The sequence below is a fragment of the Mesorhizobium sp. WSM4807 genome (assembly GCF_055811615.1).
The window spans coordinates 1-52,291 of sequence record NZ_JBVVQY010000036.1; the positions used below are offsets into that span (position 1 = coordinate 1).

Here is a 52,291-nt window from a genome sequence, read left to right on the forward strand (position 1 = left end):
AAAAGGCAGGCTGGAGCACCGACTACCTCGCCGCAATCCTCGGCGACCTACGCCGTTAACCTGGATTCGGAGCCCTGGCGGCAACGCGGGATGTCCGCGTGGGTCATTCCTTCCGGTTTGAGAACGGGAAGGTTGCGCCCATCTCGGCCATTGCGCCGGCCCCTCCCATCTTCCAAAAGCGGACATCGCTCATGTCGACATCACGGCCAAGGTTGCGCCACTGCAGTCGGCTGCGAACGGCTCAGCATTGACCGCTATGGGATCCAATACGCGCCTTTGAGACAACGGCGATGGGCTACGGCGTGGCCGTCGAGATAACGTTGCCAGCCATGGGCGTTGGGCGATATCAGCTTGGACAATCGCTAACGTCGCCTTCGACGGGAAGGAAGAAGCGACGCCGTTCGCACGCGGTCAGTTCGCGTGGAACAGTTTGCTGCGCGAAATCGATGAGTTCCTGGGGTGTCTGAAAAGCCCGTATGACGCGAACGCGTTCATTATGGGATACAATCACTATCCTCGTGCCATCCGAATTAAAGGCCGCGCGCGTCAGTGCTGGTCGCTTGTTCTCCTCGTCCGGACTGACAAGTACTGCCATCTGGCGCCCCGATTGAGCTGCCCAAAGACGGACCGTTCGATCCTGGAATGAAGCCGTCACGACATAAAGGCCATTGCCACTGAATTGGGCACTATTCACTCCGCCACTGTGCCCCCTCAGAACTGTTCTTTCCGTTCCTTCCGGGACGCCCCAGGTTCGTACGGTGCCGTCGCGTGAGGCAGTCAGCACGGACCGGCCGTCCTGGCTGAAGGACACTGTTGTCAGCTCGTTGCTATGCCCTTTCAGGATCGCGACGGTGCGTCCGTCTTTGACCGACCAGATCCGCGCCGTGTGGTCGAGCGAAGCCGTGGCAACCAGTTGGCCATCCGGACTGAATGCCGCGCCGGTTATTGAGCGCTCGTGCCCGACCAGTTTCTTCAGTTCGGTCCCGTCGGGTTTCACCAGGTGTCCCGCGCTGCCGGTCGCAGCGAAGACGAGATCGCCATTCCGGTTGAAAACAACCTGCGGTAACCTCTCGCTTGAAGGGATGGTGGCGACTTTGGCGCCGCTCGCCGCGTCCCACACCAGGGCGATACCGCGACCCGAACCCGCCGCCAGAAGGCTTCCCGCCGGGCTGAACTGAATATGACGCAGTCCAATGGGCGATTTGATGGTCGCGAGCTGACGTTTACTCGCAACATCCCAGACCAGAACTCGGCCCGCGAGAGATACGGTTGCGACCCGAGTTCCGTCCGGGCTGAACGTCGCACTGTGGACGACCTCGCCTGTGTCGAACTTGGCAATCTCGCGTTCGGTCGTGGCATCCCAAAGGTGTACTTTGGCGTCCCCGCCTCCAGTCAGAAGATGCACGCTATCGGGACTGAAGACCGCAAAGGTCGGCGGATATTCATGCAGCAGGTCCGTCGTCAGAATCCCGTTGACGTCCCATAGGCGAGCGGTGCCATCGTGTGAAGCCGTGAGAAGAGTGTTGCTGTCGACCGGACTGAACTCCACGTGTTCGATCAAGGCATCATGGCCAGTAATGGTTGTGAACAGCGACGCTCGACCGACGTCCCAGATGCGTATCGGACCGTCGATGGATGCGGTCACCAGGAGGCGATCGTCGAGGCTGAACGCGCTGTTCATTTCGTTGTCAGGGTTATAACCGATGTCAGCCAGTTTCAAGTTCGGGGTCTCCTGGCCAAGCACGTCAAGCAAGGTTCCCGACTTGCCGTCCCAAATTCGTGCGCTGCCATCGAGCGAGACCGTTGCGATCTGGCGGCCACCGTGACTGAAGATGACACCCTGCAGTTGGGTGTCGCTCTTGTGGCCGGCCAGTCTGGCGATCTCAGTCCCGTTCCCAACGTCCCAAAGGGCGGGCAAACTACTGAATGAAATTGTGCCCAACGAGCCTACCAACAGCCGGCTTCCGTCGGGGCTGAATGTCAGCATGGATGCCCAAGTGCCAACATACCATTCATGGATCAGAGTGCCATCCGTGGCATTCCAGACGAAGACCTTCCGCGCTTGTGAAGTCGCAAAACTGCGACCATCCGGATTAAAGTCGGCCAATGCATCTCCAATGTCTGATGCACCTCCGGTGCTGCCTACGCTCAGGAGTTTCGTTCCCGTCCGGGCGTCCCAGAGTGACGCCTGAACGTTTAATCCCTCTGTCAGCACCCGCTCGCCGTTGGGATCGAACGCGGCCGTGGGATAGGCGCCGGAAGGCTCGAGCACAGCACGTTGCTCACCGGACGCAGCATCCCAGATGCGCGCGGTGCCGTCCCTTGCGGCCGTAATGACCCGGCCTCCGTCCGGACTGAATCCGGCTCTCTCCACGGGTCCCCGATGGCCCTTCAAGACTGCAATCTCGGTACCTTTCGAGACGTCCCAAATGCGTGCCGTCTTGTCGTGGGACGCAGTGACAATGCGATCGCCCGTCCGATTGAAGACGGCCTGCGCCACTTCGGCGTCGTGTTTGAACACCATCGTCTGGCGGTGTGCCAGCAGAGCGTTGAAAAGTGCGGCCTCCGCTTCAAAGAGATGTGGTCGCGCAGGCTTCGTTCCGCTCTTCGGCAACGCCTCCAGCGCCAACAGGATTGCGGTCTCCGTATCGCCGCTCGCTGCGGTTTGCTTTGAGAGAAGCGAGAGCGAAAGAGACTGGTTGCGGAGCGCCTGGTCTCGTGCTGCGAGGGCGTCCTTTTCGGCCGACCTCGCCTTGCCCGCGCTCTGTTCCGCCAACTCCGCTTGCCACGTTGCTTCCTGTTGTCCTTTAAACCCGAAGAACGCGCCCGCGCAGGCTATGAGAGCCAATACGGTTGCCACGATCGCAGCATAGCGCGTGCGTCGCGCGAGCCGGCCCGCTGCTGTGGCTGCGAGAGTACGGCGTTCGGCCTCGCGCTCCAGACGTTCAGCCTCGCGCTCCAGACGTTCAGCCTCTCGCTCGAGGCGTTCGCGCTTTGCTGCTTCAGCGGCCTCAATCAGTGCCCGCTCCGCTTGCCGGTCCTTCTCCTCCCGCTCGTTCTGGGCACGCGAAGAGGCTTCGATGTATTCGATGACCTGATCGTCGACTTCTTCCCGTCTCGACTGCAGCAGTTCCTCGCCTTCGGCCAGACGCTTGCCGGATGGCAGGAGGAGTTCCTGGTTCCTGTTATCCGAGTGCCAGCGTTGGGCATCGGCCATGAGCCGAGCCCGCGCCTCGAGGAATCTCCTGTTTGCATTAACAATGTTGCCAGCGCGCGGCCACCGGCTCAACAAGGCTTCGTGGGCCACGCGGACGAAGGCGTGGCCTGCGGCATCCTCGTCGCTGACGAGCATGCGAGCGGCGACCAGTGCTTCAACGAGAGCCAATCGTTGAGGTGTGCCCGTGACTTCGGCGCGCAAGGCCGGACGTGCCGCAACGGCTTCATCACCCGGGCGCACCGTGGTAAGGGCACGCAACACGACTGGCAGCTCCTCCTGGATGTCGGGCGGGAGCGCGTCAACGACTTCGTCGGCGCGGCGCGCGATCGCCCCTTCGAAACCGCCAAGTGCCTGATACGCAGCAAAGGTCAAAATGCGCTGCTCCCGCCCCGCCTCGTAGAGAGCGTCGAGCACAAATTCGAGAAGCGGCAAGGATCTGGGATCAGCAGATGCCGCATCCTGCAGCACATCGTCAAGCCATCCTCGATCGGGACTTTCCTCGAAGCGGAGCCCGGCGGCGCGGGCCGGCTCGCGGATGATCTGGGCGATCTCAGGGCCGGACGGCGGCAAGAGCTCGTAGCTGCCAAGCCCATCTTTCAGCCCCGAGAAACCGGGGACTTCGCCGCAGCGGTGAAAGAAATCCGATCGGATCGTCGCAGTCACCCAAGCCAGTCCACTGCCGGCGAGTGCCGCGAGGAGCCGCACCAGCGCTTCGCGCGATGCCGGCTTCTCCTCGGTCGTGAACAACTCCTCCATCTGATCGACGGCAACGATCAGTCGCAGTTGGGTGGGGACCGAAGCTGCGGCGGCCGCCGCTTTGGCGTGGGCCAGGCGTATGAGCGCCAGAGCTCGATCAGGTGAGTTCCAACAGAGTTGAGCCAGCGCTGCCGGTTCGCAACCCAGCTCAGGGAGGGCGCCTTCGCGAAGCAGCCCCGCAGCCACTGACGTGACCGGATCAGGGCCCTCCGACGGGCGGACCAGACAGCGGCGCCAAAAATTGATGCCAGCCACTGCGCCAGGCCGAGTGATGGAAGGTAGTAGCCCTGCTCGCAGGAGAGAGGACTTGCCCGAGCCGCTCATACCATAGATGAGCAGGAATGCCTTGCCATTGGCAGCTTGCTGCCTCAGGCGGTCCATGCACTCGGCAATCGCGCGGGCTCGTCCGAAGAAGAGGTCAGCGTTTTCGAACTCGAAGGGGTTGAGACCTCGAAAGGGCGACGTGACCTGCTCCTCCGAGGGGAGAGGCACGCGGTAAGCGTGCACAGGCCGGGTGATGTTCTTCACCCTGTGCTCGCCAAGATCGATGAATTCGAGGGCGAGCCGATCGCGGGCCTGCGTGTAGACCGCGTCCGAAATGCATATTCCACCGGGGTGTGACAGCGCCTCTAGGCGGGCGGCGACGTTCACACCGTCGCCCATGAGATTATCACCTTCGACGACAACATCGCCGAGATTGATGCCGATGCGAAAGCGCAGACGGCTCGCCTCGGAAAGCTCAGCGTTTTGTTTGTCGACTTCGAGCTGGATTTCGGTAGCGCACCGAACCGCTTCGACGGGGCTCGCGAACTCGGCGATGACGCTGTCGCCAGCGCTTCCGAACACCCGTCCCTCATGTTGCTCGATTACCCGGTCAATGATCTGACGATGCGCCCGCAGCGTCGCAAGCGTCCCTTCCTCGTCTCTGCCTGTCAGACGGCTATAGCCAACTGCGTCGGCAGCGAGGATGGTAGCCATTCTGCGATGAACGCGATCCAAGCCGGAACCCTCCCGCGATCTCGCAACATCCTAGTGGAAATGGTGCCTTTTGGGGAGGGGCGCCGAACTAACCGCAAGGGGTCCGCTTCCGCCGTGCAACCAGACATCCCGCCTGTGTGGCGGCAATGACTGCGTTGGGTGAACTTATTTCGTAGCGCGAGCGCCTTTCTTCTTCCAAGCATGGCGTCGACCTGCTCCATCCGCTTGCCGACTTAGGCCACGGTGAGGTTCTTGTCGCGGTTGTTCACCGGTTTGAACTTGCTGCCGTCGATCGCTACAATGGCACGCGTGAAGAGCTTCAACCGGCGGCACAGTTCGACGAACTGCCCGCACACCGCTCTGATCGCGGCTCCGTTGTCACGCCGGAAGTTAGCGATCGTCTCAAAGTCCGGCTCTCCTCCAACCGACCTAAACCTATCATAAAAAAGCGTTTTACACAGCCTGGACCCAGAGCGGCCCTCATCAGCCGGTCGATTGAAAACCGCCAATTGAGCATCGAAAGCACCCTTGAGCCATGATCACTGGCGGATAACTGCGCGATGACTTTCCCAATCGTAGCCCAAAACGACAAAGCGCGAGCAAGAACCGAAGACGTGAAACGCGGTGGCAAGGCAAAAGAAGACAAATTTCTGTTGCACGCTGAACGATGAGCACACATCAAGTTCCCCGCGGCCACAAGCGAAAGATTTGGCAAGAAGCGCTAAAGGCATTTCCATCTTCGTTGAACGGCTGTACCTTAGCCGATGCCGTAGGGCCGTACTCATGAAACTGCTCCCCATCTTACGCAGTTTTGGTCCGTGATGGTCCTGTGCGTGAAGGCAGAGGAGCGGACATGATCCGGCAGCTTACGTCCTCGGAACGCCAGCGCGGCGCAGCTATCGCGCTCGCCGTGGTGATCACTGGAGCGGCGATGGCAGCCCTGGGACGTTCGGACACGCTTGGTGTCCAGGGCGTTATCGTAATGCTGTTCGCAGGCGGATTGCTCTACGGAGTGCTGTCCTCGTTCTACGAGCCGGAGCCGACGGAGGATCGGGAGGCGTCGTATTACGACGATCCGATCAAAGTCGGCATTGTGCTTTCGATGGCCTGGGCTGTATTCGGCATGTTCATGGGCGTTTGGGTGGCCGCACAGCTCGCGTGGCCCGACCTTGCCTTCGATGCGGCGTGGTCCAGCTTCGGGCGGCTGAGGCCTGCGCACACCTCCGGCGTCATCTTCGGGTTCGGCGGAAATGCCTTAATCGCGACCTCGTTCCACGTCGTCCAGCGCACGTCTCGTGCACGGCTTGCTGGGCAGATCAGCCCGTGGTTCGTGCTTCTCGGCTTCAATCTGTTCTGCGTTCTGGCCATTTCCGGCTATCTGCTAGGCGTCACCCAGTCGAAGGAATACGCGGAAGCCGAGTGGTATGCCGACTTGTGGCTGGTGATCGTGTGGGTGACCTACTTCATCCTCTACATCGCTACGATCGCGCGACGGAAGGAGCCGCACATCTACGTCGCCAACTGGTACTTCATGGCGTTCATCCTGGTCGTCGCGATCCTCCACATCGTGAACAACCTCGCCGTTCCCGTCTCATGGGGGCACGCCAAGAGCTACACGATCTGGCCGGGCGTCCAGGATGCGATGGTCCAGTGGTGGTATGGCCACAACGCGGTCGCCTTCTTCCTGACTGCGGGCTTCCTCGGCATGCTCTACTACTACCTGCCCGTCAGGGCGCAGCGACCGATCTTCTCCTATCGCCTGTCGATCCTGAGCTTCTGGGGCATCACCTTCTTCTACATGTGGGCGGGTTCGCACCACCTGCACTACACCGCGCTCCCGCACTGGGTGCAGACGCTCGGCATGACGTTCTCGGTGATGCTGCTCGTGCCGTCCTGGGCTTCAGCAGGCAACGCGCTTCTGACCCTCAATGGCGCATGGCACAAGGTGCGCGACGACGCTACGCTGCGCTTCATGATGGCCGCCGTGGTATTCTATGGCCTTTCGACCTTCGAAGGCTCGTTCCTCGCCATCCGGCCGGTGAACTCGCTGTCTCACTATACCGACTGGACCGTCGGGCACGTTCACGCAGGCGCCCTTGGCTGGGTCGCGCTGATCACCTTCGGCTCGCTTTATACGCTCGTGCCCAGCCTCTGGAAGCGCGAGCGCATGTACTCGGCGACTCTCGTCGAGGTGCACTTCTGGCTGGCGATTGCCGGAACGCTGATTTACGCCTTCGCGATGTGGAATTCAGGCATCATCCAGGGGCTGATGTGGCGGACCTACACGGAAGACGGCGCGCTCGCCTATTCCTTCGTCGACTCGCTGGTGGCGATGTACCCCTATTACATCGCCCGCGCCTTCGGTGGGCTGCTCTTCCTGCTGGGCGCGGTAGTGGGCTGCTATAATATGTGGATGACGGTCCAATCCGCGCCGCTCGCTGCGCCGCGCGAAGCAGACGTGCCCGTAGTCCCGGCGACCATTCCGGGGGAATGACGGATGCCTGAACTCTTCCACCGCAAGCTCGAGCGTTCTGCCATCTGGTTCGTTATCGCAATCATCGCGGCGGCGAGTGTCGGCGGCATCGTCGAGATCGCGCCCCTGTTCACCATCGATGAGACGGTGGAACAAGCTCCGGACATGCGGATGTACACCCCGCTGGAGCTCGCCGGGCGCAACATCTATATCCGCGAGGGCTGCTACGCCTGCCATAGCCAGATGATCCGGACACTCCGGGACGAGGTGGAGCGCTATGGGCCCTACTCGCTCGCCGTAGAGTCCCGGTATGACCGCCCGATGCTCTGGGGGTCCAAGCGGACGGGACCGGATCTCGCCCGTGTCGGCGGCAAGTATTCCGACTTCTGGCACGTCGCGCACCTGACGAACCCTCGTGACGTGGTCCCGGAGTCGAACATGCCCGCCTACCGCTGGTTGGCCCGTACGTCTCTGAAGATTGAAGACCTGCCCTTGCACCTGGCGGCGCAGCGGGCGCTCGGCGTACCCTACACGGACGAGATGCTGGAGAACGCGGCGCGCGACGCCTATGGCCAGGCGACGCCGGACACGGACTTCGCCGCAGGCGTCACTGAGCGTTACGGCGAGGAGACCCAGGTAAGCGCGTTCGACGGAGTGACGACCGACGTCACCGAGATGGACGCACTGGTGGCCTATCTCCAGGTCCTGGGGCGACTGACGGGAGCAGCGTACGGGAATACCGCGGCCCCTGAAGAAGAGCCGGACCCGGAAGGCTAATGGCGGAGGCTATCGGATGGACCTGGATTATAACGCCGTTGTCGCATTCTCGAAGAGTTGGGGCCTTTTTTACCTGATCGCGTTCGCACTCGGCGTGCTCGTCTATACCTTCTGGCCTTCGAACAGGAAGCGTTTCGACAGGGCCAAGCACAGCATCCTCGACGAGGACGACAAGCCATGGAAGTGAATGAACGCGACCCCGTCACCGGCCGCGAGACTACCGGTCACGAGTGGAACGGCATCAAGGAGTTGGATACGCCGGTCCCGCGCGGCGTGCTCATGTTCCTGATCGTAACCCACGTCTGGGCGATCGCCTGGTGGTTTCTCGTTCCATCCTGGCCGCTGGGAACGACCTATACGAGGGGCCTTCTCGGAATTGACCAAAGACAGACGGTCGAGGCGCGCCTCGTCGAGGCGCGGCGCGATCGGGTGAACTGGATGAATCGCATCGGGACGGAAGGCTACGATGTGATCCTCGCCGACGAGGCGCTGATGCAAACGGTTCGCAGCACCGGACGGCAGCTGTTCGGCGACAACTGCGCGGCATGCCACGGCAGGGACGGCAAAGGCGGAACGAACTATCCCGACCTTACGGACGACGATTGGCTGTGGGGCGGCGGCCCCGAACTCATCGAGCAGACGATGCGCGTGGGCATCAACACGCGGCACCCGGAAAGCCGGATCGGACAGATGCCGGCTTTCGGGCGCGATGAGATGCTCGACCGCGAACAGGTCCGGACCGTGGCCGCCTACGTCTATTCGCTGACGCACCCCGACTACTCTACCCATGAAAACATCAAGCAGATAGAAGCAGGGCGGGAGGTATTCGTCACGACCTGCGCGACCTGCCACGAGGAGAATGCCAAGGGGAAGCGGGATGTCGGCGCTCCAAATCTCACGGACTCGCACTGGATTTATGGTGAAGATCTGGACACGATCATCGCGTCCGTGCACGGCGGACGGCAGGGTCACATGCCGACCTGGGACGAGAGGCTGACGACGGCCGAGATCAAGACGCTCGCGCTCTATGTCCACGATCTTGGAACGCAGCAGCCATGACCACAAAGATATCCCACAGCAAAGCATGGATAGCCTGGGTGCTGGTTCCAGCCGGGTTGCTGATTTTTGCCGGGGCGAACGCGCACCTTGTCTATGTGGCGGTTCAGTCGCAACCGGACTGCGTGGAGCACTTGAAGGCCGGGGGCGAAGGCGAAGGCTACCGCGCGGCGAAGTCAGCGTGCTGAGGAGGAGTGAGATGAGCGAGACCGACAAGTCGTATTGGCTGCTCAGCGAGACCTCGGGCATTGGCGAAACGCGCGACCGGCGCCTCGACCGGGGACTGCCGCTTTTCGAGGGACTCCGCTGGCTCTCTGCGGGCTGGCGGGATTTCTGGATCCGGCCCGCGTCGAGCCTGGCCTATGGGATTGTCGTCTTTCTCCTGTCCGTCGCCTTCGTTTGGACGCTTGTCGGATTCGGTCGTGACTACATTCTGTTTCCGGCGCTTGCCGGGTTCATGATCGTGGCCCCCTTTTTGGCGCTAGGCCTGTATGAAAAGAGCCGGGCAATAGAGGAAGGACGCGCCATCGGCCTCGCCTCGATGCTCCTGGTGCGCCCCACCGGCGGCGCACAGGTCTTCTTCACGGGCCTACTACTGTGTTTGCTCCTGCTTCTGTGGACGCGTGCGGCGGTGCTCCTCTGGGCGCTCTTCTTCGGCGTGACGCCCTTTCCCGGATTCGACCGCATAGTCGGAGTGCTCTTCGGCACCGCATATGGGTGGGCGATGATTGCGATCGGGACGGCGATAGGAGGCCTCTTCGCGGCCTTCGCTTTCGCCATCAGCGTCTTTGCAGTGCCGATGCTGCTCGACCGGCGCGTGGACGCGCTGACGGCTATGGCTATCAGCGCGAAACTGGTGTGGAACAACCTTCCGCCGATGCTGGCCTGGGGCGCCTTGGTGCTCCTGCTCTTCGTAGTCTGCGTGGTCACAGGGCTTATCGGGATGATCGTCATCTTTCCTCTGCTGGGGCACGCAACCTGGCATGCGTACAGGGCGGTCGCACGTCCAGAGGGGTGAGACCATGAGTTGTTGCGCGCCGGGAGCCGAAGCCGCATTGCTGCTGGCGCCAAGGCGGGAGATTGCCGAGCGCGAAATCGTGCTCGCCAGCCGCGACATGGGGGATGGCGCTTTCCAGACCCAGTTTTCGGTACCGCAAGCGCATTGCGCTGCCTGCATAGCTGCGATCGAAGGCGCGCTGCAAAGTCTCGACGGAATCATCGCGGCACGAGTGAATCTCACGTCCCGACGTGTCGCCGTGAAGTGGAGGAATGAAGGTCGTGTCCCTCCGATGTTCGACGCCCTGAAGGCTGTCGGATACGATGCCTGCCTCGCGGAGACGGAAGACGGCGCATGCGATGCCGAGTTGTCGCGGCTGCTGCGGGCCACAGCCGTGGCGGGATTCGCCGCCATGAACATCATGTTGCTGTCGGTGTCCGTCTGGTCTGGCGCAGATCAGGGAACTCGAAATGCATTTCACTTGATCTCGGCGCTGCTGGCCGTCCCCACCGTCGCCTATTCCGGACGGATATTCTTCGTTTCGGCGTGGAATTCGGCGATGAAGCGCACCGCCAGCATGGACTTTCCCATCTCAGTCGGAATCCTGCTGGCTCTGGGCTTGAGCCTCTACGACACGTCTGTCGGAGGACCTCACGCCTATTTCGATGCGGTAACGTCGTTGATCTTCTTTCTGCTTGTCGGGCGCACGCTTGACCATGCGATGAGGCGGAAGGCGCGGAACGCCGTCACCGGTCTTGCCCGCTTGATGCCGAGGGGGGCGGCGGTGGTCGGGGCGGACGGAAGCCGCGAGTTCCGCGACCTGACAGAAATCGAGCCGGGTGACATGATATTGGTAGCCCCCGGAGAACGCATTCCGGTGGACGGGACGGTTGTCATGGGCGCGGGCAGCCTCGACGTTTCGGTGGTGAGCGGTGAGTCCATGCCCGAACGCGCGCAGCCGGGCAGCGCCGTTCTTTCGGGAGCGCTAAGTCTTGATGGCGCGCTCACTGTCCGTGCCGAGCGGCGTGCACGGGATTCCTTCCTCGCCGACGTGGTCAGGCTGATGGAGGCGGCTGAGCACGGCCGCGCCCGCTATCGCCGCATCGCCGACCGCGCGGCCGCGCTCTATTCCCCTGTCATCCATCTGCTGGCGCTTGCGACTTGCGCCGCCTGGATACTGCTTACAGGCGACTGGCATCGATCGGTTACGATTGCGATTTCCGTCCTCATCATCACCTGCCCGTGCGCGCTCGGCCTTGCCGTGCCGATGGTCCAGGTCGTGGCGGCGCGCCGGCTGTTCGATCTCGGCGTCACCCTCAAGGATGGCAGCGCGCTAGAGCGCCTTGCCGAGACCGACACCGTGGTCTTCGACAAGACGGGCACGCTCACGACGGGCGCCGCCCGCGTCGAACGGCACACGGTAGCTCCGCAAGATGTTGTGGCCGCCGCAGCACTCGCCTCCTTTTCCAGGCACCCGGTGGGGCGCGCTGTGGCCGCGATGACAGTCGCAAGAGTGGCTATCGAAGGGTTCCGCGAAGTTGCCGGGTACGGGATCGAAGGGCGCGTTGGCGAAGCGTTTTACAGGCTAGGAAGGAAGGATTGGGTCTCCGCAAGCGTGGCCAACGTCCCGAGTGAAGCCGCCACGTGGCTTTCGAAAGACGGAAAGCTTGCGGGTTCATTTGCGATTGCCGACGAAATCCGTCCTGGCGCGACGCGTGCCATCCGAAAGCTAGCTGACCTCGGATTGGCGACAGAGGTGCTGTCCGGCGATCGAGTGGAGGAGGCTTGCAGGGTGGCGGCTGCGGTGGGAATCCCGGAAATCCGCCACGGTGCGCTTCCCGAGGACAAGGTCGAGCGTCTGGAGGAGCTGGCGCGGTACGGCCGCCGCATCCTTATGGTTGGAGACGGGCTGAACGATGCCCCCGCGCTCGCCACCGCGCATGTCTCAATGGCGCCCTCGTCGGCGGCAGACATCGGGCGGAATGCTGCCGACCTTGTCTTCCTGGGCACGAGCCTGGAGGCCGTACCACATGCCATAAGAGTCGCCCGGAACGCATCCCGGCTGGTGCGGCAGAACCTCGCCCTTGCCATCGCCTACAACGTTCTGGTCGTGCCCCTCGCTGTGATGGGCCATGTTACGCCCCTTATGGCCGCTGTCGCCATGTCGACGTCATCGATTCTCGTGGTCGGCAACGCATTGCGCCTTCCGGGCGAGCCTCCGCCCGCAAGATCTCCGGCTCTTCGCAGGCTCGACTTGGCGGAGGCGGCATGAACTATCTCGTCTGGCTTGTTCCAATTGCCTTGGGCATGGGCGTCGCGGGTCTCGCGGCGTTCCTGTGGTCGATGCGCAGCGGCCAATATGAAGATCTCGACGGAGCCGCCGAAAGGGTGCTGCTTTCAGACGCCGCGGACGTTCCCCTTCGTCAGTATGGGTGGAAAAGCGAGGCGGCCGCTCATGAGGCTCGCCCCAAGGGCGGGAAGGCGCCGACCGCCGACGGCGTTTTCTCAAGGAGCAGAACGGACGGAAGGGTTTGACAATGTCTCAAGCTGGCGACAGGCCGTACGACTGGGTGGCGGCGTTGGCTTTCTACTCGGGAGCCGCCGTGCTTGTCCCAAGCCTCGCCGCCTTGGTCGTTAGCCTTTTGGCGGTCGCCTTGGCATTGCTATAGCAACGAGATGGCTGTCCTGCGTAGGGCGGCGGCTCCGCGACTGCTGGCCTCTTCAACTGCTGGCCTCTTCAGTTGCATTCGGATGCGGACGGAGTATCCTTAAGTTTGGGCGCTGGACGTTGCTGCGCCTAGTGCTCGGGCGTCCTCGCACGAGCGAAATTGGGGAGTGGCAGGCATGTCCGTGGCAATGCATCCGGCGGCGCCGCATCATCTTCCGCCTTTCATAACGGCCCCCGGCGAGACCGATGTGTTGTTCACGGGGTCGGTCATCTTCCTTGTGCTGGCCGTGATGGGGATTGGAAGTTTGTACTTCTGGCTTCATTCCTTGCCGGAGCGCATGTCCCACGGCGGCAGTCAGATCCAGTTCCAGCTGGTGGCGGTGCTGTCGCTGCTGGCGTTGTTCACCCACATCCATGCGTTCTGGATTGCCGCGCTGTTTCTGGCGCTCGTCCCCGTGCCCGACTTCTGGACGCCCCTGGCCAGCATGGCCGACTCGCTCGCCAGGATGGCGACGGGGCGGTTTCGATCCCCCGCCGCGGAGGCGCCGTCTGAGCCGGCTCCCGAGGTGCTTGCCAACTATACGCCGGTCAAAGTGGAGGCCGTACCTCCTCCGACCCCCTTGGAGAAAGCCCGAAGCGACCCCCGCGACGAAATCGCCAAGACGCATGCGCCGGAGCCGTCCGACCGCCATCAGCGCCAGCCGGTGTCAGTTGGAGGTCATGAACGATGATCGAGGTTCTGCTTTGTTCGGTCCTGACCGTCCTGCCCGATTTTCTCGTCCGCCGCTTCGTACAGGGAAAGAGGATTGGTCACGAGATCACGCTCTATTCTGTATGGTATGAGCTGCGATACGGAATAACGGCGTGCATAGCTCTGACAGTGATTCTGCTGACGCTCATTCTTTACTTTCATCCGTCGACGTCGAGTGCGATTTCGTTCTTTCGCACCATTCCCATCCTCCCCGAAGGCTCCGGCCGCGTCGAGGAAGTCTATGTGGGCATAAGGGACAAGGTCGAGGCTGGCCAGCGCATCTTCAGGCTTGACAGCTCGGAGCAGGAAGCGGCGCTCGAGACCGCGCGACGGCGCATATCGGAGATAGACGCTGGTTTCGAATTGGCCAAGACCGAGCTGGTAGGGGCCGACGCCCGCATTCAGGAAGCGCAAAGCTCGTACAAGCAGGCCTTGGACGAACTCGAAACCAAGACCGAACTTCAACGGCGAAACGCCAGCACGGTCGCGCAGCGCGAGATCGAAAAGCTCGCCAACATCGTGGAAGGGCGGCAGGCCGCCATTTCCGCGGTCATGGCGAGCAAGCAGTCCGTCGAATCGCAGATTTCGTCCGTGCTGCCGGCGCAGAAGAAAAGCGCCGAGGCGGCGCTTGCCCAGGCCCAGGTCGAACTGGACAAGACCGTCGTCTACGCCGGGGTCGCCGGCACGCTGGAGCAATTCACCCTGCGCAAGGGAGACATCGTCAATCCCTTTATGCGGCCCGCCGGCGTTCTTATACCGGCGGAAGCCGGACGGAAGGCTCTTATAGGGGGCTTCAGCCAGCTCGAAGCCCAGGTGATGAAGGTCGGCATGGTTGCCGAAGCCACTTGTATTTCGATGCCTCTGACGATCATTCCGATGGTGGTCACCGAGGTTCAGGATCTCATCGCGACCGGTCAGGTTCGGGCGTCGGACCAGTTGATCGACGCCCAACAGGTGGTCCGGCCCGGAACGATCACCGTCTTTCTGGAGCCGCTGTTCGCGGGAGGGTTCGATGGCGTGCCTCCAGGCAGCAGTTGCATCGCCAACGCCTACACCAACAATCACGACCGACTTGCCGAGGAAGATTTGGGCACAGCGCACTGGCTGTTCCTGCACGTAATAGATACGGTCGGGCTGGTGCATGCGATCATATTGAGATTCCAGGCGCTCCTTCTTCCTGTGCAAACACTCGTCTTTTCGGGCGGGCATTGAGGAACCGACGCGCCATCGAACATGCGGCCAAAGGAAATACCGTCATGTGCACCAAAGTGCGATCTTAAGCTCGCTATGGCCGTTCGTGCTTAAATGGAACGGGATTTGAACCGACATAACGCGGAGCAACAACGGCGTCTCAAGGGATCAATGCGGCAAGTCATACGCTTGGCCTGCCGACCTTAGTTGCTCAAGTGTTTTTCCGGCGCAACTTCCCGCCCAATCTCCGCCAACTGGCTCGGCCTTGCCTCGCATGGTGATTGTGCCGGCCTGATTGTCGGGGGTTATATAAACGGCAACCCCGTCTGGACCAATTTTTGACAAGTAGTAAGCACGAACGATGCCGCTTAATTCACAACGCACCAAGAAAGGAAAGTCCTCGAACGATCCCTCTTGGGCATGTGCTTCAGGGCTATACATGCAGGCAAGCGACGATTGCGCAATGACAGCGAAAGCTGCCCCTGTAAACAGCCAACGCGCCTTCAGGCAAATATTTTCCATTGATTACCGTCCCTTGAGCACCCGGTTGCAATTAAGCCCCGACAACCGCACCTGCTCAATAGCGATCGTCAACTCAACTTCATTCATTTGATCCCGACAAGGCAATACGCCATAGCTCCGTTTCTCTCAGTTAAATCACCGACACGATCAATGCGAAAGCATTATCGGCAGCCGGACGTCCGACAGGATGCCTTTCGTAGCCCCACCGAGCACGAAATCCCTCAGTCTGGTGTGACCGAACGCTCCCATGATCATCAGGTCGGCGCCGATTTCGATCGCTCGCTTCTGAAGCGACACCTCGACCGGGCAATCCTCGGATACGAATGGCATGGCCTCGGCTGACAGCCCGCGTAGGTTCAGCCCTTGAGCAAAGCGTTGGGCGGCGTCCGTCTCCTGCAGGGACTTCTCGCCCGTCACGGTGAGCACCGTAATCTTGGAAGCGCGGCGCAACACCTGATGTGCATCCGCCACGGCACGAGCCGCAACACGGCTGCCGTCCCAGGCAATAGCGACTTTGTCCAGCTTCCTTGCCGGCTCGACCTCTGGCAGAAGGATCGTCGGCCTTCCCGACCCGAAGATAATGGCCTGCGCGGTCGTCCTGCTCGTGGGGTTGTTCGCCTCCCAGGCGCAGAGAACGAGATCATAGTAACGCGCTTGAATTGCAGCGGTGTCATTCAGCAAGGGAGCGCTCGACGCGACCGCGCCGGTGGTTGAGTCCACGCCTGCCCGCTTCGCTCCCAGCACAACCTTTGCTAGAAACGCTTCGCCGCGATCCCTGCACAGCGCTTCGGCCTCCCGCGTCATTTTGGGGACGTCGACCAGCCTCCGCGACAGCGCATTCGAGATGTTTCGGATCTCTACGTTGATGGCCAACGCATGCAGTTGCGCGCCGAGGGCCGCCGCCATCGCGACCGCCCTGGGCACTACCATTTCAGGGTTGGGTTCGGGATAGGTGATAACAGGAAGCAGGGCTATCGTTTTCACTAGGGGCCCCCTTCTGAATGCAGGGTACGCGACAGCCGTCTAGTCCCAAGGCACGCATCCGGGATGTGCATGGGCCTGCTCACTCGCCCGGATCGTTGACTACGGCCCAACTGTCGTCTGGATCGAACGCCGTGATCTTTTCGGCGAGCGCCGCCGTATCGGGCCCCAGGTCCTTTTCGTAGACTGTGCCGTACTGGTTTACGACGAAGGTCATGATGCCTGTGCGGTCGTATTCGGCAGGCATCGCGATCAGCCCAAAGCCGGCGATCATGTTGCCGTTGATGACGTAGTCGTACTGGCCGCCGGCGACGTTAGCGCCTTGACCGTTCAATATGCGGTAGCGGTATCCGAAATAGCCGTCCTCGGCGGCCGTCGCCAACTCGGCCTGGCTGATCAGCGAACCGAACGGGCTTTCCGGCACGCCGTCGCCGGGTTGCCAATAGAGCCCGTCATATGTCCCGGGCGTGCTGATCAGCTTCTGAGCATATTCGCCGACGCCATCCTCGTCCCAGTCGGTTTCCTTGTAATCCTCCTGGGCCTCTACATAGGCGCGCAGATTGGCGACGGTGGTCAGTTCGTTCTCGCCGATCCTGCGGTTGATGACTTCTTCCAGCCCGGCTATCGTATCGAACGCCCATTTGCCCTCTGTCTGCACGACAGGGAATGGAAACGGCCATACCTGGTTACCAAGAAGAAGCGAGCGGCGGTCGGATGCCAGTTCCTTGACGGCGATGCCCTTCGCCGCCTCTTCGCGGATTTCCGGAAAGCTCGCCTCCACTTCCTTCGACTTCAGCACTTCGCTGGGCGACAGTCCGAGAAGCGAGGCGACGGCCTCCTTGTCATTTTCCTCCAGCGCTTTGCGGAACGCCTCGACGAGTTCGTCGACTGTTGCGAACGGCGTGGGCGTCTCGCCGATGAAGGCATCGAAATCCTGCGTGGTGCTGGTCTGTGCTTCCTGGGCGCCGCCGGCCGAAAGTGCGGGAACGCCGAGCGAAAGTGCGAGAGTTGCGGTAATGAGGTATCGGATCATGATCATGTTCCTGAAATAAGCCGGATGTCGCACACGATACGGCAGTTGCTACCGGCGTCCTCCGCCTCGTCCGCCTCCGCCTCGTCCGCCTCCGCCTCGTCCGCCTCCGCCCCCTCCTCTTCCACCTCTGCTCTGCACCTGGCGATGGCCGCCACCCCGGCTATAGGCACCGCGGTTCGAATGGTTGGTCGCAACCCTGCCAGGTCGCGGATTCCCCATCGCCGACGGCTTGCGCGGACGATTGTCGGCGCGCGCAGCCGGCTTTTTCCTGGAGGACTTTTTCTGAGCGACTTTCTTCGCCGCAGGTTTGTTGGCCGCCGGTTTCGCCTTCCTGTGCTGGTCCGAGACGCGTTTTGCATCGGGCCGCTTGGTCCCCGACTTCGGCAGCTTGGCCTGCGGCCGGTCCTTCAAACCTTCGGCGACATTCTTGCGGACATCCTTTCCCTTGAGGTCATGCGCCCGCGCCTGCTTGCCCTTGCCCGACTCCCGGCGGTCCTTGGCCTTGCTGGCAATGTTGTTGAAGTCCTTGCTCTTCAGGTTCTGCTTGAGCTTGTCGCGGTCGATGTTCGCGTTCTTGAGATTGATCTTGTCGCGGTCGATGTTCTTGAGATCGAGGTCCTTCAGTCTGTCGATGTCGATATTGTCGATGTCGATATTGTCGAAATCGATATCGATGTTGTCGCCGATATCGACGTCGAGATCCACGTCGCCGCCCCAGGTTCCCCAGTCGTCCCAGTCGACCACAGCGGCCCACATCGCACCAGTGGCAAGCGCGGCCCAGTAGGGCGCCGTCGGATAGTAGTAGGAGGGGTACGGGTCGTAGGCGATCGGGTCGCCCGCTATGACGTAGTCGGGCTCGTACAGCATTTCGGGGGGATAGGTCGGGATATAGACGGTCTGCGGATCAGCAGACCTGATAACGACATTGTCGCCTTCGTTGACAACCTGCACCTGTTCCGTCGTCTTCAAGTAGTTCTTGGCCACGGCCTCGTCGCGCAACTGCTGGATGGCGACGAGCAGATCCTTCTGCTGGTTGGCGGCCGCATTGCCCAACTGTTCGGTCCATTCGAGGTCGTCGTTCATCATCTTCACGATCTCGGGATAGTTGAGCAGCGAGATCACGCTGCCATCCCATTTGTCGCTCGGCTCGAGGTCGGGAGACTTCGCCTTTTCGTCGAGGAAGCGGGCCGCCTGCACGATCTGTAGCGGATAGAGCGAAGCCGCGATGGTGAGCGCGACGAGATCGTCGGGATAAAGCGCGATCGGCGCGGTCAGGACCTTCAGTTCGTCGAGCGTGAGAGGAGCAGGCTCCTCAGTGACGGCGGCCGGTTCGCTGTCGGCCGCCGGCCGCGGAGTCGGAGTGGGGGTCTGGCCGTAGGCAGGCGCACCGAACGGCGCGGAAAGAAGCAGAAGGGCCGCAAGGCCGACTGAAACGAGGCCGAACCTGGACCAATGGGTCATCTGGCTGCTCCTACAGTTGCGATCGCCAAGCTATTTCTTTTGCGCGGCGTCGAAAGTGTCGACGTAGCTCCGCCCAACCGCGCGGACGGCGCGACCTATGTCGTCATGGATATCGTCCTGGAGATTGACGATGGAGACACGCACGCTCCAGTTGGGAGCCTCGAAACCCCCGCCATTGAGCAGCACGATCGAGTGGTTTTCCGCCAGGCGATAGATCAGGTCCAGCGGATGAACATTCTTCTTCAACCATGTGACCATTTCCTCGCCTTGGTATTTGCGCAGCCAGAATTCGAAATCGAGGGGTTCCGATAGTAAGCCGCAAAATTCGCGTTGGGCTGAACATCCAGAGGCAGTCCTTGCGCGTCCGATCTGCATCTGTCCAGCATTCCGCCCGCGCCACCGCTGTTGGAGCGTTCGCGAATATGGCTTGCACTGGAAACCTTTTGCGCGGCATCGGTATGGTTTAACCGGTCACACGGGGTGAGCCGTCGCTTCAAGCTCGGAACAGAGCCAAACTCACTGGAAAATTGATGCGCCACAGGAACACCCCTTCAATGGCCCTCAACTCTCTATTGTTAAACTACTTTCTCGCGCAGTTTTTAGACACACATGATAACACCTTGAATCAGGCACGCAAGGGTGTATTGTACGACTTCAAATTAACTGGCATTACAATCAGCGGTTTCATTAGACAATTTTCGTACAATTTACCTTAGCGGCGGAAGCAATCGGAGAACTTCTGGCCGCTTGTTCTAGTATTGAACCTGCAACAGGAGGGTATCATGGTTGAATGGGTTCGTGAGCACGCTTCGCAGCTGTCCTGAAATATTGACCCTCATGTCTCTAGCCATTTGCTATTATTTCTGCCCCTTTATGTATGAAGATCTCGGCTTAGGAGCGGTGACAGCGACCCCCATTGCAGCCGTCATCGTTAGGCAGCTTGGGATCACGATTTCTCCGTCGCTGAGGGCGCTGCTGGCAGGACTGGTTGTCGGGCATCTGCGTATGCGCTTCCCTCTCTTCGGTGGGGCCGGGACTGTACCTCGGGCACTACCTGCTCCGTATGAACCCCATACTGCTCCTGGGAGGAGGACTGGCTGGGGCGCAGACCATGACCGCCGGCATGGCGGCGGTGCAGGACCGCTCGGGTAGTCCGGTTGCCGTCCTTGGCTATACGCCGGCGGTTCCGATCGGCCACATCCTGCTCACAACCTGGGGGACGGTGATCGTGGGCGGATGGCGAACTGAAATCCGACCTGAGAAAGGGACTTCGGTGGCAGTAGGATTACCCGGCAAGCCCCAATCGCGGCAGTTGAGACGCAGCTTCTTTTATGCGCTCGTGCAGCAGCTTCGCGTGGTCTGGCCGATCTTCTCCGGCATCCTTCTCGCCATGGCGGGATGCGGGCTGATCATCGGGCGTATTGAAAATTGGCGCGTCGACGAAGCTCTGTACTTCACCTTCGTGACGGGTCTTACGATCGGCTACGGCGATTTCTCGCCGCAGCACCTTCTGACGCGGTTACTGGCGATAGCAATCGGTTTTGCCGGCATAGTGATGACAGGCCTCGTTGCGGCGGTCGCCGTGCAGGCGCTGAGGGCGGCTGAGCGCAATCTCCTGAATGAGGCTGGAAATGGGCCCCTTGATCAAAGAGATCCGTAGCAACGTCGTTCTCTGGCTTTTGGCGTTTGTTCCGGTGGTATTCGTCGTCCGGCAATTGGAGCCGGAAGCGCACACGCTGCTCTTTGTGCTCTCTGTGCTGGCGATTGTACCGCTGGCCACCTTGCTGAGCGCGGCTACCGAGTCGGTCGCGTCCAAGACGGGCGATACGGTCGGCGGGCTGCTGAATGCCACGTTGGGAAACCTGACGGAACTGGTCATTGCGCTGGCTGCGCTGCAAGCCGGCCAGTACACGTTGGTGAAGGCTTCTATCGCCGGAGCAATCGTCGCCAATACTCTGTTCATGTTGGGCGCCTCGTTCCTGCTAGGCGGTATCAAGTATCATGTGCAGGAGTACAACAGGGTCAGCGCCAGGCTGCAAACCAGCCTGCTGTTCCTCGCTACGATCGCGATGGTGACCCCGTCCATGGTGGCGCAAGTCGATTCCGTTGCCACGTCCGCGTTCACCCAGCAGTTGAGCGTTGGATTGTCGGTGCTGCTCATCGGCGCCTACGCGATGGGCCTGGTCTTCTCACTGAAGACCCATCGAGAACTTTTCAGCGGAACAGCCCATGCGGAAGAAGGCGAAGCGTGGCCGATGGGCCTGGCTCTCGGAACGTTGGCAGCGGTGACAGTGCTTGTTGCTCTGGTAAGCGAAATGTTCGTCGAGTCGGTGCAGGAGGCTGCGGTCGCGTTCGGCATGACCCCCGCCTTCGTGGGTTTCATCGTCGTTGCGTTGGTGGGCGGTTCCGCCGAGATGGCGGCGGCGTTTGCCGGCGCGCGAAGGAACCGGCTGGACCTGAGCGTGGGCATTGCGCTTGGGGCCGCATCACAGATCGCGCTTTTCGTTGCCCCGATGATGGTGCTCCTCAGCTATGTCATCGGCCCTGCTCCGATGGACCTTCTGTTCTGGCCGGGCGCGGTCGTCATGGTGCTTATCGCGACGATAACGGCATTTCTGATGACCAATAACGGACGTTCCGCATGGTTCGTCGGAGTGCTCCTGCTGATGGTCTATCTGATCTTCGCCATGACGATCTACCTTCTACCGCCGCAAATCTAGGCAGGTAGGCGGGCCGTGGTTCCGTCAGGGCGAATACCAGAGGTGAACACCAAGGATGGGCTGACCGGGCGCGCTAGGAGCGGACTTGGAGAACATGACGTGAGAAAGATAGGCGAGCGGCGTTGGGAGGGCAGATAATGGATTCGGACGGTTCGCGTTCCCTCGTCCAACCTCGTCAGGATCTCACCCGCGTCACGCTGGCGGTGCTGTTCATCGGCAGTCTTCTCATCGCCAGCGTCTGGGTGATGCAGCCGTTTCTGCCGGCGATCGTATGGGCCACGACGTTGGTGCTTGCCACCTGGCCGCTCATGCTCTGGTTGCAGCGCCATACCGGCAACCGCCGCGGCCTTGCCGTCCTGATCATGACGCTGACCTTGCTGCTGCTTGTGATCGTGCCCTTCTGGCTGGCGCTCAGCACGGTCATCGCGAACATCGACAAGGTTGGCGACCTGGTCCGGACTATCCTGTCGATGCGACTGCCACCGCCACCCAGCTGGCTGGAGGGAGTGCCCCTGGTTGGAGCACGCGCTGCCGAAGCATGGGAGAAACTGAACTCGGCGGGCGTTCAGGAACTGGTCCAAAGACTGACCCCTTATGCCGGAACGCTGACCTACTGGTTCGCGTCAGCCACCGGAAGTTTGGGTGGCATGTTCATACATTTCCTGCTGACGACCGCGATTGCCGCGATCATGTATTCGGGCGGTGAACGGGCCGCCGCCACCGCAATTCTCTTCGGTCGCCGGCTGGGCGGCGTTCGTGGAGAGACCGCGGTAAGGCTGGCCGGCCAGGCGATCCGAAGTGTGGCCTTAGGCGTAGTGGTTACCGCCGTTGCGCAAAGCGCCGTAGCGGGTATCGGGCTGGCCGTAGCCGGCGTGCCCTATGCCGCCGTGCTCATGGCATTGATCTTCATTTTGTGTCTGATCCAGCTCGGTCCGGTCCTGGTAATGGCTCCGGCAGTGATCTGGATGTATTATTCGGGCGACACGCTTTGGGCGACGGTGTTGCTGGCCTTCACCATCGTCGCCGCGACGATGGACCAATTTATTCGCCCTGTTCTCATCCGCAGAGGCGCCGACTTACCCATGTTGCTTATCCTGGCCGGCGTTATCGGCGGCCTGGTAGCGTTTGGCATACTGGGCATTTTCATCGGCCCGACGGTTCTGGCGGTCGCCTATACGCTCTTCAACACGTGGATAGGCGACGGTGATGATCAAGAACCGCTTGGGGAAACGCGATGAAGCCGGCACGCGTGCGCGCCTTGTGGTGGGCGGCACACCAACGCCAAATCGGCGGCTAGAGCTTGATGTCGTCGCGGCGGGCGGTTCACCCCCGACGACAGTGGTGCTCGCTACAACGCTGCTTGTGTCTATTCGTTGCTGGGGGAGCCCGACCGAGCGATCGACCTTCTGGAGACGTACTTGCAGCAGGTGGGGCCTGACCTAAGGCTGCGGTTCAAGAACGATTCCGATCTTGACCCTATCCGTAGCCATCCCCGCTATCAGAAGCTGCTTGCACTGGCGGGATAGCGAAAGGCGAACTGAAATGCCTCCTTATTGCCGCTTCTCGCTCCGTCTTCCCGAGAAGGCGAACGACGACCTTCCACGGCTTTCATGACCTTCTGCCAGGAAAATGGAAAGGCGAGGTTCACGATTTCGCGTCGAGTCGAGCAATGACGCGATCGCGCCTCATTGCCGCCGTTGCCTGATCTCTTCCGAGAACGTGCCTATTTTAGGCTAGTGCCCGTTATGCCGGGCGGTCAGAGGTACGGTTCGGCATCAAGCTGCGATTGCTGCTCATTGTCGCTTGCCGGTGTTCGGAAAGTTACCACATAGCAGCATCAGGCAACAAACCGGCCCGTCACTTCCAGAAGGCGCGGGTCTCTTCGAGGTTTCGCCACAAGGCCTTTGCGCCGACCCAGCCAAATTCGGCGCGCGCCTGGCTCGCCCCGATCACCCATCCGACGGCACGCTGCGTGTTCGGATCACCAGCGCCGGGCGCTTCCGCTCCCGACAGCATGGTTCTGACGGTCGCCGCATCGTTCAGATCGCCGAAGACCGTCTGAAGTTTCTTCAAGCGTTTCAGGAATGGATCGACACGCTTGGCCGGGTACAAGGGAGAGAAGAACTCGACCGCATAGCGCAATTTTTTTAGCTCCTTCCGCAACTCGTGGCGCTGCTCCACTGTCAGTGTCTCAAGTCCGCGTGCACGCTTGCCAACCTTCTTCCAGCGCTTGCCGAGCGCTTGGCTGGCCAACTCCGCGACCGGCGCCGCCAGCCGTCCGGTCTGGTCGAAATCCTGCGGAACGAGCCAGCCTCGGGTCTCCACGAACCGCGCCAGATCGATCAGGAACGCCTGCACGCGCGCGTCGGGGAGAACCTTGCGAAGGTGATCGCGCAGTCCCCCCGCCTGCCTCGAGAGAGCATCGGCAAGGGGCGGCAGACCCGGTTCATCCGCGTGGGCCTCGGCCTCCCGCCGTACGATATTGTTCGCCACCACATCGATATCCCTGAGACGCCCGACCTCCTGGCCAAGCCAGCGGGCTTCCATGCTGAGCCGCGTCATTTCCGGGCTCTTCAGAACGGAAGCGCAGACAGAGAACGCGCTTCGCAATCGGCGCAGGCCGATCCGCAACTGGTGCGGCCCTTCGGGATCGTCCAGCTCCCGGATCACCACGACATTCGTGGCGACCTGATCGAGGCACTCGCGAAGGACGTCGCGTGCCGCCTGCTCGGCGATCTGAGCCCGATCGAGTGCAACGTCCTCGGCATTGCGGGGCGCGAGCGGCGGATCGATCCATCCCTGTTCGGCGAGCAGATAGCCGCGCGCCGCCTTGGAAAGCCGGGAGAACCTCAAGCCCCCATCGGGAAACAGCGCGTGTGCGATGTCGAACAACCCGCCGGGGCTGCCCTCGATGAGTTCGATCTCCACTTCATGCAACTTGGCCGAGCGCTCGCCGGCGCGGATTTCGCCGACGTCGATTGCCAACTCCGCGCGTGTGCCGTCGTCAAGCGAAAGTTCGCTGGCGGAGCGCCTGATCACGGTCTCGCAGACCGGTTGAAGCGGCGCGCCACTCACGCGATGGACGACCTCCTCTCGGACTGCTGCGTCCGGAATCGCTTCGAGACACAGCCGCCCACCCGGAGCCGGGTTCTCCACCTCGCCAACCTGCGAGAGGCCGCCATGCAGCTCGGCCCTGGTCTTGACAGTCTGTATCCATCGCCGCCCGTCGCGCCGGAGCCTTAACGCGATCCCCGCCTTCTTCAGCGCGTGTTCGGGAGTGTCCAAATAGATGCTTCTGAGCGTTCTCGTTTTTGGGCTGCCGCTGGCCAGCTTCAGCGCCTTCGCGCGCCCCCAAAGCTCGCTCGAGGTCAGTTCGTCGAGGAGAAATTTTAGCTCGATCTCGCTCATGGCCGAGTGTTGTCAGGCCCGGTGCAAGGCTATAGAGTAGCTGAAGCTAATAAAATAGCTATGCCAGCTAAGGATTCAACCCGGTGGGCTTGCGCCTTCCCGTGCTTACGAGCCTTTCCGGTTATCAACCGGGCTGGGTGCGGAGCGATGTCTCTGCCGGGCTTGCAGTTGCCGCGGTTGGGCTTCCCAGTGCTATCGCCTATCCTGCGATAGCGGGCCTGCCGCCTGAGACCGGCATCTACGCGAGCATCGCGCCGCTGGTTGCCTACGCGATCTTTGGCCCCTCGCGTCAGCTCATAGTCGGTCCGGACGCGGCTACGATGACGGTGCTTGCGGCGGTTTTGGTCGCGGTTACCGCGAACGTGCCAGTCGGGCTCGAAGTGGACCGAACTGCGATCGCAGCAATCCTCGCGCTTGGCGTCGGTTTGTTTTGCCTGGCGGCGTGGGTGCTTCGGCTCGGCATTCTTGCAACCTTCCTGTCGCGTCCCATCCTGACGGGGTTCTTCATCGGCATCTCGCTTTCGATCCTGATCGGCCAAATCGGTCGCTTCACCGGAGTCAAGATCGAGGCGGAAGGCCTGCTCGCACCGGTCCTCGAACTTCTGCGCAAGGCCGGATCGATACATTGGCCGTCTCTTCTGCTGGCCTTGGGGATGTTCGGTTTGTTGCAGATCGCGCGGGCCATGCGTTTTCCGGTTCCCGGGCCAGTGCTGGTCGTGGTTCTCTCCGTAGTGCTTTCGGCCGTTTTCGACTTTGAAGGACGCGGCATCGCCGTAGTCGGCGATATTCCGACAGGGTTGCCCTCGTTGTCGTTGCCAGCGATTGCTGACCTTCCGATCCAGACATTGGCCCTCGGCGCCGCGGCGATCTTCCTCGTGAGCTACGGCGCCGGCATCATTACGGCCCGCAGCTTTGGGGCAATAGGCGGCTACCCGGTCGATCCAAACCGCGAACTCATCGGATTTGGCGCTGCGAACATAGGGGCGGGCCTTTTCGGCGCCTTCCCGGTGACGGCCTCCGACTCGCGCACGGCGGTCAACCTTACCGTTGGCGGACGCTCGCAGGTGACGAGCATCGTGGCTGCCGCGACCCTGATCGCGACACTGCTGTTTCTCGGTCCGACCCTAAGGATTATCCCGATCCCTGCGCTCGGGGCGATTCTTGCGGCTACTGCAATCAGCCTGATAGATCTCGCCGCCCTTAGGCAGATTTGGCGCATCAGCCGCATGGAGTTCGTCTTCGCCCTCATTGCGATGTGGGGTCCGATCGGTCTGGGCGTCCTTAACGGGGTTGTCATCGCGATCGGCGCGACGCTGGTCTATGTTTTGCGCAAGCTGATGTTTCCCCGCGACGCTATGCTCGGCCGTGTTCCAGGCCATGACGGTTTCTACAAACTGCATCGAACGCCCGAGGCCCGTCAGGTACCCGGCCTCGCCGTATGCCTCATTCAAGGCAGCCTGCTGTTCTTCAACACCGACTACGTCGCATCGCGGCTGCGGTCCATTGCCGAGGAATTGCCGGCCGACACACGCTGGCTGCTGATTGATGCAAGTGCAATTTCCCAGATCGACAGCTCGGCAGCGGCAATGCTGGAGGAGCTATGTGACGAATTGCGCAATCGCGGGATCAGGCTTGGCGTAGCGGAGCTTCACGCCGAAGCGCGCGATATCCTTGTTCGCGCCGGCGTGATCGAGCGCATTGGCTCCGACATGGTCTTCGACATTCCCGAAGAGGCGTATCATGCGTTCGAGGCCCAAGCGTGACAGTTCAGGGACTCTCCTGCTGTCACCCAACTGTCATTTTAATGGCTGCGTGCCAGTGGAGTGGAGGAAGACATGAGTAAGAAGAATAGAGACAGGGCGGCGGCTACGATATCCGAACCGGCGGAGGAAGCGAAATCGGGAGGAAAAAAATATGCGAAGGAACTCGCCCGGTTGCAGGTCGAGCTTTCCCACCTTCAGGCCTGGGTAAAGAAGTCTGGTGCCCGCATCTTGATCATTTTCGAGGGCCGTGACGCCGCCGGGAAAGGCGGCGTGATCAAGCGCATCACCGAGCGCGTCAGCCCACGAGTGTTCCGCGTCGTCGCCCTGCCGGCTCCGACCGATCGGGAGAAGACCCAGATCTACATTCAGCGTTACGTCCAGCACCTGCCCGCCGGAGGCGAGATCGTGATATTCGACCGCTCCTGGTACAACCGTCCTGGCGTTGAACGCGTCATGGGCTTCTGTAGCGAGAAGCAGGTGCGGCGCTTTCTCGAACAGGCGCCAGGTTTTGAAGCCACCCTTGTCGAAAGCGGCATAACGTTGCTCAAATACTTCCTCGATGTGAGTGAGGAAGAACAGGAGCGGCGTTTCCGACAGCGGGCCGACGACCCCGTTCGACAGTGGAAACTGAGCCCGATGGATGTCGAATCGTACAACCGCTGGTGGGATTACACCCGCGCTTACGACGAGATGATCCGTGCAACAGACACAAGGCATGCGCCCTGGTGGATTGTGCCGTCAAACGACAAGAAGCGCGCGCGCATCAACTGCATTTCGCACATTCTGAGCTCCATCCCCTATGAGCGCGTCGAGTTCGAAAAACCTAACTTCAGCAAACGCCAGAAGCGGCCCGACAACTTCGTGGACGATGCAACTCCGCGCAACGTGGTGCCGGACGTGCTTTGACCCAGCTATACACGCAGTTCAGAACCATTACCGGTTCCTATTTGGTTTCGGGCTCCCAATTTAAGAAGAAGCCGACGTCGCCAGGGATTCCGCCGGGGAAGTTAATAATCATGGCCTTGAGTTTGTAACCTTGCGGCTTCGCATTCTTAACATAACGTTCGTACAACTGCTTGGCCTTACCCTGTAGCGTTTCAGTCCATTGCGGATCAGCACTGTTGATAGCCCGGCCGCTGTCGGTGCAAAGGTCCGACGGAAAGCTGTATACTAGTGCTTCGTACTTGCCATTCTTGACGGCATTCATCACGAGGCGGCGAACCATTGCAAGTTCATCATCACTCACTTGGTCCTTTAGGAAGCTGCTTGTGAACTTCGTGAGTTCCTCATTCTGCCGCGCTCGCAGCTTTTCTTCCTTGTCTGCCTCCGCCATCTGCTCCTCTAGGAGAGCCATTCGCAGTTGCTCAGCGCTCGGCGGCGCCGCATTTATGTCTAAAGCTGTGTCTTTGATGTTGGCCATTTTCTCCTCCACTCGAAACCGTTCGAGAATAGAACACAGAGGCAGATCGACGTCTTGCCAATCTCGTTCGTTGGGCTCAATTCATGCCCACCCAACCGCAAGACGTAAATCAGCAGGGTAGTCGACTGAGGCAGGCTGCCAGCCGCACGTTGAAGGGATCGGCCGCCGCGGCAAGAAGTCTTGTCTTCGCAGTCCAGCTACCATTCCATGATGCCATGTGGGCACATCAAGGTCAAATTCGCGATAGGCGGTAGAATGTATCGCGACAGGCCGCGCTAGTAGCAATTACCGGAATCGGCTTCCCGGGGCGAGCATGGGCGATAGGACCTGTTTGAGTGATACCCATTGCCATAATACCGGTCGCCATAATACCGGTTGCGGTAATACCGGTCGCGGTAATACGGTTCGCCATAATAGGATCCGCCATAATAGGATCCGCCATAATAAGGTCTGCCGTAATAGGGTCCGCCGTAATACGGATCGCCGTAGAAGCCGCTTCGGTAATACCCGCCGTAGTAGCCGTTGTTGTTGGCGATCATGCTGCCGAGCAGCGCTCCAGCGACAAATGCGCCGGCGGGGAACCAAAAGTCGTTGTGCCTATGGTATCCCGGACGATAGTGGCGGTAGCCGCGATAACCCCTGTACCAGCCATCTCGAATTTGGATGACATCGGACTGCGCGCTTTGTGCCCTGGGCACGAAGATCGGTGCGGCATCAACTGGAACAGTGCTCGTAAGTGCAAAAGTGGCGACCAGGGAGGTCGCTATGCCTGACGGGAACCTCATGATCGCGTCCTCGCTGGTGGCAATGTTTGCCGTATGCGAAACGTCGTCACTAACTGGAAGAAACGTCGTCGATCCAAATTTTGTTCCCGAGACCGGCAAATTGTCTCAAGCCGCTCCGAACCTTTGACGGTCAGACAGGCCGCCGTCCCCAGAGCTACGGGCGCCGGCAACATCGATTCGCCTGCGTCCGGATGGGGATCCCCGCCGCCGAAAAACTCCCGATGCGTTTTAAGCGAGAATACCAGACCCAGTGAGTAGATGATCAGTTCGGTGAGGTTGCCCAGCGTCGCATTGAGAAGGCCGCCCACCCGTATCGCCCGTCTTGGTCGCCACCGACTCGGTGGCGTAGCTCAGCAGCGCGGCCAGCGGCACGATCGCCAGCACGGAAAGCACAAAAAGTAGCGTGTGTGCTTCGGGCTCGAGTGCTTGGGCGACGAACACCGCAGGCACAAAGGCCAACAACCAGAGAACGGGATTGTCACGGATTTCTTTGTGCAAGGGGGGCCATGGATACGATCAGCGAAATACTGCTTGTCTTAGAACGAGCGCTGGCTGGTCCATGGCTTCAACCCCGCTAGCAGGCTTCCGAGCCATCAGTGCTGGTTGCCAAAAATGTCAGCCATCAGGCAGCGAAATGGGCTGATGAAGGGCGGCTTCGGGTCAACTTATTCCGTAGCGCGAGCGAATCTGGACGACTGGAACGGGTCGAAATCGGTATCTCGTCTTCGGTACCATCGGATTTTCAACACTCTTGTCTATTTCGCGCCGAGCCTGGCCAGCACGGCCTTGGGGATGTTGTATTCCCGGATGACCGCGTCGTGCTTGCGCAAGCCGCACAATTCGCGCTGGATGAAATAGCCGTGGACGGCCTCCGCCGCGTCCTTGAGCAGCCGGGCACGATGTTCGCCATTGTCGCCATGTTCACGCAACTTCGCCAGCGTTTCATCTACGCGCCGGCCGGCGCGGCCGAGCGCCGCCGCCTTTTCGCCGAGGATTTCATGGCCGAGCAGGTCGAGCGCGCGCTCCCGCGCTCCCGACCGTCCGAAATTCGATGGCATTCGCACCGACATGATCCACTCCGGTTTTTGCTGAAATCTGGCCCTACTCCGCCGGCCGCGTCTCCTCCAGCACGCTCTCCTCGTTGAACAGGAAGCCGCCGGACTGCCGCTTCCACAGCCGCCCATAGAGCCCGTCGAGCGCCACCAGTTCGTCATGCGTGCCTTGTTCGACGATCCGGCCGCCGTCGAGCACCACCAGGCGATCGAGTGCCGCGATGGTCGACAGCCGGTGCGCGATGGCGATGACCGTCTTGTTCTCCATCAGCCTCGCCAGGTTTTCCTGGATGGCCGCCTCGATGTCGGAATCGAGCGCCGACGTCGCCTCGTCGAGTATCAGGATCGGCGCGTCCTTGAGGAAGACGCGGGCGATCGCCACGCGCTGGCGCTGGCCGCCAGACAATTTCACGCCGCGCTCGCCGACAAAGGCCTCGTAGCCCTGGCGATCACGATTGTCGCGCAAGTCGAGGATGAAGTCGTGCGCCTCGGCCTTCTTCGCGGCCGCGACCACCTCGGCGTCGGTCGCGTCCGGCATGCCGAGCTTGATGTTGTCGCGCAAGGAACGGTGGAAAAGCGCGGTATCCTGGCTGACGACGCCGATATTGGCGCGCAGCGAATCCTGCGTCACCTCTGAAACATCCTGGCCGTCGATGATGATCTTGCCGGCCTCGAGGTCGTAGAGGCGCAGGATCAGATTGGCCAGCGTCGTCTTGCCGGCCCCTGACGGACCGACCAGTCCGACCTTCTCGCCCGGCCGCACGACGAGGTCGATGCCGTTGAGCACGCCGAAGCCCTTGCCATAATGGAACTCGACCTGCTTCACGTCGATGCGGCCGCCGGCGACGACAAGCTCCCTGGCATCAGGTGCGTCGATCAGGCCGAGCGGCTGCGAGATCAGCGCCTTGGAGTTTTCCAGCACGCCGAGATTCCGCAGGATGCCATTGAGCTGCATCATCAGCCGGCCGAGCAGCATGTTGAGTCGCAACACCAGCGACAATGTGAAGGCGACGGCGCCGACTGTGATCGAGCCTTCGACCCAGAGATAGACGGCAAAACAGGCGATCGCGGTGATCATGATCCCCGACAGCGTCGTCAGCGCCATGCGCACGCCGGTCAGCCTGCGGGTGAACGGGCGCAGCGCGTCGAGATAGATATCGAAACCGCTCCTGATGTAGCGATCGTCGCCGTCGGCGGAAAACAGCTTCAGCGTCTGCACGTTCGAATAGGAATCGACGATGCGGCCGGTGATCATCGAACCGGCCTCGGCGGTTGCCTCGGCATGCTTGCGTATCGCCGGCAGATAGCGGTTGGCCAGCCAGCCGAAGGCGGTGATCCAGATCACCACCAGCACCGCCAGCCGCAAATCGAGGCCGGCGACCAGCACCAGCGTCGTCACCGTGTAGACGACCATGAACCAGACGACCGCGATGAAGCTTTCCATCAAATCGCCGGTCGCCTGCCCCGCCTGCCAGACCTTGGTCGCGATGCGCCCGGCGAAATCGTTCTGGAAGAAGGCGTAGGACTGGCGCGAGACATGGCGATGCGCCTGCCAGCGCACCAGATTGTAGAAGCCGGGGGTGATGGTCTGCTCGTCGACCAGCGCCGCCAGGCCGACGACGATGGTGCGGACGACCAGCACCACGGCGGCCATGAAGACAAGTTCGGGACCGGCGGCAGTCCACAGCGCATCCCAGCTGCGCTCGCCGGGGAGCTGGTCGAGAATGTCGACCAGCCTCCCGACGAAGTAGAACAGTCCAGCCTCGACCAGCGGCGCAATACCGCCGATGACCAGCATGGCGAAGAAGGCGACCTTCGCCTGGCCGACATAGTGCCAGAGGAATCCCCTGACGCTGACCGGTGGCCGAAGCCCCGCGGGCTCCCTGAACGGATAGACCCAGTTCTCGAACCAGCGATAGACGGCAATCATCATTCTGCTGCCATCATTCTGCTGCCCATCATTCTGCTGCTTGACCCTTGACGATGGCATCGTTGGCGGCGGCACCGTCGTCGAGCAGGAAACCGCCCGATTGGCGCTGCCAAAGCTGCGCATAGAGCCCGCCGCCGGCGACGAGTTGCTCATGCGAACCTTCCTCGATGATGCGGCCCTTGTCCATGACGACGAGCCGGTCCATCGCCGCGATGGTCGAGAGCCGGTGCGCGATGGCGATGACGGTCTTGCCTTGCATGAGCTTGTAGAGGTTCTCCTGGATGGCGGCCTCGGCCTCGGAATCAAGCGCAGACGTCGCTTCGTCGAGAATGAGGATCGGCGCGTCCTTCAGCATAACGCGGGCAATGGCAATGCGTTGCCGCTGGCCACCGGACAATTTGACGCCGCGATCGCCTACATGCGCATCGAAACCCGTGCGGCCACTGGCGTCCGAAAGGCTTGATATGAAATCAAGTGCCTCGGCGCGGCGTGCGGCCTCGACCAGCATCTCGTTGCTGGCGTCCGGCCGGCCATAAAGGATGTTCTCGCGCACCGAACGATGCAGCAGCGAGGTGTCCTGCGTGACCATGGCGATCTGGGCGCGCAGCGAATCTTGCGTCACCGCCGCGATTTCCTGGCCATCGATCAGGATCTTGCCGTTTTCAAGGTCGTAGAAGCGCAACAGAAGGTTGACCAGCGTCGACTTGCCGGCCCCCGAACGGCCAACGATGCCGACCTTTTCGCCCGGCTTCACCGTCAGCGACAGGCTTTCGATCACGCCCTTCTGCTTGCCGTAGTGGAAGCGGATGTCCTCGAAACGGATCTCGCCCTTGGTCACGACAATGTCCTTGGCGCCAGGCCTGTCTTCGACGACGCGCGGCAGCGAGATCGAGCTGATGCCGTCCTGCACCGTGCCGATATTCTCGAACAGGGTGGACATCTCCCACATGATCCATTGCGACATGCCCCACAGCCGAAGAACGAGGCCGATGACCAGGGCAACGGCGCCGATCGTCACCGCCTGGCCGAGCCACAGCCACAGCGAGATCGCGGTGACCGAAAACAACAGCAGCGAGTTCAGGATGTAGAGCAGGCCATAGAGCTGCGTCACCAGCCGCATCGACCGATAGACCGTATCGAGAAAGCCGGCCATGCCTTCCCGGGCGAAGGACGCCTCGCGCCGCGCATGCGAGAACAGCTTGACAGTCTGGATGTTGGAGTAGCTGTCGACGACGCGGCCGGTCATGGTCGAGCGCGCGTTGGCCTGCTCCTCGCCGACCTTGCCCAGTCGCGGGATGAAATAGCGCAGGAGCAAGATATAGCCGGCAAGCCAGACGGCAAGCGGCGCCGCCAGCCGCCAGTCGGCCGAGCCGACGATAAACAGCATGCCGAGGAAATAGACCACGACATAGTTGAGCACGTCGATGAGCTTGATGACGCATTCACGCACGGCGAGCGCCGTCTGCATCAGCTTGGTCGCGATGCGCCCGGCGAACTCGTCCTGATAGAAGCTCATCGACTGCTTGAGCAGGTAGCGATGCACCTGCCAGCGGATACGCATCGGATAGTTGCCCATCAGCGTCTGCTGGTTGAGGAGCGCACGGAACCAGACCGTCGCCGGCAGGGCGAACACCACGATGAAAGCCATGCCGGCGAGTTTCCAGCCCTCGGTCTGCAGGAATGTCTCGCGATTCTGCGCCGACAGCCAGTCGACGATCCGGCCCATGAAGCCGAACATCCACACCTCGGCAAGGGCGATAGCCGTCACCAGCATCGCGTCGACAGCGATGTAGGGCCAGGCGCCACGCGTATAGTGCACGCAGAAGGCGATCAGCGTCTTCGGCGGCTCGACCGGCTCCTCGGCAGGGAACGGATCGAGCCTTGTTTCAAACCAGCGGAACATTGTCTTGGTACTCATGTGCTTGTTTTCGCTCACGCGGCGCGGAGCGCGTGGCATCCTTGGAGCGCGTAGAGTCAAAGACCGGCGTGCCGGAATCACCGGGGCCGCCGGTCCTGCTTCGCGCAATATAGGATGTCGCCGGCTTTTCGCCGACAGGCTCGTTTGACGATCCTGACAGCGCTGTGTCGACGACCCGGAGTGTCGCGACGGTCTCTGCGCCAGGCCGGATCAGCCTGATAATCCGGCGCACCAGCGACGGCCGGCTGCGGTCGGGAACGGCGCGCGAGAAATCGACGTCCGGCAGCATGCCGCGATGCGGGCGCCGGCGGGTCTCGGCGTGAGCCGCCGACGAATAGGTTTCGCCGATCAAAAGCGCCCATGTCGCCATCCTGCGCTCGTGCAGGTTTCTTGAGCCGGGAATCTTGCAGGGATCGAACATCGGTCCGTCCTCCATGTGAAAATACGGAAAAAAGTCAGGCCTGTTCGCGGGCGAATGGCCGGCGAAAGGCGGGGATTGAACAGCGGCGTGTTCAGGTGGGGCGTTCAGCCCCTTCGACAGCTTGAAAAACATCGCAGGATTCCTTCGAAGGCCGAAAAAAGGGTTTCGGCTAAGAATCGGTGCGATCGAAGTCTAAAAAGTCAGGAGAATCGTCGTACCGAAACCGCCGGCAGGCTGGTAAGCCCACATGAGGGGCGCTGGATGTGCATGATCATCATGAATTACCCCCCCATCGGTTCGGGTTGACAATGCCCGGCGTATAGCCGACTTCGCAGAAAATGACCACCCGCCAGTCCAGCAATTTCCAAAACCGCGAACCTGCTGTGGCCGATCTGCCACTTATTAGCAGGATGCGGAAATGAACAACCGTCTCCGCATCGCGCTCTACCAGCCGGATATCGCCGGCAACACCGGGACAATCCTGCGCTTCGCGGCTTGCCTCGGTCTCGTCGTCGACATCATCGAACCGGCCGGCTTCCCGCTCTCCGACCGTGCGCTGAAACGGGCCGGCATGGATTATCTCGAAATAGCGGCGCTGACCCGGCATGTCGACTGGCACGCCTTCGAGAACTGGCGCAGAGCCGAAGCGCGGCGGCTGGTGCTGCTGTCGACCAGGGCTGCGACCGCCTATACGGATTTCGTCTTCGCCGACGCCGACATTCTTTTGTTCGGCCGTGAATCCGCAGGCGTGCCGGATCCTGTCCACGAGGCGGCGGATGCGCGACTGATCATCCCGATGCAGTCGGGCACGCGCAGCATCAACGTCGCGCTTTCCGTCGCCATGGTGGCCGGCGAGGCGATCCGGCAGCTCGGATAGCATTCGCAGACCGTCAGTGGGCGCAGCGAACACGGCCGCTTTCTGGCCAATGACCGCACCCTCTCTTGTCATTCTCACCCAGGCGCACATCGCCTTCTCCTGCGGTTTGCATGTCAAGGGTTTCTTCGTTACAAGCTCAACTTAACTTGAGGTCAAGCGGAAAATTCGAATGGCGGTGACGGAACTGACGGTCGGCCAGGTGGCCACGCGGAGCGGGGTGGCGGTATCGGCGCTGCATTTCTACGAGGCGCGCGGACTGATCCGCAGCCACCGCACATCAGGCATTCAGCGACGCTACGGCCGCGACGTGCTGCGACGTGTGGCGATCATCAGGATCGCGCAGGAGGTCGGCATCTCGCTGGCCGAGATAGGTGCCGCACTGGAATCGCTGCCTGACGGCCGCACGCCGACGCGCGAGGACTGGAACCTGCTTTCAACGGCCTGGCGCGACCAGCTCGATCGCAAGATTGCCCAGCTGAAGAAGCTGCGCGACGGGCTGACCGACTGCATCGGCTGCGGCTGCATGTCGATCGACAAATGCCCGCTGCGGAACAAGGAAGACCGATTGAGCGCCCAAGGCCCGGGCGCAAGGCGGCTGTTGGTCGCTCGCTAATCCGCCGCGGGCAATCGCCTGATCGTGAATTCGATGACGTCGCCCGGCCGCTCGAACCAGCTTTCGATCTCGGTCCAGTAGGCCTGCTTGGGAAAGCGTTCGAACCACTCCTTCGCCTTGAGCCGCGCATCGGAACGCGGCAGGACGAAGGTCTCGCGCAGGAACCCGTCGCGCGGCATGCGCGCGCGCTCGGCGCGCGAACGGTCGAGCCTCTTCTTCAGGCCATCCAGCGGCGGTCTTGCCGGGGTGCGCACGAAAGAACTCCATTCACACTTGACCCTTGCACCTAAGAGATTAGGGATCGCGGCCAGAAAAGACGAGTCATTTGTCGGGGTACGCGCCCCACAACCGGAGACAGCATTGCAACGATCCGAAATAGCGGCGGGGCTGCCGGCCGACATCGAACAGAAGAAGAGGAAGGCGCGGCTGTGGTTCGAGACGTTGCGCGAGCGCATCTGCGCCGCCTTCGAGCAGATCGAGCAGGACCTGCAGGGGCCGCAGGCTTCATGGTCGCCCGGCCGCTTCGAAAAGACGCCGTGGGAGCGCGACGCCGGCAAGGGCGGCGGCGGCACCATGTCGATGATGCGTGGCCGCGTCTTCGAGAAGGTCGGCGTCCACACCTCCACCGTCTATGGCGAGTTCTCGCCGGAATTCAGGAAGCAGATGCCGGGCGCCGAGGAAGACCCGCGCTTCTGGGCGAGCGGCATTTCGCTGATTGCTCATCCGTGGAACCCCAACGTGCCGGCCGTGCACATGAACACGCGCATGGTCGTCACCTCGCGCCAGTGGTTCGGCGGCGGCGCCGACCTGACGCCGGTGCTCGATCGTCGCCGCACCCAGGATGACCCGGACACGATTGCCTTCCACCGGGCCATGCGATTCGCCTGCGAGAAGAACGCCGGCGTCGCCGACCACGCGAAATTCAAGGCCTGGTGCGATGAGTATTTCTATCTGCCGCACCGCGACGAACCGCGCGGCACCGGCGGCATCTTCTTCGATTGGCTGCATTCGGGTGAGGACAAAGGCGGCTGGAACGCCGATTTCAACTTCGTCCAGGATGTCGGGCGATCTTTTCTCGTCGTCTACGGACATCTCGTGCGGGCCAATTTCAACGACAACTGGACCGACGGCGACCGTGAAGAACAGCTCATTCGCCGCGGCCGCTATGTCGAATTCAACTTGCTTCACGATCGCGGCACCATCTTCGGACTGAAGACCGGCGGCAACGTCGCCTCGATCCTGTCCAGCCTGCCGCCGGAAGTGAAATGGCCGTAAAATCTCGGTGAGTCGGACGTGAGCCGCAATGAGGTCCAAATCGTTTGATTTTGGCGGCGAATGTGGCGCGCAGAATATCTTTTTCGTCTAATATCCACTTGAAAAAACAGGACTATTTTTCGTTCCGGGCCGGGAAACGCCGGCGGTTCATCCTCCCTAGAACCGCGACCCGACGCGACCGGACGGCCCATGATTGAGTGGGGCACCTTCCCAAAATGGTGCCCTCATTTTCCAGGAGAGCATGCCATGCGCAAGCTTATTATGTCGGTTGCGGCTGCCGCCGTTCTTGCCTCTGGTGGCGCTGCCTTCGCAGCGGTCAAGCACACCACGGGCACGGTCAAGACCTATGATGGAACGGCCATGAGCCTTGTTCTGGACAACGGATCTACCTTTACGCTGCCCAAGGCCTTCAAGAATCCTGGCCTGAAGGCCGGCGAAAAGGTCCGCGTTTCGTGGGACATGAGCGGCAAGCACAAAATTGCCGAGGCAGTCAGGATCGTGAAGTGATCGCCTACCCGCTGGAGCAAGACGAGGTCTTGCCTCCGGGGTAGTGTTAAGAGGGCGGAGCAGCGATGCTCCGCCTTTTCGGTCTTTGCGGCAACCAAAACCATTCGACCGTGTTATGCTTGCTCGGCCAGCGCATGATCCGAATACCGACACCCGGTTTCAGACGGGGATCATGCGTCGATCAAAGGTGCTGGAGCTTCCGCGTTCAAGCAAATGGGTGGCGCTCCGGGGAGGAAAAGGGAGAAATCCGATGAAAGAATTCCACTGCGGCTCGCTCGTTCCGGGTTGTGACTGGCATACGCGCGCCGAAGAGGAAGCCGAGATCATGCGTCGTGCGGTCGAGCACATGCGTGAGACGCATGGCGAGACGATCATCCGCGAGACGATGATCGAAGCCATCCGTTCGCGCATCGAAAAGCCCCGCGACGCCGCCTGATTTAACTTTCGAGTGCTTCTGCGGCGCGCTTGAGGAGTGCGTCGCGATCCAGCGCAAAGCCGGACTCGATCCACTCGTTTTCGAGGTTCTTCAAGGTTGCGCCGAGTTTCGGCCCGGGCGACGCGCCAAGCGTCGTCAGATCGGCGCCCTTGAGCGGAAAGCCGGGCTTTTTCCATTTTCCGGCGGAGGCCAGCAGGCGCGAAAAGCCGCCGGCTTCGAGCGGCGCGTCGTTGTCCTCGACCGCGCGGGCTCGAGCGGAAGCGAGCGACAGCCGCAAGCGATCGACAATGCCTTGACGATCGCCACGATAGAGCCGTTTTGCGAGTCCCGCTTCAGTGGTCTTCGGCTCGACGGGCGCTGTCAGCGCCCACTGCCTGAGACGGCCGGCGTCGCTGACGGAGAATCTCAGCCGCTCGGCCAGCGTCTTCAGCCGCGCCGCGTCCGGCGGCACGATCGCTTCCAGCCTGAGCAGCGGGTCCGGCGTCCAGCCTAGATCCTTCTCGGCCCTGGTCAGCGCATGGATCGCATCGATGCCCCATTTCTCGCTCTCCGGCAGAACGCTGGTGAGCACGCTGGCCTGGCGCATCCACAGCAAAGCGCGCGATGGATCGGGGGCCGACAGCAGCTTCTTCAGCTCGGACCAGATGCGCTCGACCGAGAGTTGGCCGAGCCCCTCCTTGAGCCGGGCGCAAGCCTTCAGCCCTTCGGCATCCGGCCGGCCGTCGCCATACCAGGCGAAGAAGCGGAAAAAGCGCAGGATGCGCAGATAATCCTCGCGGATGCGCGCCTCCGGATCGCCGATGAAGCGCAGCCGGCGCGCCTCGATATCGGCTACGCCGCCGACCAGGTCGATGATCGTGCCGTCGGCCTCTGCATAAAGCGCGTTGATGGTGAAATCGCGCCGTTCCGCGTCCGCCTTCCAGTCGCGCCCAAACGTCACTTTTGCCCGCCGGCCGTCGGTCTCGATGTCGGCGCGCAGCGTTGTCACCTCGAACGGCTTTCCGCCGGCGACAATCGTGATGGTGCCGTGCTCGATGCCGGTCGGCACGGCCTTGAAGCCCGCCGCCTCGGCGCGGCGGATGGTCTCATCGGGCACGGTCGTGGTGGCGATATCGACGTCGGCGACCGGCTGGCCGATGAGCGCATTGCGCACCGCACCGCCGGCGACACGCGCCTCCTCGCCGCCAGCCGCCAGCGCCGCCAGCAGGCGCTGCAGGTGCCGTTCGCCGAGCCACTCGGCTTTGCCCGCGAGCGACATCCGGCCGCTCACGTATAGAGCCTTTCATAGAGCGTGCGGATGATGCCGGCGGTGACGCCCCAGATGCGCTGGCCGCCATAGGGCATCTCGTAGAAGACCCATTCGAGGTCGTTCCACATGCGGCTGTCGCGGCCGTGGTTGGCCGGGTCCATGAGGAAGCGCAGCGGCACTTCGAAGGCGGCGTCGACCTCCTGGGAATTCAGCGTCAGTGAAAAACCCGGCCGCACGATTCCCAGCACCGGGGCGATGCGGTAGCCGCTGCCGGAGACGTAATCGGGCATGCGGCCGATGATCTCGACCCGGTCCTGGCCAAGTCCGATCTCCTCGAATGTCTCGCGCAATGCCGCCGCTTCCGGGCTCGGGTCGGTAGGATCGATCGTGCCGCCCGGGAAGGCCACCTGCCCCGAATGGTTGCGCAGGTTTTCCGCCCGTTTGGTCAGCAGAACCGTGGCATCGCGTCCGTGATCGACCACCGGGATCAGCACGGCGGCATCGCGCAGCACCTTCGCGAGCTTCAAACGCGGATGGCCGGGGTTGAAGCGATGGTCGCTATAATCGTCGGCGGCATGCGCCAGCGGCTGTGCCGCGACGCGGGCGCGAAAATCCGCGGCGGAAAACGGCGCTGGCGTCACTTGGTCCATAGCGTCACCTGGTCCATCATGCCCCGGTCCATCATACGCTGCCCATCATGCGCTCAGCCGCTGCAGTTTTTCCATCGGCATGATCGGATAGACCGCGCCCTTCGAGCGGACGGCAAACATCCTCCTGCCGCCGACCTCGATCTCTTCGCCATGCTCGACCAGTTCGTACATGACTGGCCGCGCCACCAGCGCTTCCAGCCGTCCGCGCACCAGCACATAGGGTTTCAGGCCACCGCTCGCCTCCTCGTCGACGAAGCGCAGCGGATGATCCGGCCCGGCCTCGACCACATCGCCGACATTGGTGCGGAAAGTGATGACTTGGCCATAGCCGGTGCCGCAAACGTCCATCTCGACGGCGATGAAAGGCGCGTCGACGACGCGGATGCCGACCCTTTCCACCGGCGTCACCAGATAGGTCTTGCCGTCTTCGTCCTTGCGCAGCACGGAGGAAAACAGCTGCACCAGCGGCATGCGGCCGATCGGCGTGCCCTGGTAGAACCAGGTGCCGTCCTGTCTGATCTCCATGTCGAGATCGCCGCAAAAGGCCGGATTCCAGCGCTCCACTGGTGCCGGCCCCTTGCCCGCGCGGGCGGCACGCGAGATCAGCGCCTCAAGTCCGCGCGCCTCGGTCACGGTCGTCAAACTTTCATCACGATCGTCGGCGCGTTCTGTCATGGTCACGAAATAGTCACTGTTGTTCCGCTTGTCAGCATAAGTCAGTGATTTAAGTTCAAAGACAGGCGCCACGCGAGGCCGAATCGCGGCACTCTGTGGCGTCTTAGGTGCAAGCCGGTATTTCCAACGAGAAGGATCGATGCTGCATGAGCGTGATGATCAAGGAAAGCCCGATCAGCGAAAAGGACATGATCGCCCAGGCCGAGACGGCGCTGGCCGACATTTCCAGGGTTCGCGAGGGCGTCGGCCGCGTCATCTTCGGCCAGGAAAGCGTCGTCGAACGCACGTTGGTGGCGCTGCTGGCCGGCGGTCATGCGCTGCTGGTCGGCGTGCCCGGCCTCGCCAAGACCAAGCTGGTCGAAACGCTGGGCATCGTGCTCGGCCTCGATTCCCGCCGCATCCAGTTCACGCCCGACCTGATGCCGTCCGACATTCTCGGCTCCGAGGTGATGGAGCAAGACGAATTCGGCAAGCGCTCCTTCCGCTTCATCTCCGGGCCGATCTTCGCGCAGCTGCTGATGGCCGACGAGATCAACCGCGCCTCACCGCGCACCCAGTCGGCGCTGCTGCAGTCGATGCAGGAATACCACGTCACCATTGCCGGTATCCGCCACGACCTGCCGGCGCCCTTCCACGTGCTGGCGACGCAGAACCCGCTGGAGCAGGAAGGCACCTATCCGCTGCCCGAGGCGCAGCTCGACCGTTTCCTGATGCAGGTCGACATCCTCTATCCGGAAATCGAGGCGGAGCGCCGCATCCTTCTGGAGACCACCGGTATCGAGGACGCCAAGGCGCAGAACGTGCTGCAGCCGGCGCGGCTCAAGGAGATCCAGACCCTCATTCGCCGCATGCCGGTGCCGGAAAGCGTCGTCGAGGCGATCCTCCAGCTGGTGCGCTCGGCGCGCCCCGGCCAGGGCAATGCCGAGACTGACAAGCACGTCGCCTGGGGCCCGGGCCCGCGCGCCAGCCAGTCGCTGACACTGTGCGCCCGCGCCCGCGCCCTCTATGATGGACGGCTGGCGCCGTCGATCGACGATATCAGAGCGCTGGCCGAGCCGGTGCTGCAGCACCGCATGGCGCTGACCTTTGCCGCCCGTGCCGAGGGCACGACCGTGCGCGACGTGGTGGCGAAACTGGCAAAAGGCATCTGATGGCGCGTATAGGCGAGGCCCAGGCACCGGCGGCGACGCGTGACGCGCTCGCCCGCGGCCGATTGCGGGCGTCGCTGGTGCCGGACCTGCTGGTCGAGGCGCGCCGCATCGTCAACACGGTGATCGCCGGCTGGCACGGCCGCCGCAAGCGCGGCATCGGCGAGAATTTCTGGCAGTTCCGGCCCTATGTCGAAGGCGATTCCTCGCGTATCGACTGGCGCCGCTCGGCCCGCGACGACCACATCTATGTGCGCGACCGCGAATGGGAAGCCGCTCATACGGTGTGGCTGTGGGCCGACCCCTCGCCCTCCATGCTCTACAAATCGACAGGAGCCACCGTCTCGAAGGAATCCCGCGCGCTGGTGCTGGCGCTGGCCATGGCCGAGCTTCTGTCGCGCAGCGGCGAGCGCATCGCCTGGCCCGGGCTGACCGATCCGTTCACCGCCCGCAACGGCGCCGAGCGCATCGCGGCGCAACTCACCCATGCCGGCGAATTGCCGGTGAAGCCCGACCTATCCGCTATTCGCCGCTTCTGCGACATCGTCATCGTCAGCGACTTCCTCGATCCGGTCGAGGACACCATCGCCTGGCTCGACGTGCTCGCCCGCCACGGCGTGCGTGCCCATCTGATCGAGGTCGCCGACCCGGCCGAGGAGAGATTCCCCTATGCCGGCCGCACCGAGTTCACCGATCCCGAGACCGGCGACAAGCTGACTGCCGGCCGTGCCGAAACGCTGGGCGATGAATACCGACTGCTTTACATCGCCCGGCGTCAGGAACTGACCGACTGGTGCAAGCGGCTCGGATGGAGCTTCACCGTTAACCACACCGACCGCCTTGCCTCCGATGCGCTGGTGCGAGTCCACATGGCGATGACCGTCGATGGCAGCTCAGCCGGGAGGATCCGCGCGTGAGCTGGCTGCCGCTATCCTTCGGGGCACCGATGGTGCTGTGGGGCCTTCTGGCGCTGCCGGTGATCTGGTGGCTGTTGCGGTTCACCCCGCCCAAGCCGCAGACCGAGGTCTTCCCGCCGCTGAAGATCCTGGCCCGCGTGCTGAAGCGCGAGGAGACGCCGCAACAGAGCCCGTGGTGGCTGACGCTGCTCAGGCTGCTGATGGCGGCCCTCATCGTTGCGGCGCTTGCCGAACCTGTCTTCAACCCGCGTGAAAGACTGCCGGCCGAGGGCGCCGCTCTTGCGCTGGTCATCGACAATGACTGGGCAAGTGCCGCCGACTGGGGCCAGCGCGTCGCCACTGCCGAACGGCTGATCACCGATGCCAGCTCCAACGACGTGCCCGTCATCATCGCCTTCACCGCCGAGAAGCCGAATGCCGAAATCGGTCCCTTCGACGCCGCCACCGCGCTCGACCGGCTGCGCGCGGCAAAGCCGCGGCCGATCCCGACCGACCGCCCTGCCGTCTACGCCCGCGTCGCGGCAACCCTGGAGACCTTGCCGGGCGCCAGCGTTGCCGTGCTCGCCGACGGTCTGGCGGCGGAAGGCGACGAGGCCGCCTTCAACACGCTTTTGTCGAAGAACGCCGCCCGTGTCGTCTGGGCCGCCTCCGATCGGCCTGGCCTGATCGGCCTGACCGGCGCCGACAACCAGGTGGACGGCTTCGAGCTGACCGCCATCCGCGCGCCGGGCGATCCGGCGCCGGCTCAGGTGACCGCCGGCGCCTTCGACGACAAGGGCCGCCGCATCGCCGACGCCACGCTGACCTTCTCACCGGGCGAATCCACCGCCACCGGCACGATGGCGGTGCCGTTCGAACTGCGCAACGACTTCGCCTCGATCGCGCTCGACGGCCAGCGGCAGGCCGGCGCCGTCCGCGTGCTCGACGAGAATTCCAAGCGTCGCCGCGTCGGGCTGCTGTCGCAGGCCGAGGCCGACCAGGCGCAGCCGCTTTTGTCGCCGCTGTACTACATCCGCCGCGCGCTGCAGCCCTTCGCCGATCTGACCGAGCCGTCGAGCGCCGACCTTGCCGATGCCATCCCGCAACTCCTCGACCAGAAGCCGGCGATGGTCGTCATGGCCGATGTCGGCACCATTCCGGAGCAGGTGCGGCAAAGGCTGGTCGACTGGGTCGACAATGGCGGCACGCTGGTGCGGTTCGCCGGCTCGCGGCTGGTCGCCGCCGGCAATGACGACGACCTGCTGCCGGTCAGGCTGCGCACCGGCGAGCGTTCGCTCGGCGGCGCGCTGTCGTGGACGACGCCGCAGCCGGTCACAGATTTCACAAAGACCGGTCCCTTCGCCGATCTCGCTCCGCCCGCCGAGGTCACCGTCACCAGGCAGGTGCTGGCCGAGCCGACGCCCGATATCGTCGAGCGCACCTGGGCCACGCTTGCCGACGGCACGCCGCTGGTGACCGGGATGAAGAAGGGCAAAGGCACGCTCGTCCTGTTCCATGTTACGCCGGAGGCGACCTGGTCGAACCTGCCGATCTCCGGCAGCTTCGTCGAGATGCTGCGCCGCATCGTGCAATTGTCGCGCAACCAGGGCGCGGCGGCTGCCAATGCCGAGGCCGCCGCCACCTCGCTGGCGCCCTACCGCATGATATCAGCCGACGGCACGCTGGTGCCGCCGACGCCGGATGCACGGCCGCTGGTGCCGGGTGCCGGCCCGCTGCCGGTGACGTTCGACAACCCGCCTGGCCTGTACGGCTCCGAAACCGGCGTCCTCGCCCACAATCTGCTCGATGCCGAAAGCAGCTTCGCACCGCTGGTCCGTCCTCAGATCACCGTGCCGGTCACCACCATCCAGTACGCCTTCGACGAATCGCACAATTTGAAGGGCCCGCTGGTGGCGGCAGCTCTCTTGCTGATGGTGCTCGACACGCTGGCCGTGTTCTGGATGAGCGGCTTGTTCTCGCGCCGGCCGCGCCGCGCCGGCACGGCTGCTGCGACCACCGCCGCCCTGCTGATTGCGCTGGGCGCCCTGGTCGGCCACACCGACATCGCCCGCGCCGACGATGCCAAACCCGGCGATGAGCGGGCGATCGAGGACATTTCCAAGACCCGGATCGCCTATGTGCAGACCGGCGAACGGAGCGTCGATTCGATCAGCCAGGCCGGGCTGGAGGGCCTGACCCGCTTCCTGATCGAGAAGACCGCGCTCGAGCCGGGGGCGCCGGCCAGCGTCGATATCTCGAAGGACCAGCTCGCCTTCTATCCGCTGATCTACTGGCCGATCGATCCTGCCGCGCCGATGCCGAGCCAGGCCGCGATCGCACGCGTCGACGCCTATATGCAGCAGGGCGGCACGGTGCTGTTCGACACGCGCGACCAGTTCGCCACCGGCATCGGCGCGGATTCGGCCAGCCCGGCGACGGAGCGGCTGCGCGACATCCTCGGCAACCTCAACGTGCCGGCGCTGGAGCCGGTGCCGTCGGACCATGTGCTGACCAAATCCTTCTACATCCTGCCTGAGTTTCCCGGACGTTTCGCCGGCGGACCGCTCTGGGTCGCGGCGTCGCTCGAAGCCAGCAACACCGAGAACCGCCCGGTACGCACCGGCGACGGCGTCTCGCCGATCATGATCACCGCCAATGATTTCGCCGGCGCCTGGGCGGTCGACGAGAATGGCGACCCGCTTTTGCCGACCGTGCCGTCGGACCCGATGCAGCGCATTTATGCGCTGCGCGCAGGCGTCAACATCATGATGTACATGTTGACCGGTAACTACAAATCCGATCAGGTGCATGTGCCGGTGCTGCTCGAGCGGCTGGGGCAGTAAGCCATGAACTTGTCGCTCGCCTTCGAACCGCTCATCTCCTGGCCGCTGCTTGGCCTGGTGCTGGCGCCGCTGTTGCTGCTGGCATTGGTCGGTTTTTGGTTTCGCCAGCGCGGCGCGGTCTTCCGTTTTGCCGCCCTGCTGGCGCTGGGTGCGGCCCTGCTCAACCCGGTGTTGCTCGACGAAGAGCGTGAGGCGCTGAAAAGCGTCGTCGCCGTCGTCGTCGACCGCAGCCAGAGCCAGGACATTGGCGAGCGCACCAAGCAGACAGACGAGGCGCTGGCCGGGCTTCAGCAGCGTCTTGGCCGCTTCAAGCAGTTCGACGTCCGCGTCGTCGAGGCCGGCAAGTCGGAAGCCGCCGAGGAGCGCACCGAGACGCGGCTTTTCGGCGCGCTTGAAAGCGCTTTCCGCGACGTGCCGCCTTCGCGCATCGGCGGCGCCATCATGATCACCGATGGCGAGGTGCATGACGCCCCCGGCGGCACGCCCGACTTCAACGCCCCGCTGCACGCGCTGATCACCGGCAACGACCAGGAAAAGGATCGCCGCATCCGCTTCGAGAATGCGCCGCGCTTCGGTCTGGTCGGCAAGCCGCTCGAAATGACCTATCGCGTCATCGGCACCAACAACGAGGCCGGCTCGGTCGACGTGCGCGTGTCGGTCAATGGGGAGCAGGTTTCGGTCGAGCGCGCCACCATCGGCCAGGCCATGCCGCTGCAGGTGACCATTCCCGGCGCCGGCCGCAACATCGTCGAACTCGCCATCGACCCCGAGCCCGACGAACTCACCGACACCAACAACCGTGCCATCGCGCTGATCGACGGCATCCGCGAGAATTTGCGCGTGCTGCTTGTTTCCGGTGAGCCGCATGCCGGTGAGCGCACCTGGCGCAACCTTCTGAAATCCGACGCCTCGGTCGATCTGGTCCACTTCACCATTCTGCGGCCGCCGGAAAAGCAGGACGGCACGCCGATCAACGAACTGTCGCTGATCGCCTTCCCGACGCGCGAGCTGTTCGTCGAGAAGATCAAGGATTTCGACCTGATCATCTTCGACCGCTATCAGCATCGCGACGTGCTGCCGATCCTCTACTACGACTACATCGCCGAATATGTCGAAAAGGGCGGCGCGCTGCTGATCGCGGCAGGGCCTGAATATGCCGGCGAAAGCTCCATCGCCCGCACGCCTTTGATGTCGGCGCTGCCGGCGATGCCGACCGGCGAAGTCGTCGACAAGGCCTTCTATCCGCGCCTCACCGAGCTCGGCCAGCGTCATCCGGTGACGCGCGGGCTCGACGGCTCCGCCACCGAGCCGCCGCACTGGAGCCGCTGGTTCCGCACCATCGGCGTCGAGAACCCTGAGGGCGAGGCGGTGATGAAGGGGGCGGACAACCGACCGCTGCTGCTGCTCGACCGCAAAGGCGAAGGCCGCGTCGGCATGTTTCTGTCCGACCAGGGCTGGTTGTGGGCGCGCGGCTTCGAGGGCGGCGGCCCGCATGTCCAGCTCTATCGCCGCATCGCCCATTGGCTGATGAAGGAGCCCGAACTCGAGGAGGAGCGGCTGACCGCCGACGGCCGCGGCATGATGCTGGAAATCCGCCGCCAGACGATGAGCGACGATCCCGGCCCGGCGCAGATCATCACCCCGTCCGGCAAGGCGATGACCGTCAAGCTAGAGAGAGCCGAACCCGGCGTCTTCCTGGGCAGCATCGAAACCAGCGAGATCGGCCTCTATCAGGTCGGCAATGGCGACCTGAAGGCGCTTGCCCATGTCGGCCCGGTCAATGCGCCGGAATTCACCGACGTCGTCTCCACCGAGAACCGGCTGAAGGCGCCGGCCGAGGCCACCGGCGGCAGCGTGCGCCGGCTGGCGCAATCGTCGACCCTTGGCAATCTCACCGGCGGCGTGACGCTGCCGTCGGTCGTTCCGGTCCGCTCCTCGGGTGCGGCGGCCGGCAACGACTGGATCGGCCTGCGCACCACCGACGACAGCGTGCTGAAGGCCGTCTCGCGCGTGCCGCTGTTCGGCGGGTTCCTCGGCCTCGGCCTGCTGCTTCTGGCATTGGGCTCGATGTGGTACCGCGAGGGGCGGTAGCAAAGCGGTTTATCCTTCTCCCCTTGTGGGAGAAGATGGCCGAGCGGAGCTCGGTCGGATGAGGGGTGTTCCAGCTTGACACCGACGGCGCCTCGTCCAGCACCCCTCAACCGTCTTGTCGCTCCGCGACAATCCACCTTCTCCCACAGGGGGAGAAGGGAAAACCGCTCTACTCCTCCGGTTCTGTCGTGAACATCAGCGGGTAGCCCTTGGCCTTGCCGGCATCGGTCGCCCGTGTCGCCTTGGTCTCGGCGACGTCCCTGGTGAAGACGGCGACGACGCAGACGCCGCGCTGGTGCGCGGTGATCATCACCCGCCGCGCCTGGTCTTCGCTCAGCTTGAATTCGCCCTTGAGCACCGTCACCACGAACTCGCGCGGCGTGAAATCGTCATTGAGGAGGATGACCTTGTAGAGCTTCGGCCGTTCGATTTGCGGCTTCGTCTTGGTGCGGGGTTTGGTGACGATCTCAGGCATCGGAACCGGCAACTGCGCGCAAGAATTTCGCTTTTATTCTGACATAGGCAAAGCGGTCGTCCATTTTAAGCCGCGCACAAACCGCCTTCCCGGGAAGCGCGACCGTTCACAAGTCCGTGCCCATGCAATTGGCGAAATCCGTGACGGCAGCCAATCTCCCAGTGGGGGAGATGTGCGGCACGACAGGCGCGCGCGAAGGAACGATACGGGCCGTTTCGTTTAGAAAACAGCTATCGCCGCAACACCGCCGACAGCACGTCCCTGACGCCGATGGCGCCGACGAAGCGCGACTGGTCGTCGAACAGCGCCACCGGTGCGGTCTGCGAGCGGTGCATGGCCAGCATCACCGTCTTCAGCGAGGTGCCGGGATTGGCCCAGAATACCTGCGTCGTCTCCTCCGGCTGCGCCTCGACATCGGCGCACGACACCCAGAACGCCGGCTTGCCGTCGCGCTCGGCCGCCGCCACCAGCCCGTGCTCGTCGATCTTGAAACGCGTCGTCTTGCGGCGGTCGAGCCACACCCAGCCGTCCTCGCCGTGGTCGAGGTCGCGGCGGTCGCGCATCACGTTCCAGGCGGTCAGCACCGAGAGCGGATTCACATTGGCGATGAAGTCGCGGACATAGTCGTTGGCGGGGCGCAGCACGATGTCTTCCGGCGCGCCGGTTTGCACGATGCGCCCGCCTTCCATGATGGTGATGTGGCTGCCGATCTTCAGCGCCTCCTCGAGGTCGTGGCTGACGAAGATGATGGTCTTCTTCAGCTCGGCCTGAAGCTGCAGCAATTCGTCCTGCAGCTTGGTCCGGATCAGCGGGTCGAGCGCCGAGAACGGCTCGTCCATCAGCAGGATCGGCGCTTCGGTGGCAAACGCGCGCGCCAGCCCGACGCGCTGCTGCATGCCGCCGGAAAGCTCGTGGGCGTATTTCGACGCCCACTGGTCGAGGCCGACGAGCTTCAACTGGCGCTCGACGCGCGCCTTGCGCTCGGCTTCGGGCACGCCGGAAAGCTCTAGGCCGAAGCCGACATTTTCCGCGACGGTGCGCCAGGGCAGAAGGCCGAACTGCTGGAACACCATGGCGACCCGCGTCTGTCGGATGTGGCGCAGCGTGGCGGCGTCGCAGGCCGCGACATCGATCATGCGGTCGCCGTCCTTGACCATGACGTTGCCGCGCGCCGGCACGTTGAGCAAGTTGACGGCGCGGAGCAGCGTCGATTTGCCGGAGCCGGAGAGGCCCATCAGGACGGAAATCTCGCCCTCGTTGACGGTCAAATTGGCGCCGGCGCAGCCGAGCACGGCGCCGGTCTTCTCCAGGATTTCCTGACGCGTCGCGCCGCTGTCTACGAGCGCCAGCGCTTCCTTGCGCGCCGCGCCGAAGACGATGTCGACATTCTTGAAATCGACCGCGGCGCTCATTTGGCGGCTCCCGTGCCGATGCGGCTGATGCGGTCGAGGATGATGGCGAGCACGACGATGGCGAGGCCGGCTTCGAGCCCGAGCGGGATGTTGACCGAGTTCAGCGCGCGCACCACCGGCTTGCCGAGGCCGTTGGCGCCGATGAGCGCAGCGATCACGACCATGGAGAGGCAGAGCATGATGCACTGCGTCAGCCCCGCCATGATGGTCGGCAGCGCCGCCGGCAGCTCTACCTTCCACAGGAGCTGGCGTTTTGTCGCGCCGAAGGCTTCGCCGGCCTCGATCATCGGTTTCGGCACCGAGGTGATGCCGAGATGCGTCAGGCGGATCGGCGCAGGAGCGGCGAAGATGACGGTGACGATGAGGCCGGGAGCGATGCCGAGGCCGAAGAGAATCAGCACCGGGATCAGGTAGACGAAGGTCGGCATAGTCTGCATAAGGTCGAGGATTGGCTGGAGATAGCGGTAGCCACGCTCGTTATGCGCCGCCCAGATGCCGATCGGCACGCCGATGGCCATGGAGGCCGCAGCGGCGCCCACGACCAACACCAGCGTCTCGACGGTTTCCTGCCAGAGATCCTGGTTGACGATGAACAGGAGGCCGAGCGCGACGGCAAGCGCCAGCTTCCATGATTTCTGCAGGTACCAGGCAAGCCCGGCTATGGCGGCAACCAGGAGAACCGGCGGGACGAGCAGCAAAAGATCGACCAGCCCGTCGAGAACGACGGTGAGCCCGTCGGCGATACTGTCGAAAAACCACTCGAAATTGGTGGTCAGGAAGTCGAAGAAGGTCTTGCCCCACCGCCCGATCGGGATCTTGAAGCTCGAAATCAGTTGCGAAACCGGATCCATGGCAAATGTCCCCTCATTTCTTCTTCACCCTCCCCCTGGCGGGGTGGGTCGAACCGCGCAGCGGAGCGGGGTGGGGTGGTCACGCACCCCACCGCGGCGCGTGCCGCGCCTCCCCACAAGGGGGAGGGTGTAAGTCTGCTACGAACCCAGCGCGGTTTTCACGGCGGCCGCGGCGTCGCCCCCGTCGAACGTCGTCACACCGGCGAGCCATGGCGTCATCGCGTCCGGATTGGCCTTGAGCCATTCGGTAGCCGCGGCCTTCGGGTCGGCGCCGTCATTGAGGATCGCACCCATGATCTCGTTTTCCATCTTGAGCGAGAACACCATGTTCTTGAGCAGCGCGCCGACGTTCGGGCATTCAGTGGTGTAGCCGGCCCGGACATTGGTGGCGACGGTCGCGCCGCCGAAATTCGGGCCGAACACCTCGTCGCCGCCCGACAGATAGGCCATCTTGATGTTGGCGTTCATCGGATGCGGCTCCCAGCCGAGGAAGACCACGTCTTCGCCCGATGCGGCCGCCTTCTGCACCGCCGACAGCATGCCGGCCTCCGAGCTTTCGACGAGCTCGAAATCCTTCAGGCCGAACTTGTCGGCGGCGATCATGTCGAGGATCAGGCGGTTGCCGTCATTGCCGGCTTCGATGCCGTAAATCTTGTTGTCGAGCTTGTCCTTGAACTTGGCGATATCAGCGAAATCCTTGAGACCGGCGTCATAGGTGTGCTGCGGCACGGCGAGCGTATACTTTGCGCCTTCGAGGTTGGTCACGATCGTCTCGACCGACTTGTCTTCGAGATAGGGCTTTATGTCGGCTTCCATGGTCGGCATCCAATTGCCGAGGAAGACGTCGACGTCCTTGTTCTTCAGCGAGGTGTAGGTGACCGGAACCGACAGCACCTGCACGTCGGGTTCGTAGCCGAGCGCTTCGAGGATGACGCTGGCGGTAGCGGTGGTGGCGGTGATGTCGGTCCAGCCGACATCGGCAAAACGCACCGGCTTGCAGCTTTCCGGCTCGGCGGCGAGTGCGCCGCCCGCGGAAAGAAATGCCGCCAGACCGAAGCCGGCGGCGAATAGTTTCATACGCGACATCATGTATTCTCCCATTGTGATCTATCGGCGAAGCGAAATTGCGGTTTTGTCTCCGCCTTGTTTCGTCAGCCAAACACCATTCTGGTGCGGTTTCAAGCGATAAGACAATCGCGATCAACGGCGCGGGCTGGCCGATCAGCGACACGTTCGCCGCTTTTCCGGTGGAATGTGAGGACGCCCCCTCCCCGCGCCGGGACAACTCGGCTTAAAAGAGCGGCATGGCCAAGCTGTACTTCCACTATGCGACGATGAATGCCGGCAAGACGACGATGCTGCTGCAGGCCTCGTACAATTACCGCGAGCGCGGCATGACGACGATGCTGTTCGTCGCCGACCACTACCGCAAGGGCGATACCGGGCTGATCTCGTCGCGCATCGGCCTGGAGACGGAGGCTGAGATGTTCCGCGACGGCGACGACCTGTTCGCCCGGGTCGCCGAGCATCACGACCATACGACGGTGCATTGCGTCTTCGTCGACGAGGCGCAGTTCCTCGAGGAGGAGCAGGCGTGGCAGCTTGCCCGCATCGCCGACCGGCTGAATATCCCGGTGATGTGCTACGGCCTGCGCACGGATTTCCAGGGCAAGCTGTTTTCCGGCTCGCGCGCGCTTCTGGCGATCTCAGACGATCTGCGCGAGGTGCGCACCATCTGCCGCTGTGGCCGCAAGGCGACGATGGTCGTGCGCCTCGGCTCGGACGGCAAGGTGGCGAGACAGGGCGAACAGGTGGCGATCGGCAAGGATGTCTATGTCTCGCTCTGCCGCCGCCACTGGGAAGAAGAAATGGGCCGCGCCGCGCCCGACGATTTCATCGGCTTCACCTAAAGCGGGGGGGGGGGGGGGGGGGGCGGCGGGGGGGGGGGTGGGGTTTTTTTGTGGTTTTTGGAAAAAACCACGGCCGGAGTGTGGGGGGGGTGAGAGAAAGGGGCA

Annotated in this window: 46 protein-coding genes and 3 pseudogenes; 26 read left to right on the top strand and 23 right to left on the bottom strand. The window is 62.6% G+C overall.

Going from position 1 to position 52,291, the window contains the following annotated elements:
* Positions 1-346 precede the first annotated feature (346 nt).
* On the bottom strand, positions 347-4,951 hold the full coding sequence (locus AC0L3N_RS29595; protein WP_473551063.1) for an nSTAND1 domain-containing NTPase: 4,605 nt from the start codon (positions 4,949-4,951) through the stop codon (positions 347-349).
* A 236-nt stretch (positions 4,952-5,187) separates the two neighbouring features.
* Positions 5,188-5,364, bottom strand: a pseudogene (locus tag AC0L3N_RS29600) (IS5/IS1182 family transposase); the annotation flags it as partial.
* Positions 5,365-5,807: 443 nt separating this feature from the next.
* Between AC0L3N_RS29600 and ccoN the strand changes: the two are divergent.
* The 10 genes from ccoN to AC0L3N_RS29650 all read left to right on the top strand — a co-directional run bounded on the left by ccoN (position 5,808) and on the right by AC0L3N_RS29650 (position 14,885).
* Positions 5,808-7,445: a cytochrome-c oxidase, cbb3-type subunit I gene (gene ccoN / locus AC0L3N_RS29605; RefSeq protein ID WP_208867719.1), complete on the top strand. Its 1,638-nt coding sequence runs from the start codon at positions 5,808-5,810 to the stop codon at positions 7,443-7,445.
* A gap of 3 nt (positions 7,446-7,448) precedes the next feature.
* Positions 7,449-8,201, top strand: a complete 753-nt coding sequence (gene ccoO / locus AC0L3N_RS29610) for a cytochrome-c oxidase, cbb3-type subunit II (protein WP_473551064.1) — start codon at positions 7,449-7,451, stop codon at positions 8,199-8,201.
* Between the two features lie 16 nt (positions 8,202-8,217).
* On the top strand, positions 8,218-8,388 hold the full coding sequence (locus tag AC0L3N_RS29615) for a cbb3-type cytochrome c oxidase subunit 3 (protein WP_123148490.1): 171 nt from the start codon (positions 8,218-8,220) through the stop codon (positions 8,386-8,388).
* Positions 8,379-9,260, top strand: a complete 882-nt coding sequence (gene ccoP, locus AC0L3N_RS29620) for a cytochrome-c oxidase, cbb3-type subunit III (RefSeq protein ID WP_473551066.1) — start codon at positions 8,379-8,381, stop codon at positions 9,258-9,260. Before AC0L3N_RS29615 ends, ccoP begins: the two co-directional genes overlap by 10 nt.
* Positions 9,257-9,445 carry a hypothetical protein gene (locus AC0L3N_RS29625; RefSeq protein ID WP_123148492.1) on the top strand — a complete coding sequence of 63 codons (189 nt, stop codon included), beginning with the start codon at positions 9,257-9,259 and terminating at the stop codon, positions 9,443-9,445. The genes ccoP and AC0L3N_RS29625 overlap by 4 nt, the downstream gene beginning before the upstream one ends.
* 11 nt (positions 9,446-9,456) lie before the next feature.
* Positions 9,457-10,275 (top strand): DUF2189 domain-containing protein, encoded by an 819-nt coding sequence (locus AC0L3N_RS29630; protein ID WP_473551067.1) that lies wholly within the window; start codon positions 9,457-9,459, stop codon positions 10,273-10,275.
* A gap of 4 nt (positions 10,276-10,279) precedes the next feature.
* Positions 10,280-12,526 (top strand): heavy metal translocating P-type ATPase, encoded by a 2,247-nt coding sequence (locus AC0L3N_RS29635; RefSeq protein ID WP_473551069.1) that lies wholly within the window; start codon positions 10,280-10,282, stop codon positions 12,524-12,526.
* On the top strand, positions 12,523-12,789 hold the full coding sequence (ccoS, locus tag AC0L3N_RS29640) for a cbb3-type cytochrome oxidase assembly protein CcoS (RefSeq protein WP_258117722.1): 267 nt from the start codon (positions 12,523-12,525) through the stop codon (positions 12,787-12,789). The genes AC0L3N_RS29635 and ccoS overlap by 4 nt, the downstream gene beginning before the upstream one ends.
* A 309-nt stretch (positions 12,790-13,098) precedes the next feature.
* Entirely contained in the window at positions 13,099-13,653 is a 555-nt protein-coding gene (locus AC0L3N_RS29645; protein ID WP_287230773.1) for a hypothetical protein, read from the top strand.
* Positions 13,650-14,885, top strand: coding sequence for an HlyD family secretion protein (locus AC0L3N_RS29650; RefSeq protein WP_473551070.1), 1,236 nt, complete (start codon positions 13,650-13,652; stop codon positions 14,883-14,885). The genes AC0L3N_RS29645 and AC0L3N_RS29650 overlap by 4 nt, the downstream gene beginning before the upstream one ends.
* Before the next feature lie 147 nt (positions 14,886-15,032).
* Here AC0L3N_RS29650 and AC0L3N_RS29655 read toward each other — a convergent pair whose 3' ends face one another.
* The 5 genes from AC0L3N_RS29655 to AC0L3N_RS29675 all read right to left on the bottom strand — a co-directional run bounded on the left by AC0L3N_RS29655 (position 15,033) and on the right by AC0L3N_RS29675 (position 19,119).
* On the bottom strand, positions 15,033-15,386 hold the full coding sequence (locus AC0L3N_RS29655; RefSeq protein WP_473551072.1) for a hypothetical protein: 354 nt from the start codon (positions 15,384-15,386) through the stop codon (positions 15,033-15,035).
* A gap of 147 nt (positions 15,387-15,533) precedes the next feature.
* On the bottom strand, positions 15,534-16,370 hold the full coding sequence (locus AC0L3N_RS29660; protein ID WP_473551073.1) for a universal stress protein: 837 nt from the start codon (positions 16,368-16,370) through the stop codon (positions 15,534-15,536).
* A 79-nt stretch (positions 16,371-16,449) separates the two neighbouring features.
* The gene (locus AC0L3N_RS29665; RefSeq protein ID WP_473551074.1) at positions 16,450-17,400 is read right to left on the bottom strand and encodes a DUF2950 domain-containing protein; all 951 of its coding nucleotides are present in this window, start codon (positions 17,398-17,400) and stop codon (positions 16,450-16,452) included.
* Between the two features lie 48 nt (positions 17,401-17,448).
* The gene (locus tag AC0L3N_RS29670; protein WP_473551076.1) at positions 17,449-18,861 is read right to left on the bottom strand and encodes a DUF3300 domain-containing protein; all 1,413 of its coding nucleotides are present in this window, start codon (positions 18,859-18,861) and stop codon (positions 17,449-17,451) included.
* Positions 18,862-18,891: 30 nt separating this feature from the next.
* Entirely contained in the window at positions 18,892-19,119 is a 228-nt protein-coding gene (locus AC0L3N_RS29675) for a hypothetical protein (RefSeq protein WP_473551077.1), read from the bottom strand.
* Positions 19,120-19,885: 766 nt separating this feature from the next.
* Between AC0L3N_RS29675 and AC0L3N_RS29680 the strand changes: the two genes are divergently transcribed.
* The 4 genes and pseudogenes from AC0L3N_RS29680 to AC0L3N_RS29695 form a co-directional block, all read left to right on the top strand.
* Positions 19,886-20,521: a potassium channel family protein gene (locus tag AC0L3N_RS29680; protein WP_473551105.1), complete on the top strand. Its 636-nt coding sequence runs from the start codon at positions 19,886-19,888 to the stop codon at positions 20,519-20,521.
* Positions 20,493-21,581: a calcium/proton exchanger gene (gene cax / locus AC0L3N_RS29685; RefSeq protein WP_473551079.1), complete on the top strand. Its 1,089-nt coding sequence runs from the start codon at positions 20,493-20,495 to the stop codon at positions 21,579-21,581. The genes AC0L3N_RS29680 and cax overlap by 29 nt, the downstream gene beginning before the upstream one ends.
* A gap of 137 nt (positions 21,582-21,718) precedes the next feature.
* On the top strand, positions 21,719-22,819 hold the full coding sequence (ydiK, locus tag AC0L3N_RS29690; protein WP_473551080.1) for an AI-2E family transporter YdiK: 1,101 nt from the start codon (positions 21,719-21,721) through the stop codon (positions 22,817-22,819).
* Between the two features lie 105 nt (positions 22,820-22,924).
* Positions 22,925-23,107, top strand: a pseudogene (locus AC0L3N_RS29695) (TPR end-of-group domain-containing protein); the annotation flags it as partial.
* Positions 23,108-23,438: 331 nt separating this feature from the next.
* Here AC0L3N_RS29695 and AC0L3N_RS29700 read toward each other — a convergent pair.
* Entirely contained in the window at positions 23,439-24,989 is a 1,551-nt protein-coding gene (locus tag AC0L3N_RS29700; protein WP_473551082.1) for a CYTH and CHAD domain-containing protein, read from the bottom strand.
* An 83-nt stretch (positions 24,990-25,072) separates the two neighbouring features.
* Here AC0L3N_RS29700 and AC0L3N_RS29705 point away from each other — a divergent pair, with 83 nt between their 5' ends.
* The gene (locus AC0L3N_RS29705; RefSeq protein ID WP_473551083.1) at positions 25,073-26,752 is read left to right on the top strand and encodes a SulP family inorganic anion transporter; all 1,680 of its coding nucleotides are present in this window, start codon (positions 25,073-25,075) and stop codon (positions 26,750-26,752) included.
* A gap of 72 nt (positions 26,753-26,824) precedes the next feature.
* The gene (gene ppk2, locus AC0L3N_RS29710) at positions 26,825-27,658 is read left to right on the top strand and encodes a polyphosphate kinase 2 (RefSeq protein ID WP_473551084.1); all 834 of its coding nucleotides are present in this window, start codon (positions 26,825-26,827) and stop codon (positions 27,656-27,658) included.
* A 37-nt stretch (positions 27,659-27,695) separates the two neighbouring features.
* On the opposite strand, the gene AC0L3N_RS29715 is transcribed toward ppk2, so the two are convergent.
* The 7 genes and pseudogenes from AC0L3N_RS29715 to AC0L3N_RS29745 form a co-directional block, all read right to left on the bottom strand.
* A complete protein-coding gene (locus AC0L3N_RS29715; RefSeq protein ID WP_473551086.1) occupies positions 27,696-28,172 on the bottom strand; it encodes a histidine kinase in 477 nt (158 codons plus the stop codon).
* Between the two features lie 275 nt (positions 28,173-28,447).
* Positions 28,448-28,957, bottom strand: a complete 510-nt coding sequence (locus tag AC0L3N_RS29720) for a BA14K family protein (protein ID WP_473551087.1) — start codon at positions 28,955-28,957, stop codon at positions 28,448-28,450.
* A gap of 257 nt (positions 28,958-29,214) precedes the next feature.
* Positions 29,215-29,455 (bottom strand): annotated as a pseudogene (locus AC0L3N_RS29725) (calcium/proton exchanger); the annotation flags it as partial.
* A gap of 257 nt (positions 29,456-29,712) precedes the next feature.
* On the bottom strand, positions 29,713-30,027 hold the full coding sequence (locus AC0L3N_RS29730) for a DUF6665 family protein (protein ID WP_473551089.1): 315 nt from the start codon (positions 30,025-30,027) through the stop codon (positions 29,713-29,715).
* Positions 30,028-30,058: 31 nt separating this feature from the next.
* On the bottom strand, positions 30,059-31,942 hold the full coding sequence (locus AC0L3N_RS29735) for an ABC transporter ATP-binding protein (protein ID WP_473551107.1): 1,884 nt from the start codon (positions 31,940-31,942) through the stop codon (positions 30,059-30,061).
* Positions 31,943-31,967: 25 nt separating this feature from the next.
* A complete protein-coding gene (locus AC0L3N_RS29740) occupies positions 31,968-33,842 on the bottom strand; it encodes an ABC transporter ATP-binding protein (RefSeq protein WP_473551108.1) in 1,875 nt (624 codons plus the stop codon).
* Positions 33,826-34,278 carry a hypothetical protein gene (locus tag AC0L3N_RS29745; protein WP_473551090.1) on the bottom strand — a complete coding sequence of 151 codons (453 nt, stop codon included), beginning with the start codon at positions 34,276-34,278 and terminating at the stop codon, positions 33,826-33,828. The genes AC0L3N_RS29740 and AC0L3N_RS29745 overlap by 17 nt, the downstream gene beginning before the upstream one ends.
* 418 nt (positions 34,279-34,696) lie before the next feature.
* Here AC0L3N_RS29745 and AC0L3N_RS29750 point away from each other — a divergent pair, with 418 nt between their 5' ends.
* Together AC0L3N_RS29750 and soxR are read left to right on the top strand one after the other, a co-directional pair.
* Positions 34,697-35,155, top strand: coding sequence for a tRNA (cytidine(34)-2'-O)-methyltransferase (locus AC0L3N_RS29750; RefSeq protein ID WP_473551091.1), 459 nt, complete (start codon positions 34,697-34,699; stop codon positions 35,153-35,155).
* 169 nt (positions 35,156-35,324) lie between these two features.
* Positions 35,325-35,768, top strand: coding sequence for a redox-sensitive transcriptional activator SoxR (soxR, locus tag AC0L3N_RS29755; protein WP_473551093.1), 444 nt, complete (start codon positions 35,325-35,327; stop codon positions 35,766-35,768).
* Here soxR and AC0L3N_RS29760 read toward each other — a convergent pair.
* The gene (locus AC0L3N_RS29760) at positions 35,765-36,022 is read right to left on the bottom strand and encodes a hypothetical protein (protein WP_192356034.1); all 258 of its coding nucleotides are present in this window, start codon (positions 36,020-36,022) and stop codon (positions 35,765-35,767) included. The two genes, soxR and AC0L3N_RS29760, sit on opposite strands and share 4 nt — an antisense overlap.
* 106 nt (positions 36,023-36,128) lie before the next feature.
* On the opposite strand from AC0L3N_RS29760, the gene hemF reads away from it, so the two are divergent.
* The 3 genes from hemF (at position 36,129) to AC0L3N_RS29775 (ending at position 37,986) form a co-directional block, all read left to right on the top strand.
* A complete protein-coding gene (gene hemF, locus AC0L3N_RS29765; RefSeq protein ID WP_473551094.1) occupies positions 36,129-37,043 on the top strand; it encodes an oxygen-dependent coproporphyrinogen oxidase in 915 nt (304 codons plus the stop codon).
* Positions 37,044-37,289: 246 nt separating this feature from the next.
* Positions 37,290-37,550: a DUF1344 domain-containing protein gene (locus AC0L3N_RS29770; protein ID WP_027151030.1), complete on the top strand. Its 261-nt coding sequence runs from the start codon at positions 37,290-37,292 to the stop codon at positions 37,548-37,550.
* Positions 37,551-37,800: 250 nt separating this feature from the next.
* A complete protein-coding gene (locus AC0L3N_RS29775; protein WP_095491629.1) occupies positions 37,801-37,986 on the top strand; it encodes a DUF1059 domain-containing protein in 186 nt (61 codons plus the stop codon).
* 1 nt (position 37,987) lies between these two features.
* Here the strand turns inward: AC0L3N_RS29775 and AC0L3N_RS29780 are convergent, their stop codons facing one another.
* From AC0L3N_RS29780 to AC0L3N_RS29790, 3 genes are read right to left on the bottom strand one after another with little or no spacing between them, the layout of a single operon-like run.
* Complete coding sequence (locus AC0L3N_RS29780; RefSeq protein ID WP_473551096.1) at positions 37,988-39,244, bottom strand: CCA tRNA nucleotidyltransferase; 1,257 nt, start codon at positions 39,242-39,244, stop codon at positions 37,988-37,990.
* Positions 39,245-39,252: 8 nt separating this feature from the next.
* Positions 39,253-39,885 (bottom strand): CoA pyrophosphatase, encoded by a 633-nt coding sequence (locus AC0L3N_RS29785; RefSeq protein WP_473551097.1) that lies wholly within the window; start codon positions 39,883-39,885, stop codon positions 39,253-39,255.
* A 45-nt stretch (positions 39,886-39,930) separates the two neighbouring features.
* Complete coding sequence (locus tag AC0L3N_RS29790) at positions 39,931-40,560, bottom strand: DUF1285 domain-containing protein (RefSeq protein WP_473551110.1); 630 nt, start codon at positions 40,558-40,560, stop codon at positions 39,931-39,933.
* A 146-nt stretch (positions 40,561-40,706) separates the two neighbouring features.
* On the opposite strand from AC0L3N_RS29790, the gene AC0L3N_RS29795 reads away from it, so the two are divergent.
* Genes AC0L3N_RS29795 through AC0L3N_RS29810 form a run of 4 tightly spaced genes read left to right on the top strand, consistent with a single transcriptional unit; the run spans position 40,707 to position 47,538 of the window.
* Positions 40,707-41,711 (top strand): AAA family ATPase, encoded by a 1,005-nt coding sequence (locus AC0L3N_RS29795; RefSeq protein WP_473551099.1) that lies wholly within the window; start codon positions 40,707-40,709, stop codon positions 41,709-41,711.
* Positions 41,711-42,625: a DUF58 domain-containing protein gene (locus AC0L3N_RS29800; protein WP_123149372.1), complete on the top strand. Its 915-nt coding sequence runs from the start codon at positions 41,711-41,713 to the stop codon at positions 42,623-42,625. The genes AC0L3N_RS29795 and AC0L3N_RS29800 overlap by 1 nt, the downstream gene beginning before the upstream one ends.
* Complete coding sequence (locus AC0L3N_RS29805) at positions 42,622-45,447, top strand: DUF4159 domain-containing protein (RefSeq protein WP_473551100.1); 2,826 nt, start codon at positions 42,622-42,624, stop codon at positions 45,445-45,447. The genes AC0L3N_RS29800 and AC0L3N_RS29805 overlap by 4 nt, the downstream gene beginning before the upstream one ends.
* A 3-nt stretch (positions 45,448-45,450) precedes the next feature.
* Entirely contained in the window at positions 45,451-47,538 is a 2,088-nt protein-coding gene (locus tag AC0L3N_RS29810) for a hypothetical protein (protein ID WP_123149370.1), read from the top strand.
* Positions 47,539-47,707: 169 nt separating this feature from the next.
* On the opposite strand, the gene clpS is transcribed toward AC0L3N_RS29810, so the two are convergent.
* The 4 genes from clpS to AC0L3N_RS29830 form a co-directional block, all read right to left on the bottom strand.
* Positions 47,708-48,013, bottom strand: coding sequence for an ATP-dependent Clp protease adapter ClpS (clpS, locus tag AC0L3N_RS29815; protein WP_029349886.1), 306 nt, complete (start codon positions 48,011-48,013; stop codon positions 47,708-47,710).
* Positions 48,014-48,243: 230 nt separating this feature from the next.
* The gene (gene choV / locus AC0L3N_RS29820) at positions 48,244-49,425 is read right to left on the bottom strand and encodes a choline ABC transporter ATP-binding protein (protein ID WP_123149369.1); all 1,182 of its coding nucleotides are present in this window, start codon (positions 49,423-49,425) and stop codon (positions 48,244-48,246) included.
* Complete coding sequence (gene choW, locus AC0L3N_RS29825) at positions 49,422-50,276, bottom strand: choline ABC transporter permease subunit (protein ID WP_095494431.1); 855 nt, start codon at positions 50,274-50,276, stop codon at positions 49,422-49,424. The genes choV and choW overlap by 4 nt, the downstream gene beginning before the upstream one ends.
* A gap of 138 nt (positions 50,277-50,414) precedes the next feature.
* Positions 50,415-51,362: a choline ABC transporter substrate-binding protein gene (locus AC0L3N_RS29830; protein WP_473551102.1), complete on the bottom strand. Its 948-nt coding sequence runs from the start codon at positions 51,360-51,362 to the stop codon at positions 50,415-50,417.
* 218 nt (positions 51,363-51,580) lie between these two features.
* Here AC0L3N_RS29830 and AC0L3N_RS29835 point away from each other — a divergent pair, with 218 nt between their 5' ends.
* Positions 51,581-52,186: a thymidine kinase gene (locus AC0L3N_RS29835; RefSeq protein ID WP_473551103.1), complete on the top strand. Its 606-nt coding sequence runs from the start codon at positions 51,581-51,583 to the stop codon at positions 52,184-52,186.
* The last annotated feature ends 105 nt before the right edge of the window (positions 52,187-52,291 follow it).

What these genes read in the sequence shown, in the direction of transcription:
- AC0L3N_RS29595 (WP_473551063.1), bottom strand. Translation starts at nt 4,951, where the DNA reads ATGGCTACCATCCTCGCTGCCGACGCAGTTGGCTATAGCCGTCTGACA.
- ccoO (WP_473551064.1), top strand. Translation starts at nt 7,449, where the DNA reads ATGCCTGAACTCTTCCACCGCAAGCTCGAGCGTTCTGCCATCTGGTTC.
- AC0L3N_RS29615 (WP_123148490.1), top strand. Translation starts at nt 8,218, where the DNA reads ATGGACCTGGATTATAACGCCGTTGTCGCATTCTCGAAGAGTTGGGGC.
- ccoP (WP_473551066.1), top strand. Translation starts at nt 8,379, where the DNA reads ATGGAAGTGAATGAACGCGACCCCGTCACCGGCCGCGAGACTACCGGT.
- AC0L3N_RS29625 (WP_123148492.1), top strand. Translation starts at nt 9,257, where the DNA reads ATGACCACAAAGATATCCCACAGCAAAGCATGGATAGCCTGGGTGCTG.
- AC0L3N_RS29630 (WP_473551067.1), top strand. Translation starts at nt 9,457, where the DNA reads ATGAGCGAGACCGACAAGTCGTATTGGCTGCTCAGCGAGACCTCGGGC.
- AC0L3N_RS29635 (WP_473551069.1), top strand. Translation starts at nt 10,280, where the DNA reads ATGAGTTGTTGCGCGCCGGGAGCCGAAGCCGCATTGCTGCTGGCGCCA.
- ccoS (WP_258117722.1), top strand. Translation starts at nt 12,523, where the DNA reads ATGAACTATCTCGTCTGGCTTGTTCCAATTGCCTTGGGCATGGGCGTC.
- AC0L3N_RS29645 (WP_287230773.1), top strand. Translation starts at nt 13,099, where the DNA reads ATGTCCGTGGCAATGCATCCGGCGGCGCCGCATCATCTTCCGCCTTTC.
- AC0L3N_RS29650 (WP_473551070.1), top strand. Translation starts at nt 13,650, where the DNA reads ATGATCGAGGTTCTGCTTTGTTCGGTCCTGACCGTCCTGCCCGATTTT.
- AC0L3N_RS29655 (WP_473551072.1), bottom strand. Translation starts at nt 15,386, where the DNA reads ATGGAAAATATTTGCCTGAAGGCGCGTTGGCTGTTTACAGGGGCAGCT.
- AC0L3N_RS29665 (WP_473551074.1), bottom strand. Translation starts at nt 17,400, where the DNA reads ATGATCCGATACCTCATTACCGCAACTCTCGCACTTTCGCTCGGCGTT.
- AC0L3N_RS29670 (WP_473551076.1), bottom strand. Translation starts at nt 18,861, where the DNA reads ATGACCCATTGGTCCAGGTTCGGCCTCGTTTCAGTCGGCCTTGCGGCC.
- AC0L3N_RS29675 (WP_473551077.1), bottom strand. Translation starts at nt 19,119, where the DNA reads ATGGTCACATGGTTGAAGAAGAATGTTCATCCGCTGGACCTGATCTAT.
- cax (WP_473551079.1), top strand. Translation starts at nt 20,493, where the DNA reads ATGGGCCCCTTGATCAAAGAGATCCGTAGCAACGTCGTTCTCTGGCTT.
- ydiK (WP_473551080.1), top strand. Translation starts at nt 21,719, where the DNA reads ATGGATTCGGACGGTTCGCGTTCCCTCGTCCAACCTCGTCAGGATCTC.
- AC0L3N_RS29700 (WP_473551082.1), bottom strand. Translation starts at nt 24,989, where the DNA reads ATGAGCGAGATCGAGCTAAAATTTCTCCTCGACGAACTGACCTCGAGC.
- ppk2 (WP_473551084.1), top strand. Translation starts at nt 26,825, where the DNA reads ATGAGTAAGAAGAATAGAGACAGGGCGGCGGCTACGATATCCGAACCG.
- AC0L3N_RS29715 (WP_473551086.1), bottom strand. Translation starts at nt 28,172, where the DNA reads ATGGCCAACATCAAAGACACAGCTTTAGACATAAATGCGGCGCCGCCG.
- AC0L3N_RS29720 (WP_473551087.1), bottom strand. Translation starts at nt 28,957, where the DNA reads ATGAGGTTCCCGTCAGGCATAGCGACCTCCCTGGTCGCCACTTTTGCA.
- AC0L3N_RS29730 (WP_473551089.1), bottom strand. Translation starts at nt 30,027, where the DNA reads ATGTCGGTGCGAATGCCATCGAATTTCGGACGGTCGGGAGCGCGGGAG.
- AC0L3N_RS29735 (WP_473551107.1), bottom strand. Translation starts at nt 31,942, where the DNA reads ATGATGATTGCCGTCTATCGCTGGTTCGAGAACTGGGTCTATCCGTTC.
- AC0L3N_RS29740 (WP_473551108.1), bottom strand. Translation starts at nt 33,842, where the DNA reads ATGTTCCGCTGGTTTGAAACAAGGCTCGATCCGTTCCCTGCCGAGGAG.
- AC0L3N_RS29745 (WP_473551090.1), bottom strand. Translation starts at nt 34,278, where the DNA reads ATGTTCGATCCCTGCAAGATTCCCGGCTCAAGAAACCTGCACGAGCGC.
- AC0L3N_RS29750 (WP_473551091.1), top strand. Translation starts at nt 34,697, where the DNA reads ATGAACAACCGTCTCCGCATCGCGCTCTACCAGCCGGATATCGCCGGC.
- soxR (WP_473551093.1), top strand. Translation starts at nt 35,325, where the DNA reads ATGGCGGTGACGGAACTGACGGTCGGCCAGGTGGCCACGCGGAGCGGG.
- AC0L3N_RS29770 (WP_027151030.1), top strand. Translation starts at nt 37,290, where the DNA reads ATGCGCAAGCTTATTATGTCGGTTGCGGCTGCCGCCGTTCTTGCCTCT.
- AC0L3N_RS29775 (WP_095491629.1), top strand. Translation starts at nt 37,801, where the DNA reads ATGAAAGAATTCCACTGCGGCTCGCTCGTTCCGGGTTGTGACTGGCAT.
- AC0L3N_RS29780 (WP_473551096.1), bottom strand. Translation starts at nt 39,244, where the DNA reads ATGTCGCTCGCGGGCAAAGCCGAGTGGCTCGGCGAACGGCACCTGCAG.
- AC0L3N_RS29785 (WP_473551097.1), bottom strand. Translation starts at nt 39,885, where the DNA reads ATGGACCAAGTGACGCCAGCGCCGTTTTCCGCCGCGGATTTTCGCGCC.
- AC0L3N_RS29790 (WP_473551110.1), bottom strand. Translation starts at nt 40,560, where the DNA reads ATGACAGAACGCGCCGACGATCGTGATGAAAGTTTGACGACCGTGACC.
- AC0L3N_RS29795 (WP_473551099.1), top strand. Translation starts at nt 40,707, where the DNA reads ATGAGCGTGATGATCAAGGAAAGCCCGATCAGCGAAAAGGACATGATC.
- AC0L3N_RS29800 (WP_123149372.1), top strand. Translation starts at nt 41,711, where the DNA reads ATGGCGCGTATAGGCGAGGCCCAGGCACCGGCGGCGACGCGTGACGCG.
- AC0L3N_RS29810 (WP_123149370.1), top strand. Translation starts at nt 45,451, where the DNA reads ATGAACTTGTCGCTCGCCTTCGAACCGCTCATCTCCTGGCCGCTGCTT.
- clpS (WP_029349886.1), bottom strand. Translation starts at nt 48,013, where the DNA reads ATGCCTGAGATCGTCACCAAACCCCGCACCAAGACGAAGCCGCAAATC.
- choV (WP_123149369.1), bottom strand. Translation starts at nt 49,425, where the DNA reads ATGAGCGCCGCGGTCGATTTCAAGAATGTCGACATCGTCTTCGGCGCG.
- choW (WP_095494431.1), bottom strand. Translation starts at nt 50,276, where the DNA reads ATGGATCCGGTTTCGCAACTGATTTCGAGCTTCAAGATCCCGATCGGG.
- AC0L3N_RS29830 (WP_473551102.1), bottom strand. Translation starts at nt 51,362, where the DNA reads ATGTCGCGTATGAAACTATTCGCCGCCGGCTTCGGTCTGGCGGCATTT.
- AC0L3N_RS29835 (WP_473551103.1), top strand. Translation starts at nt 51,581, where the DNA reads ATGGCCAAGCTGTACTTCCACTATGCGACGATGAATGCCGGCAAGACG.